At 46.3% G+C, this 41178-nt stretch carries 65 protein-coding genes; 60 read left to right on the plus strand and 5 right to left on the minus strand.

What is annotated here, in order from left to right; genetic code table 11:
* Positions 1-117 precede the first annotated feature (117 nt).
* The 4 genes from ACHHV8_RS36445 to ACHHV8_RS36460 form a co-directional block, all read right to left on the minus strand.
* Positions 118-1323 (minus strand): tyrosine-type recombinase/integrase, encoded by a 1206-nt coding sequence (locus ACHHV8_RS36445; RefSeq protein ID WP_395163724.1) that lies wholly within the window; start codon positions 1321-1323, stop codon positions 118-120.
* Positions 1324-1417: 94 nt separating this feature from the next.
* The gene (locus tag ACHHV8_RS36450) at positions 1418-1864 is read right to left on the minus strand and encodes an HIRAN domain-containing protein (protein WP_395163723.1); all 447 of its coding nucleotides are present in this window, start codon (positions 1862-1864) and stop codon (positions 1418-1420) included.
* A gap of 49 nt (positions 1865-1913) precedes the next feature.
* Positions 1914-2933: an ImmA/IrrE family metallo-endopeptidase gene (locus ACHHV8_RS36455; protein ID WP_395163722.1), complete on the minus strand. Its 1020-nt coding sequence runs from the start codon at positions 2931-2933 to the stop codon at positions 1914-1916.
* Positions 2934-2936: 3 nt separating this feature from the next.
* Positions 2937-3281, minus strand: a complete 345-nt coding sequence (locus tag ACHHV8_RS36460) for a helix-turn-helix domain-containing protein (protein ID WP_395163721.1) — start codon at positions 3279-3281, stop codon at positions 2937-2939.
* 161 nt (positions 3282-3442) lie between these two features.
* Between ACHHV8_RS36460 and ACHHV8_RS36465 the strand changes: the two genes are divergently transcribed.
* The 54 genes from ACHHV8_RS36465 to ACHHV8_RS36730 all read left to right on the plus strand — a co-directional run bounded on the left by ACHHV8_RS36465 (position 3443) and on the right by ACHHV8_RS36730 (position 36402).
* Positions 3443-3691, plus strand: a complete 249-nt coding sequence (locus tag ACHHV8_RS36465; RefSeq protein ID WP_395164327.1) for a helix-turn-helix transcriptional regulator — start codon at positions 3443-3445, stop codon at positions 3689-3691.
* Complete coding sequence (locus ACHHV8_RS36470) at positions 3692-4021, plus strand: DNA-binding protein (protein ID WP_395163719.1); 330 nt, start codon at positions 3692-3694, stop codon at positions 4019-4021.
* Positions 4022-4202: 181 nt separating this feature from the next.
* Positions 4203-4709 carry a helix-turn-helix transcriptional regulator gene (locus tag ACHHV8_RS36475; protein ID WP_395164328.1) on the plus strand — a complete coding sequence of 169 codons (507 nt, stop codon included), beginning with the start codon at positions 4203-4205 and terminating at the stop codon, positions 4707-4709.
* A complete protein-coding gene (locus tag ACHHV8_RS36480; protein ID WP_395163717.1) occupies positions 4699-4962 on the plus strand; it encodes a hypothetical protein in 264 nt (87 codons plus the stop codon). The genes ACHHV8_RS36475 and ACHHV8_RS36480 overlap by 11 nt, the downstream gene beginning before the upstream one ends.
* A complete protein-coding gene (locus ACHHV8_RS36485; protein ID WP_395164329.1) occupies positions 4955-5086 on the plus strand; it encodes a hypothetical protein in 132 nt (43 codons plus the stop codon). Before ACHHV8_RS36480 ends, ACHHV8_RS36485 begins: the two co-directional genes overlap by 8 nt.
* Before the next feature lie 229 nt (positions 5087-5315).
* Positions 5316-6350: a DUF4373 domain-containing protein gene (locus ACHHV8_RS36490; protein ID WP_395163715.1), complete on the plus strand. Its 1035-nt coding sequence runs from the start codon at positions 5316-5318 to the stop codon at positions 6348-6350.
* Between the two features lie 13 nt (positions 6351-6363).
* Positions 6364-6855: a P-loop NTPase family protein gene (locus tag ACHHV8_RS36495; RefSeq protein ID WP_395164330.1), complete on the plus strand. Its 492-nt coding sequence runs from the start codon at positions 6364-6366 to the stop codon at positions 6853-6855.
* A gap of 64 nt (positions 6856-6919) precedes the next feature.
* Entirely contained in the window at positions 6920-7123 is a 204-nt protein-coding gene (locus ACHHV8_RS36500) for a P-loop NTPase family protein (protein ID WP_395164325.1), read from the plus strand.
* A 97-nt stretch (positions 7124-7220) separates the two neighbouring features.
* Positions 7221-7481, plus strand: a complete 261-nt coding sequence (locus tag ACHHV8_RS36505) for a helix-turn-helix domain-containing protein (RefSeq protein WP_395163713.1) — start codon at positions 7221-7223, stop codon at positions 7479-7481.
* Complete coding sequence (locus ACHHV8_RS36510) at positions 7478-7888, plus strand: hypothetical protein (RefSeq protein WP_395163712.1); 411 nt, start codon at positions 7478-7480, stop codon at positions 7886-7888. The genes ACHHV8_RS36505 and ACHHV8_RS36510 overlap by 4 nt, the downstream gene beginning before the upstream one ends.
* Positions 7888-8136, plus strand: a complete 249-nt coding sequence (locus ACHHV8_RS36515; protein WP_395164331.1) for a hypothetical protein — start codon at positions 7888-7890, stop codon at positions 8134-8136. The genes ACHHV8_RS36510 and ACHHV8_RS36515 overlap by 1 nt, the downstream gene beginning before the upstream one ends.
* A 44-nt stretch (positions 8137-8180) precedes the next feature.
* Complete coding sequence (locus ACHHV8_RS36520) at positions 8181-8327, plus strand: hypothetical protein (protein ID WP_395164332.1); 147 nt, start codon at positions 8181-8183, stop codon at positions 8325-8327.
* Between the two features lie 167 nt (positions 8328-8494).
* Positions 8495-9037, plus strand: coding sequence for a site-specific integrase (locus ACHHV8_RS36525; RefSeq protein WP_395163830.1), 543 nt, complete (start codon positions 8495-8497; stop codon positions 9035-9037).
* Between the two features lie 11 nt (positions 9038-9048).
* On the plus strand, positions 9049-9363 hold the full coding sequence (locus ACHHV8_RS36530) for a hypothetical protein (RefSeq protein WP_395163829.1): 315 nt from the start codon (positions 9049-9051) through the stop codon (positions 9361-9363).
* Between the two features lie 36 nt (positions 9364-9399).
* Positions 9400-9690, plus strand: coding sequence for a hypothetical protein (locus ACHHV8_RS36535; protein ID WP_395163828.1), 291 nt, complete (start codon positions 9400-9402; stop codon positions 9688-9690).
* Positions 9691-9731: 41 nt separating this feature from the next.
* Complete coding sequence (locus tag ACHHV8_RS36540; RefSeq protein ID WP_395163827.1) at positions 9732-9917, plus strand: hypothetical protein; 186 nt, start codon at positions 9732-9734, stop codon at positions 9915-9917.
* 50 nt (positions 9918-9967) lie between these two features.
* Positions 9968-10486 carry a hypothetical protein gene (locus ACHHV8_RS36545; protein WP_395163826.1) on the plus strand — a complete coding sequence of 173 codons (519 nt, stop codon included), beginning with the start codon at positions 9968-9970 and terminating at the stop codon, positions 10484-10486.
* A 36-nt stretch (positions 10487-10522) separates the two neighbouring features.
* Entirely contained in the window at positions 10523-10852 is a 330-nt protein-coding gene (locus ACHHV8_RS36550; protein ID WP_395163825.1) for a hypothetical protein, read from the plus strand.
* A gap of 511 nt (positions 10853-11363) precedes the next feature.
* The gene (locus tag ACHHV8_RS36555; protein WP_395163824.1) at positions 11364-12395 is read left to right on the plus strand and encodes a DNA cytosine methyltransferase; all 1032 of its coding nucleotides are present in this window, start codon (positions 11364-11366) and stop codon (positions 12393-12395) included.
* Positions 12396-12415: 20 nt separating this feature from the next.
* Positions 12416-12652 (plus strand): hypothetical protein, encoded by a 237-nt coding sequence (locus ACHHV8_RS36560; RefSeq protein ID WP_395163823.1) that lies wholly within the window; start codon positions 12416-12418, stop codon positions 12650-12652.
* 42 nt (positions 12653-12694) lie between these two features.
* Positions 12695-13072, plus strand: a complete 378-nt coding sequence (locus tag ACHHV8_RS36565; protein ID WP_395164333.1) for a nucleoside triphosphate pyrophosphohydrolase family protein — start codon at positions 12695-12697, stop codon at positions 13070-13072.
* Between the two features lie 37 nt (positions 13073-13109).
* Positions 13110-13274, plus strand: a complete 165-nt coding sequence (locus ACHHV8_RS36570) for a hypothetical protein (protein ID WP_395164334.1) — start codon at positions 13110-13112, stop codon at positions 13272-13274.
* Between the two features lie 131 nt (positions 13275-13405).
* Positions 13406-13549, plus strand: a complete 144-nt coding sequence (locus ACHHV8_RS36575) for a hypothetical protein (RefSeq protein ID WP_395164335.1) — start codon at positions 13406-13408, stop codon at positions 13547-13549.
* A 102-nt stretch (positions 13550-13651) separates the two neighbouring features.
* Positions 13652-14014 carry a hypothetical protein gene (locus tag ACHHV8_RS36580; protein WP_395164336.1) on the plus strand — a complete coding sequence of 121 codons (363 nt, stop codon included), beginning with the start codon at positions 13652-13654 and terminating at the stop codon, positions 14012-14014.
* A gap of 662 nt (positions 14015-14676) precedes the next feature.
* Positions 14677-15231: a site-specific integrase gene (locus tag ACHHV8_RS36585; protein ID WP_395164337.1), complete on the plus strand. Its 555-nt coding sequence runs from the start codon at positions 14677-14679 to the stop codon at positions 15229-15231.
* A 243-nt stretch (positions 15232-15474) separates the two neighbouring features.
* Positions 15475-15798: an HNH endonuclease gene (locus tag ACHHV8_RS36590; RefSeq protein ID WP_395164338.1), complete on the plus strand. Its 324-nt coding sequence runs from the start codon at positions 15475-15477 to the stop codon at positions 15796-15798.
* A 79-nt stretch (positions 15799-15877) separates the two neighbouring features.
* Positions 15878-16240: a P27 family phage terminase small subunit gene (locus ACHHV8_RS36595; protein ID WP_395164339.1), complete on the plus strand. Its 363-nt coding sequence runs from the start codon at positions 15878-15880 to the stop codon at positions 16238-16240.
* Positions 16237-17982 (plus strand): terminase large subunit, encoded by a 1746-nt coding sequence (locus ACHHV8_RS36600; protein ID WP_395164340.1) that lies wholly within the window; start codon positions 16237-16239, stop codon positions 17980-17982. The genes ACHHV8_RS36595 and ACHHV8_RS36600 overlap by 4 nt, the downstream gene beginning before the upstream one ends.
* The gene (locus ACHHV8_RS36605; protein ID WP_395164341.1) at positions 17979-19217 is read left to right on the plus strand and encodes a phage portal protein; all 1239 of its coding nucleotides are present in this window, start codon (positions 17979-17981) and stop codon (positions 19215-19217) included. Before ACHHV8_RS36600 ends, ACHHV8_RS36605 begins: the two co-directional genes overlap by 4 nt.
* Entirely contained in the window at positions 19207-19788 is a 582-nt protein-coding gene (locus tag ACHHV8_RS36610) for an HK97 family phage prohead protease (protein WP_395164342.1), read from the plus strand. Before ACHHV8_RS36605 ends, ACHHV8_RS36610 begins: the two co-directional genes overlap by 11 nt.
* Positions 19778-21049 (plus strand): phage major capsid protein, encoded by a 1272-nt coding sequence (locus ACHHV8_RS36615; protein WP_395164343.1) that lies wholly within the window; start codon positions 19778-19780, stop codon positions 21047-21049. The genes ACHHV8_RS36610 and ACHHV8_RS36615 overlap by 11 nt, the downstream gene beginning before the upstream one ends.
* 35 nt (positions 21050-21084) lie before the next feature.
* Positions 21085-21366 (plus strand): hypothetical protein, encoded by a 282-nt coding sequence (locus tag ACHHV8_RS36620; RefSeq protein ID WP_395164344.1) that lies wholly within the window; start codon positions 21085-21087, stop codon positions 21364-21366.
* Positions 21366-21992 carry a phage head closure protein gene (locus ACHHV8_RS36625; RefSeq protein WP_395164345.1) on the plus strand — a complete coding sequence of 209 codons (627 nt, stop codon included), beginning with the start codon at positions 21366-21368 and terminating at the stop codon, positions 21990-21992. Before ACHHV8_RS36620 ends, ACHHV8_RS36625 begins: the two co-directional genes overlap by 1 nt.
* On the plus strand, positions 21992-22414 hold the full coding sequence (locus ACHHV8_RS36630; protein WP_395164346.1) for a phage tail terminator family protein: 423 nt from the start codon (positions 21992-21994) through the stop codon (positions 22412-22414). Before ACHHV8_RS36625 ends, ACHHV8_RS36630 begins: the two co-directional genes overlap by 1 nt.
* On the plus strand, positions 22407-22829 hold the full coding sequence (locus tag ACHHV8_RS36635) for an HK97 gp10 family phage protein (protein ID WP_395164347.1): 423 nt from the start codon (positions 22407-22409) through the stop codon (positions 22827-22829). The genes ACHHV8_RS36630 and ACHHV8_RS36635 overlap by 8 nt, the downstream gene beginning before the upstream one ends.
* Before the next feature lie 16 nt (positions 22830-22845).
* Positions 22846-23904, plus strand: coding sequence for a phage tail sheath subtilisin-like domain-containing protein (locus ACHHV8_RS36640; protein ID WP_395164348.1), 1059 nt, complete (start codon positions 22846-22848; stop codon positions 23902-23904).
* A gap of 16 nt (positions 23905-23920) precedes the next feature.
* On the plus strand, positions 23921-24349 hold the full coding sequence (locus ACHHV8_RS36645) for a phage tail tube protein (protein ID WP_395164349.1): 429 nt from the start codon (positions 23921-23923) through the stop codon (positions 24347-24349).
* 39 nt (positions 24350-24388) lie between these two features.
* Positions 24389-24778, plus strand: a complete 390-nt coding sequence (locus tag ACHHV8_RS36650; protein ID WP_395164350.1) for a phage tail assembly chaperone — start codon at positions 24389-24391, stop codon at positions 24776-24778.
* Between the two features lie 2 nt (positions 24779-24780).
* The gene (locus ACHHV8_RS36655) at positions 24781-24936 is read left to right on the plus strand and encodes a hypothetical protein (RefSeq protein ID WP_395155644.1); all 156 of its coding nucleotides are present in this window, start codon (positions 24781-24783) and stop codon (positions 24934-24936) included.
* 39 nt (positions 24937-24975) lie between these two features.
* The gene (locus ACHHV8_RS36660; protein ID WP_395164351.1) at positions 24976-26799 is read left to right on the plus strand and encodes a tape measure protein; all 1824 of its coding nucleotides are present in this window, start codon (positions 24976-24978) and stop codon (positions 26797-26799) included.
* A gap of 12 nt (positions 26800-26811) precedes the next feature.
* On the plus strand, positions 26812-27228 hold the full coding sequence (locus ACHHV8_RS36665; protein WP_395164352.1) for a hypothetical protein: 417 nt from the start codon (positions 26812-26814) through the stop codon (positions 27226-27228).
* Positions 27229-27238: 10 nt separating this feature from the next.
* Positions 27239-28255: an XkdQ/YqbQ family protein gene (locus ACHHV8_RS36670; RefSeq protein ID WP_395164353.1), complete on the plus strand. Its 1017-nt coding sequence runs from the start codon at positions 27239-27241 to the stop codon at positions 28253-28255.
* Positions 28255-28584: a DUF2577 family protein gene (locus tag ACHHV8_RS36675; protein ID WP_395164354.1), complete on the plus strand. Its 330-nt coding sequence runs from the start codon at positions 28255-28257 to the stop codon at positions 28582-28584. Before ACHHV8_RS36670 ends, ACHHV8_RS36675 begins: the two co-directional genes overlap by 1 nt.
* Before the next feature lie 12 nt (positions 28585-28596).
* Positions 28597-29037: a DUF2634 domain-containing protein gene (locus ACHHV8_RS36680; RefSeq protein ID WP_395164355.1), complete on the plus strand. Its 441-nt coding sequence runs from the start codon at positions 28597-28599 to the stop codon at positions 29035-29037.
* Complete coding sequence (locus ACHHV8_RS36685) at positions 29038-30099, plus strand: baseplate J/gp47 family protein (RefSeq protein WP_395155656.1); 1062 nt, start codon at positions 29038-29040, stop codon at positions 30097-30099.
* Complete coding sequence (locus ACHHV8_RS36690) at positions 30089-30625, plus strand: putative phage tail protein (protein WP_395155658.1); 537 nt, start codon at positions 30089-30091, stop codon at positions 30623-30625. The genes ACHHV8_RS36685 and ACHHV8_RS36690 overlap by 11 nt, the downstream gene beginning before the upstream one ends.
* A 33-nt stretch (positions 30626-30658) precedes the next feature.
* On the plus strand, positions 30659-32011 hold the full coding sequence (locus ACHHV8_RS36695) for a hypothetical protein (RefSeq protein WP_395164356.1): 1353 nt from the start codon (positions 30659-30661) through the stop codon (positions 32009-32011).
* Positions 32008-32427, plus strand: coding sequence for a hypothetical protein (locus ACHHV8_RS36700; protein ID WP_395164357.1), 420 nt, complete (start codon positions 32008-32010; stop codon positions 32425-32427). The genes ACHHV8_RS36695 and ACHHV8_RS36700 overlap by 4 nt, the downstream gene beginning before the upstream one ends.
* 1 nt (position 32428) lies before the next feature.
* Complete coding sequence (locus tag ACHHV8_RS36705; RefSeq protein ID WP_395155666.1) at positions 32429-32623, plus strand: hypothetical protein; 195 nt, start codon at positions 32429-32431, stop codon at positions 32621-32623.
* 517 nt (positions 32624-33140) lie between these two features.
* The gene (locus tag ACHHV8_RS36710) at positions 33141-33527 is read left to right on the plus strand and encodes a hypothetical protein (RefSeq protein ID WP_395155667.1); all 387 of its coding nucleotides are present in this window, start codon (positions 33141-33143) and stop codon (positions 33525-33527) included.
* A gap of 21 nt (positions 33528-33548) precedes the next feature.
* Positions 33549-34994 carry a hypothetical protein gene (locus tag ACHHV8_RS36715; protein WP_395155668.1) on the plus strand — a complete coding sequence of 482 codons (1446 nt, stop codon included), beginning with the start codon at positions 33549-33551 and terminating at the stop codon, positions 34992-34994.
* 60 nt (positions 34995-35054) lie between these two features.
* The gene (locus tag ACHHV8_RS36720; protein ID WP_395164358.1) at positions 35055-35369 is read left to right on the plus strand and encodes a hypothetical protein; all 315 of its coding nucleotides are present in this window, start codon (positions 35055-35057) and stop codon (positions 35367-35369) included.
* 3 nt (positions 35370-35372) lie between these two features.
* A complete protein-coding gene (locus ACHHV8_RS36725; RefSeq protein WP_395155670.1) occupies positions 35373-35612 on the plus strand; it encodes a hypothetical protein in 240 nt (79 codons plus the stop codon).
* Complete coding sequence (locus ACHHV8_RS36730) at positions 35605-36402, plus strand: DUF1906 domain-containing protein (protein ID WP_395155672.1); 798 nt, start codon at positions 35605-35607, stop codon at positions 36400-36402. Before ACHHV8_RS36725 ends, ACHHV8_RS36730 begins: the two co-directional genes overlap by 8 nt.
* Positions 36403-36457: 55 nt before the next feature.
* On the opposite strand, the gene ACHHV8_RS36735 is transcribed toward ACHHV8_RS36730, so the two are convergent.
* Positions 36458-36805: a hypothetical protein gene (locus tag ACHHV8_RS36735; protein WP_395155674.1), complete on the minus strand. Its 348-nt coding sequence runs from the start codon at positions 36803-36805 to the stop codon at positions 36458-36460.
* A gap of 140 nt (positions 36806-36945) precedes the next feature.
* On the opposite strand from ACHHV8_RS36735, the gene ACHHV8_RS36740 reads away from it, so the two are divergent.
* From ACHHV8_RS36740 to ACHHV8_RS36765, 6 genes are all read left to right on the plus strand, one after another.
* Positions 36946-37137 carry a hypothetical protein gene (locus tag ACHHV8_RS36740; protein WP_395155676.1) on the plus strand — a complete coding sequence of 64 codons (192 nt, stop codon included), beginning with the start codon at positions 36946-36948 and terminating at the stop codon, positions 37135-37137.
* Positions 37134-37505: a YolD-like family protein gene (locus ACHHV8_RS36745; protein WP_395155678.1), complete on the plus strand. Its 372-nt coding sequence runs from the start codon at positions 37134-37136 to the stop codon at positions 37503-37505. Before ACHHV8_RS36740 ends, ACHHV8_RS36745 begins: the two co-directional genes overlap by 4 nt.
* Before the next feature lie 651 nt (positions 37506-38156).
* Positions 38157-38447 (plus strand): hypothetical protein, encoded by a 291-nt coding sequence (locus ACHHV8_RS36750; protein ID WP_395155680.1) that lies wholly within the window; start codon positions 38157-38159, stop codon positions 38445-38447.
* Positions 38448-38612: 165 nt separating this feature from the next.
* The gene (locus ACHHV8_RS36755; protein ID WP_395155682.1) at positions 38613-39935 is read left to right on the plus strand and encodes an FtsK/SpoIIIE domain-containing protein; all 1323 of its coding nucleotides are present in this window, start codon (positions 38613-38615) and stop codon (positions 39933-39935) included.
* Positions 39916-40476 (plus strand): replication-relaxation family protein, encoded by a 561-nt coding sequence (locus ACHHV8_RS36760; protein WP_395155684.1) that lies wholly within the window; start codon positions 39916-39918, stop codon positions 40474-40476. The genes ACHHV8_RS36755 and ACHHV8_RS36760 overlap by 20 nt, the downstream gene beginning before the upstream one ends.
* Before the next feature lie 12 nt (positions 40477-40488).
* Positions 40489-40986 carry a hypothetical protein gene (locus ACHHV8_RS36765; RefSeq protein ID WP_395155686.1) on the plus strand — a complete coding sequence of 166 codons (498 nt, stop codon included), beginning with the start codon at positions 40489-40491 and terminating at the stop codon, positions 40984-40986.
* Positions 40987-41178 lie beyond the last annotated feature (192 nt).

Below are 41178 nucleotides of genomic sequence, written 5' to 3' on the forward strand. Positions count from 1 at the left end.
AATGGGCGGCATGATGTAATCGCCCAACCAAAAACCTTGAAATACCAGTATTTACAGGGCCTCGTGAGGGGCCCTGTTTTATTTAAAATCACGGAAAAATCACATTCATTGCAAAAATCACATATTGAGGATGCTGCCGAAGTGATTTTTTATCTTTTGAGTGACAGACTTTCTCATCTTTTCAGTCACGTGGGTGTAGATTTGCATTGTGGTTTTCATGTCATCGTGGCCGACTCTCTTCATGATCGCATTAATATCTACTTCTGCTTCGGTCAGCATGCTAATATGAGAATGACGGAAGATGTGCGGGGTAGCTGCTTTTTTGATGGATGTTTTCTTGAGTAATCTCTGCATCCTGATATTAATGTTCTTTGGGATAATGGGATATCCGTTCTCATGGCGAAAGACAAATTGCTTATCATGATAATCTTCGAATAGATGTCTCGTTGACATCCTTTTCTTAGCTTCTTTTTTTATATGAGCCTTTATCAAATCCATTATGCTCTCATCAAGCTCAATGGTGCGTATGGATCCTTCTGTTTTTGGCGGCGTTAATTCATATTTCCTCATGTTGTTATCTGGATTGTATAGTGTCTTGGTAATTCTCATTTCATTTGTTTCAAAATTAAAGTCTGTCTCTTTAAGCGCGCACAGCTCGCCTGACCTCATTCCTGAGAAGGCAAGTAAGTAAAATATCTCAAAATCATCCGGCATGCCATATTCACGAACAACCGAAAGAAATTCGGTCAGTTCTGATTTCTCCAGATATTTTTCCTCGATCGTATTATTCTCGATTTCCTCAACAGTTAATTTCTTGACAGGTATAACAGCCCCTTCACACGGGTTGTCTTTTCGCATCTTATGATGTATTGCATATTTGAAGATCATGCCGGCGGTCACATGAACGCCTTCAATGCTTGTTTTGGCGTAATTCTTATCGTCCAAATCATTCAATATTCTTTGGTACATCTTATGTGTGACCTTATCAATATTAACAGCGGCTACATAACGCAGGAGTATTTTAATTTCTTTTTCTCGAACCCTTATTGTGCTTCCTTTCCTTCGGCCTTTTGAATAGGTTTCTAGCCATTCCCAGGCAGCTTTTTCGAAAGTCATATTCCTCAAGGCTTTGGGATGTTCTGCCCCAGCGTCGAGCAAATCCTCAATTGCTTTGTTGACTCGATTCTCAGCATCTTTCTTCTTGTCAGCTCGCCGCGAAATCTGATTACGCTTACCGGTTACCGGATCTGGCGGGCCGTCAGCGACACATACCCACTTATAGCCTTGTTTATTCTTCGCATCGACTTTATAAAAGTAAGGCATAATTGATAAACCCTTTCTATATGGGATCATATGTTCCACACAAAGCCAAAATAAAAGCCCCTACAAGGGGATGGGATAATAGAGCTGTTATTAACTAATTATTTTTGTAATACTTCTTAATGGAAACAGTGCAGTAAGGAAGTAATTTATCTTCATCTTCCGGTTTGAACATACCTGATTCTATAAACGCACACTCGATATGACTGTATGTTCTTGAGGTTCCCTTAAGTATCGCTTGAAAATCTTTTGCGTTCCAAGCGTCTACATACCCTAATTGTTTATTTGATTCCGTCATTATTTTAACGGCATTCTTATCATATGGGTTGTCCAATTCACGAACAAGAATTAATTTTTGCCCGTAGTGACAACTAGAGGCAATCTTCTTTCTTGATGAACCATCATTATTTTTATGAGTGACTCCAGCTACATTAATTTCAAACTCTTTATATTCTGACGACTGATCTTCTACTCTTGACATCTCTTGATCGCTTTTATCATTTGTTCGGATGATCTGACCCCAGACCCATTTAAAAAAATTCATTTCCAATATCGCGCCTCAATATTTCCACATCGGTTGCGGGATTTGCTATTCAATACCTCGCTGTTCCAATCCGCATGCCGGGATGAATTTCATCACGCCGGCGTTCTTTCTCGATATCAAGCCATGTTTTCAACAAACCCATTTTTGATAAGTAGGTTTCCGATCCGCAGTGCTCACAGTACCTTGCATCAGATGGGTTTATCTCACCACAATTTACGCTGTTTTCAATCTTAACCTGTTTTTGACAGTCGTTGTATAAAAAAAGACCACACATTTTGCAATATGAGGCATGTGCTGAGAACTGAGAGTGTGCGCACCGCGGGCACATTTTAAATCGGCCCTTCGAATCCATGGATATATTCATAAATTTGTAGTCCAAATATTTCACACCTATCTGATCTCGACTGACAAGATGCTGTGGCAGACGAAAAGGAATATTGGAGCAAAAATTAACCTCTCTTAAGAAGCCTTTGAACTGTTGTTCATAAAACCTATATCCGTCAGAATCAATCTTATGAGAATACTTTACAGTTTCAAATTCCCTTAGACGATTCAAAGCAGCTTGATTTGATATTTTACATATGGATGCGATATCTTCCCATTCATCTAAGCCAAGCCTGGACACGATGTATGAAGGGGATAGAAGCTCTTTTGCAAAAAAGTCCGCTTCTTTCTCCAGAGTCTGATATTGATATTGAGTCAATCTGGCGCCGCGATTAATGGATGTTAGCTCAAAATCTTTAAGATGGTTCAAATAGATGTGCCCGATTTCATGGGCCAGTGTCCAACGGACTCTACCGGGTGATTTATGCTTTGAATCATCGTAGATCGTCATGTATTGTTTTCCGTTCCAAGTGGTTACAGCATCTACATTTTTTATCCTTAGACCTAGCGGATCCTTCTGCCCATAGAGTTGCTCTGCTTCGGAAAGCTTGAACAACAACCATTTATTATTTTTAAAATAAACAAACGGATCAACAGGAAGTTCAGAAATCTCGAAGGTTCTCATGAATTTACGGGCACCTTGTACTGCAAACATCCTGCGTGGAATGATGGGGATCTTTTTCATAATTTACTCTTCATCTTTTTTATTTCCCTGCTCATACAGGAAATCAATGAATTTTTTTGCCTGTTCAAATTGTTCAGGAGGAAGTTCTTTGGCCCGTGCGATCATACGATATACAGGCTCAGTCTCTTTATTGATACCATTTTTCTTCTTTACATCACTACGTCCCAATAAATAGTCTGTATCCACATCAAAATAATCAGCAAGGTCATTCAACGTTTTGTTGTCAGGTTCAGTTATTCCATTTTCATAACTACCATAGCCTTGTCTTGTTATCCCTAGAAAATCAGCGAGGTCTTTTTGGGTCTTTTTAGATTGTATTCGTAGACCGCGAAGTCGATCAGAAAACATAATTATCCCCCACATACCTAGTATTACATTAATTATAAGCAATAAAAAGTTGCCTGAACAGAAAAGGCAATAAACAATTGCATAATGTTATTGACAGCAATGAAACATTGCCCTATTATTAATGACATAGGCAATAAAACATTGCATAGGTGGTGATGATCTTGAAAAGGTTATGGCTTAATAAAATTAGAACATCTCGTAGTAAAACTCATTTAGAAGTTGCAAGCAATTCGGGAATAAAACGTCAGTATTACGGAATGATCGAGAATGGCGTAAGTAATCCGAGCGTTGAAGTAGCTAAGGCAATAGCAACATATCTGGAATTCGACTGGACTCTTTTTTTTGCGGATGAAGGCAATGAAACATTACATTTTAATGATGAGCAAGCCGCAACAAGGGAGGTCGTGTAAATGAGCGAAACAAATTCCGGTATTCCATTAATCAAATTCGAAATGGACATGACTCAATTGAGAAAGGCCATTAACGAAGCAGTTGACCAGGCGCTTGAGCGTCATTCGCTTGCAGGGTCGCTGCCCCCAGTGTTGAATCGGGAGCAATTAATGAAGTTTCTTGACATTAAAAGTACCAAAGCTTCCGAGTTAATGAACCGCAGGGATTTCCCAGTTATTCGAGAACTGGGCCATCCCAAGATTCTGACCCATCTTCTTATGAAATGGCTTGAAGACCACACTGAGTGGGTTACTGAAAACGCCGGTTCTGGTTACAAGCAAGTGGTGTGAAAATGATAAGAAATACCCGCCTCCAAGTGGCTGGCGGGCCGAAAAGGGAAATGTTGGTTGACCTTATTGTAATCGGTTATCATGTCACATTCCCATATATTACATGTGCAGTTTTGTCAATTTCGTGTGCCTTTAAGTGCGCAAATTGTCCATCCTGCTAAATTCCAATGGACAGAAAGGAGTGCCATCATTGAGCTTAGGAGAAGCGATTCACGAATATCGAATATCGAACAATTTATCCCAAAAGGCGCTGTCTGAAAAATTACCAATCGATCGCACAGTCCTTTCGCGTATTGAAAATGGGGAAAGGGAGCTTGCTGCTTCTTACGATTCTGTTGTAGCTGGGCTGAGTTGGAAACTAGCCCTGGCAATTGCTGATGAAAGAACAGGTGGCTTTATCTCTAACATTTTAGACGATGTGCCAAATCTAGATTTACACCCGGCAGCTTTAAAAGACGTGCTTCTAAAGGAACTAGGAGAAGCAGAAGCAGCATTGGAGGGGCTTGTCGTGGCAAAACATATCGACCCCGAAAAGCGCAGGGAAAGCGCTGAAAGAGTTTGGCAAGAAATGAGGGATGTAATCGAAAAGGCCGTGGTACTGCAAGGAGTTCTTGAGGAGGAATTCGGCCTAGATCGTAAGCGTTTAGCACAGAAACATGAAATGGAGGTGAAGCGCGGTGAAAGATGAGGTATTCGGTTCAAGGGTTATCTATGTAACTGGAGTCTTGAAAGGTAAAGAAGTAAGGCAGATGGTTGAGGAGTTTAGAGCCCAGGAAAGCATCCGACCGATGACAAATAGGATTCTTCGGGAAAATAACTGCTTACAAAGCAAAAAAGCCACTGGCCAGAGTGACTTTAGTGCAACACATTTAGAAAATGTACCTGGAGATATTATACCTGTTCATGAGCATGCTGACAAGGAGGTAAGTACCTATGTCTAAACAAAAGATACTAGGTCAGATCATGGGGATTGCGTATTTATTAAATCAAAACTCGGATTTTAATGTGTTCATTGAATTTTCAGGGCATGTAAATCAGATCAGCATCCGTTTGAAGGACGAGTGACCTGAACTATTTGGCCGAATCCCATATTTACCTCGACAAACCCGATACAGAGGCAAGACTGATCGAGGTCGGGGCACACTTGACCAATATTTTGACAACAGGGGAAATTGATTATTCCAGATTATATAAAGGCAAGTACGGGATCCGGGAAGCACTATTCTTTTGTTTTGATAAACAGGCAGCTCATTAATTTTTTCAATTCGGATCTTCGGGGAGGAGGGGATGAATATTGGCAAGACCGCAAAAGGAAGGATTGGACTATTTTCCGATGGATGTAGACATAGACCAGGACGATAAGCTCGTTGTCCCAATTGGCAAGTTTGGTATGCAGGGATTTGGGATTATCGTCAAGCTGATGGGAGAGATTTATAAAAACGGTTACTTCTATCCGTGGGGAGAAAAGGAACAGTATGTATTCGCAAGCCGGGTTATTGTTGACATTAACACAATAAAAGATGTTGTTAATGAATGCATTAAATGGGGTTTCTTCCAGCAGGAACTATTCGACAGACATTCTATATTGACCTCCAAGGGATTTCAAAAGAGGTATGTCGAGGCCGCCAAACGGCGCAAGGAGCTAACCCTCGTACATGATTACCTTCTCATTGACGCAGGGGCCATGAGTAAGGAATGCAGTGTGAGTATCAAAATAGTTAATTCCGACGGTAACACGGTAAATGTATACATTAAACCAGATAAAAGCAACGCAACGAGTGCAGAAAGTGCACAAAGTAAAGTAAAGGAAAGTAAAGTAAATAAAAGTAAAGAATTAAAACCCAAAGATACTACCTCTCGGCAAATAAAAACATATGCCGAGGACAGTAGCTACTATCGTATGGCTGTTTATCTTCACTCTAAGATTAATGAATATGCTAAAAACCTTAGTGTAGACCACTTGATCAAGAATTCCAATATGCAAAAATGGGCTGATGATTTTCGCAAGATTGTCGAATTAGACGGACGACAGAAGGAAGAAATCAAAAATGTTATTGATTGGGCCACGAAAGATGCTTTCTGGCGAAAGAATATTCTTAGTCCTGAATCACTGAGAAAGCATTATGTAAAGCTCTGCATTGAAATGACAGATGGAAAAGGAGGCGGCAAGCTTGAAGAAGGCAATCTCAGGGGCATCCAAGGACGTGGCAAAGTTTTTGGAAGAGGTTCGGGTCAAAGCGGAGCGTTACAAGTCTCAGACGACGACCTCGATGAACTTAACAGACAGTCCCTACAAATGCTCGAAGTGTCGGGATACGGGAACTATTAACGAGATCATTGTTGTGAAGGTTGACGAAGGTGATCGGGACGAGCTCGGGAATGTGATTTATCGGGAACGCGAAAGACTACGGGTTGATGAAAATGGTTATCCGCCCCTGTGCGATTGCTATTCAAAGACAATCTTTGAGAGTTGCAACGCATCTGCAGGGATGAAGCCCAACGAGCGGGAGAGGTTATTTTCGACCGCCGTTATTGATACCGAGAACAGACAGTTCTTTATTCAGGCTCATAATTTTGTGAAAAACATCGACGCACATTTAAAGTCAGGGACGTGGCTTTATATTTACGGAGATGAACATCGGGCTAAGCAGCGCGGGCTTAGCGCATATGGAACGGGTAAGAGCTACCTCACACATTGCATCGGAAACGAGCTGACAAAGCTCAAGCAACGGGCAATATACATCACGGACGAACCAGCTTTTCAGGGAGATCAAGAGTACATATCGAAAGGACTCCAAAGAAAGCGAAGCAGACGTTTTATGGCGGTATCATAACGTACCGGTCCTGTTGATCGATGATCTGTTTAAGAGCCAGTACAAGGATTGGGCAGAGGATATCATGTTTCATCTGCTGGATCATCGGAATTGCCCGGGTAAGGTGACCATCATCAATAGCAACTATGCTCCCAATCGAATCGAAATCGCTATGGAACGGACGGGCAACGCCGTTTCCAGCCGAATCTTCGGACAGGCTGTTCTTGTGGAAATGATCGGCACAGATCGACGCCGCAATAAAATGAACAGGGGGCCAGAAAGTGCATGAATGATTACGATTTAGACGTATCGCCTGAACACATCTGCGATTTAATAGTTGAAGACCTTCAGTGGGAATACGAGCAAATGCGTAGGGAGGATGCTGAATGCTAAATAGCCTGGTCGTTCTAAAGCATCAGCGGCAAAAATTATATGTCTGCTTGGAAGATTTGGATTTTGTTTGGGACGAGAAAGAGGTTAAAGAATTTGACCGAATGTGGATCGAGGGGTTAAGCATTCAGGATATTTCTCGGGCATTTGATCGAGACATGGATGAAGTTGTTTTGCTGGTGATGGATCGGAAACGTACTGGCTATATTAATGACCGCCCCGGAGGGGTTTACGGAAGGAGGATGCTGGAACAATGAGCGAGCCAATTTATCTTCGCAGCTGCGAGGTAGTCATTTTCGAATTATTAAAGCAAGGTAAGCCGCATAAAGAAATTTTGGAGATTTCAAAGATAGGCAAAGGTAAAGTCGGAACCATCATTAACCACTTAAGAACTGTTGGGATGGTGGAGTTAGTCAAGAGAGGCTGCTATCTCACTTATGAAAAGGAATATGAAGTATTGCCTGATGAGGAAACTTTCAGGCTTCGGGTAACCAAATCCAAGCAGTTGACTGGAACTTTAGAAATAAATGGTCTGTCTGAACTCCAGCGGATGGTTTTAAACGACTACAAGAATAAGCTTCCCCGTTCTGTAATCGCCAAAAAATACGGAATGAGCAAGGTTGATTTGAATATGCTTATTCTTCAAATGGGGTGTGGGGCTTAATGGGCATTCAAAATATCGTCCATAACGAAGAAAAGGAACAAGAGATTCAGCATATCCTTGAAACGTTCTCCATGTGGGCAGGCCGTCCACTGAAGCGCCAGGAAGAAAATATCATACTTAAGGCTATTGGAAACGGGAAAACGCTGGACTTATTTACTAAGCTCATTCATTCGATTTATCCTCCAAAAGTTCAAGCTGCTCCCGATCAGAATCAAACTGTAATCGAGGATTACCTGGTTACCAAGTAGCCATACAACAAAATGAATAAATTTGTCCGTCAGGAGGCGGCGGCATGAAGCTTAAAGAAAAATGGTACCTGGTTATCGGCGGGAACGGTCTTTACGAGTTTGAAAGCTTGATTGTCGATAGCGTGACGATCCGTGTCCGGGCTAACAGCGAGGAAGATGCGTGGAAAATTTTAAGACAGACGGTTAAGTAATTCAATGAATAATTTTTCCCCTTGCGAGGTGAAGCGAAATGAAATGGGTAACAGTCTGCTGCGGCGAGAAGAAGGAGTACGCAAAAGAACTCATTCAGATTCAGCCTTGCCCGAAATGTGGAATGAAAGGTTGCTGGACCCAGGATACCTAAAAGGAGTGGAGAGCCATGCAGTTTGTTCAGCCAATCAGAAACACGGAAAAGCTGGAGCAGATGAAAGGCGTACTCCGGCAACAAAGCGATCGCGATTGGTTTTTGTTAGTCATGGGCATCAACGTCGGGCTGCGGATCGGTGATCTGCTCCGGCTACATGTCAAAGATGTGCGGAATAAGTCTCATCTGACGCACCGCGAACGCAAGACCGGCAAGATGCGCCGCTTCCCGATCAACGCGGAGCTGCGCGAGATCATCAACCAGTACACCAAAGGCATGCCGGACAACGCGCCGTTGTTTCCTTCGTACCGCACCAAGCAGAATATCGGAAGGACGCAGGCTTATCGCATCCTTAACCGAGCGGCGGCGGAAGTCGGGCTCTCGGAGGTCGGGACGCATACGCTGCGCAAGACGTTCGGCTATCATTTTTACCGAAAGTATAAAGACGTGGCGCTGCTGCAGCAAATATTCAATCACAGCGCGCCGTCGATCACGCTGCGGTACATCGGGATTAACCAGGATATTATAGACGAGGCCGTTGGCGGCTTCCATTTATAGGGAGGGATTATATGATTCCAGTAATGGTTTTACGAAATAAGTCTAATCCAGAACGTTACTTAGCTTTCGATAAAGACGCAAAGCTGAACATTTTAAACTCATTGGGCTTAACCGAATACGATTGCCACGGCGGCGTGTTGCATTATTGTATGGTCGAGAACAAGCCGGAGAATATTGAGAAATTACAGCAGATTGGAGTTCCTTTGGATGATATCAAATCCATGGTATCCAATGATGGGACAGAGATAGATATTGCAAAATTTGTCTTCACTTATGGCGAAGCAGAATGGTTTTCAAACGAGGAGTTCCTTGGCTATACGCCATGAACAGCTTGAATAATCAAATACATGGGAGGTTTTTCAATGAAAATGCATGTGATTAACGCAACGGACTTTATTTGGGCGGAAAGTGAAGAGAGTGCACGTAATCATTTCGTTAATGAAGTTCCAGATGAGGAAATCATATCAATGGCAGTGATGTCAGATGACACGCCAGTCTACATTCAAGAGCCCGCAGAAGGCGGCGAGTCCCTTTGGTGGTTTAAGAAGCACCCTGGATGGAACGTACTTGAAGAATCCACTCTCGGAGAATTTTTCAAGTCATATTGCAAAGGCGTTTCGCTCCCATTCATCGTTTATAGCACGAACTGGTAACGGAAATTCATGAATATTAAAGGACTTGGAGGATAAATGGAATGGTTAGAATGTCAGAGCAAACTATTGAGGAGTTCAAGAAAGCTGTAATGGAAATGGCGATTAATGGTTACGAATCGGATGTATCATTTAACAAAGAGGGTGCGCTTGAAAGAGCACTTGATTATGTGTTTAGACAGGCTCATTTAAGAGGCGGCTATGCTGCGAGAAATAATATTATCGAGTAATGGAGTTACGGGCAAGATTGAATAATCAAGGACATAAGGAGGAACTTATCGTGAGTTTGCTAAATGATCCAGAAGTGAAAAAGGCTCTCCAAGTTTTGAAAGATAAAGGTGTGCAGCTCTATGAAATCGAGTTATGGTACGGAGTCGCAGCCTATCAATCTAAATCTAATGATGAGATCGGAATATTCTTCTGTGGTAACTGCGGAGGTACGATCAACAAAGAATTGCTAAATGCAGAGAAGCCTGCGGATGATTGCGGGAACTGCGGGTTCAATGAATGGATTTTTGAACCAACGGGCGAAGAACGACTAGATAAGGATAGCAAATTGGATATTCTAAATTCATTTGGATTAACCGAATACGATTGCCACGGCGGCGTGTTGCATTATTGTATGATCGAGAACAAGCCGGAGAACATCGAGAAATTACAGCAGATTGGCGTTCCTTTGGATGAAATCAAAGCCGTGGTATCCAAGGATGGGAAAGAGATAGATATTGCAAAATTCGTCTTCACTTATGGCGAAGCAGAATGGTTTTCAAACGAGGAGTTCCTTGGCTATACGCCATGAACAGCTTGAATACTGAGGAACATGAAGGAGGATTCCATGAAAAAATACGTTATTGTCTCTCTTCGTCATAAGGATATGTTTTTCGGTGGAAATGCTCACCTGTTTTGGGGATCAGATCGGCAAGGATATACCGCCGTTCTCCAGACCGCAGGTCTTTATACCGAAGAAGAAGCGGCCAAGATAGCTAATGAAGATGACGTTCCAATCAACATCGATACCCTTGGATTCAAAGAGGAATTTTTTACCCCAACCAAAAGCGGATTTAAGGAGCTTCCGCAGCTTGTGCTTATCAATATCGAAAACAAAGGTATCGATGAACTGATTAAAGCTTCGCGGGCATGGTTCCGGCAGAGGAACGCAGGCTGAATACGGAAATACATGGGAGGCTCATTAAATGAAGCACAGATATGTGACATGTTCTTATAAATTATCTGAAACCGACTTTTGGAGATCGGGATATATTGACAATTCCTCGAATGATGTTTTTTCCGAAAGCGGTATGAACATGGGTAATGTATTCAAGCTTCACGGGTACATCGAAGGTATTGGTATTTTAAGTAAATGATTACGAACATTCGCTGAATATCGAAAGACATAAGAAAAGCGGGCAAAGTCCCGCTAGTCCATAAGGTCGCAAATCGTATTCATGTACAACGCCATTTCATGTGTCGCATCTGCTTCGGTCATACCAGCATTTATTAACGACTGTTTGTAATCGTCATAAGGATCACCATCGTAAGTCGATAGTCTGTACAAATAGTTAATCGTATTGGTATCTAACAACTTTAATCACCGCTTTCCGATTTAGTATTGTAATTATTTTACAATACATTTGTGGCGGCGGACAAGATGAATATTGAGGGACATGGAGGTGCCTATGAGAGCACTGAGTTTATTCAGCGGCATCGGCGGAATTGATCTTGCCTGCGAGTGGGCCGGCATCAAGACGGTGGCATTTTGCGAGTGGGCAGAATTTCCGCGTAAGGTGTTGCGAAAGCACTGGCCGGGCGTGCCTATTTATGAGGATGTTCGAACTTTATCGAAAGAGAGGTTAGATACTGATGGAATCGGGTCAATTGAGCTTATTCACGGGGGATACCCTTGCCAGCCTTTTAGTCATGCCGGGCAGCGAAAAGGCACGGAAGATGACCGTCACCTCTGGCCAGAATATTTCCGCTTGGTTAAAGAGCTCCGACCACGTTGGGTTGTTGGCGAAAATGTTGCTGGACATGTCACATTGGGCCTCGACATCGTGCTTACTGACCTGGAAGGTGAAGGATACACCGCGCGGCCGTTTATTATTCCAGCTGCAGCCGTCAATGCTCCACACCGAAGAGACAGAGTTTTTGTGGTTGCCCACTCCAACCAACAGCATGGCAACGATGGCCGACATGGAGCAGGCAAAATATTCAGGGAACGATCCACGCAGGCCGTCATATCAGGAGGCAAAACAGATGTGGCCGACTCCAACGGTGAACGGGAACTACAATCGGAAGGGGTCATCGGCGAAAGCTGGGGATGGACTGGCAACGGCAGTGAAGATGTTACCAACACCTCAAGCGCGGGATTACAGGAGTGGCGACGATCCGAGCGGACCAAGAGCGCAGCGGAAACGGGAACAAGGTTGGAGCCCCAATCTAAACGATGTAGTTCGGATGTTTCCGACGCCAACAGCGCAGGACGCGAAGAACAGCACGCTGCCCCCTTCACATATAGACAGAGACTCGGTGCCTGGGGCACTCCTTCGGGATGGGAACAGTGGTCAACTGAACCCGATGTGGGTCGAGTGGCTAATGGGATTCCCAATCGGGTGGACCGACTTAAAGCGCTCGGAAACGCCGTAGTGCCGCAGCAGATTTACCCAATCTTTAAAGCAATTATGGAGATCGAAGCGATGAACATTCGCTGAATATGGAGGGACATGATCTAATGGGAAAGCCAGATAAAAGTGACAAAGAAATATTGGAAGCTTATATCAAAGTCTTGGCTGATAGCATCAAGGACGTTAAATGTCCGTGCTGCGGAGAAGAAACAAGTACGGGTTCCGCGATCAATGATCCAGATGATGAATATCGGGATATTGTTACTTGTGAGGTGAATGGCTGCGAGTTTTATATGACCGAATATACCGATGGAAAGATTGTCTTAGAACCGTCTTTTGGATGACGGACATATTGAATATTGAAGATCATAAGGAGGATTTTATCCATGAAATCTATTAATCAATTTGTCAAAGAAGCACATGAAAATGCAATAACTAAAGGCTGGTGGATGGAAGATCGATCATTTGGTGAATTGATCGCATTAATGCATTCGGAGCTTTCAGAAGCGTTGGAGGATTATCGTAACGGCGAGCTTCCAACAACAATGTGGTATGAGAAGAAAGTGAATGGAGAATTGAAAACTGAGGCTATTCAAATCGATGATAACTGGAAACCTTGCGGCATACCATCGGAATTGGCAGACGTAGTTATTCGGGTATTCGATGCTTGCGGTCGTTATGGAATTGATCTTGAACAAGCCATAGAAGAAAAGATGGCTTACAACGCAACACGGCCACAACGGCACGGTGGGAAGAAGTTGTAAGGAGTTTTGAATATTGAGGAACTTGGGAGGGATAAGTGTGGAATACACGGCGACTATATCACGATTACCTGATTCGGATCTCGAAGCATTAGAGGACTACATCGATCGGCAGGATCTAGACCCGGATCAGATGAAAGTTTTTCAAGCCTTGCTCACGGGGTACGGGGCGGCGTGGGATGCACTGGAAGAGGATGTCGATTAATTATGCTGCGGGCTTGCTGGTATGGACTTATCGCAGAAATCATTCTTTTTGACGTAGTAGCCTTAGGCTGGATCTTATATAAAGCACTCGTAAAATAGTTTCATTGGAATAAATTATGGGAGGGAATTACCATGGCAGCAGGAACTTGGAAGCAAGAAATGATTTTTATCAAGAGGGATGATAATGGTGTGATTATCGCTATATCAGAGTATACACCAGAAGATTATGAAGCCAATCCAGATGAAGAAACAAGCTTCGAACCATTTGGAGATTAAATAAAGAAAATTCCCCAGCGTATACCTTGGTCGGAGGCGCTGGGGAATATGTGTTCTCACCCAAATTATAACATATAGAAAAGGGTGAGGGGAATGTTGGTTATGATGGAAGATTTATTCCCGGAGGCAACGGCAACGGAGGTAAAGCTCGCAAAAGCGTATTTGAAGAAATATGTTGAAAAAAAGCAATTAGCCGAGTTCTTTAATAGCAACCCACCCAAAACTGATAAGAATAAGAGAAGACAAGAAGAAGCGCTGAAGCTTGTCAGCTTTATTGAACGGGCCGTCGATCAAATTCGCGATGGGAATGTTAAAGCTGTTGTAGAATATCGCTACATTAAAGGTAATTCCCGCGCGGCCACTATCCTTAAATACAGTGGATGGGATTATTGTGATAAAACAATTGATCGTAAACTGGAAGAAGGGGCTGTGTCCGTAGCTAATACGCTGCTTTATTTGGAGTGAAAATGTCCACTTTATGTCTAACGCATGTCCACAAGATGTCTAATGTTGAGAGGTACAGTAAACACATAGAGCCGAACCGGCTCGGGTGATACCTACTGTACCTTTATCACATGTAGGACTCGGTCATGCGGTGGGTCCTTTGACCTTAGGCGCCAGTCGCCAAGCGTGTGAAGATGAGGCGGGGTTGGAAACCCCTGCGAGGTTGACTTGTCCCTTGCTCAGTGATTCGGATTTTATGACCGGATTGCTGCGGAAGGAATAACTAAGCCAGAGCTGCTGAAAAGCGGCTCTTTTTGTATTCAAGGAAGTGATCCTACGAAGTACATGGGAAAAGAGCCCGATCCACCGCGGCAGCCAGAGATATGCAGAGGATGTATTTGGGGAAGATGGGAAGCAAGTAAGCAGTTTTGTTCGAAAGTTGATTGCGTAAAAGATCGGGAGGTGATCAAGGCCAATGATCGGAAAAATAAGCTCGAATCTTAAACGGTTTTTCAAGGCAATAATGTCTGTTTTAAAAAGTAATAGACCGTCGTCGGTACCAATATTCAGAGATGATGGCAGGGGCATTCGACCAATGACATCTGTGCGTTGCTGCCGCAAATTGAGCTATCGGAAAGAAAGAAGCCAAATGAAGAATTGGCAGCACTGGAAGTGATGAGGGGATGAACTTTGTCCAGCCTATCCGGGATCGTGAAATGATTGAGCTCATTAAGAACTTTTTGATGAAACAATCTTATCGTAATTACATGATGTTCGTATTCGGAATAAACACCGGGCTGCGTATACAAGATATCCTGAAGCATAGAGTTATGGATGTCATGGGTGTTCAAATAGTAATGCACGAAATGAAGACGGGCAAACGAAAGATCATCGAAATCAATCCTACTTTACGAAGGGAACTGGATAAATATATTACGTACATGAAGATGAAGCCAACGGACTACTTATTTCCATCACGCCAAGGCGGAAAAGGGAACAAGCCTATCGGTCGAGACATGGCATACAAAATTATGCGCGCAGCTGCTCGGGAACATAACTTAGTCGATATCGGTACGCATACCATGCGCAAGACCTTTGGCTACCACATGTATGATAAAACGAAAGACATTACACTTGTCCGAAAGCTACTGAACCACTCTGATGACAGTTCGACAATGAGCTATATTGGTCTGGATCAGGATGCTATGAACAAGGCTATGAAACAATTCGGCCTATGAGTTCGCTTCATTTTAGTAGTGTGTAACTCGTAATCAGAATCAGAGAAAAAGCCTTGTCAGACAAGGGATTAAGGCGATGGCGGCAGTTATGCACTCTAATAAGATATGAGGAACTGGACACCACCGTATTTTTATACAGTTTTTCAAGAAATGAGCAGGGAATAAATCGGTATCGAATCGTTTTTGTCCATATGTATCAAGGGTTCCGAAAGAATTTCCAGTTAAAAATCAGGGCGAATATTTATGCAGAGGGAGGGATGGGGGCTGAAGACGGTTCATCCATTCTACCGATCCACCAAGTGGAAGCAGAAACGTGAGCGAGTATTACGGCGTGATGAGTATCGCTGCCAGGAATGTAAGAGATACGGGAAGTCCACGGCTGCCGCGACTGTACACCACATTAACCCGCTCGAACAGCATCCAGAATGGTCCTTGACCAGTTGGAATCTGGTATCCCTTTGCAACCCTTGTCACGATAGCATGCACGATCGTGTAACTGGTAATTTAACTGAAAAAGGAAATAGGTGGGTGGAACGGGTAACCCCCCCTACCCCTTTGGCCGACTAGGCAACATGTGGAGACCGGCTAGGGGAGCCTTTTCCAATAGTGCGGGGGCTGGGAAACTTTTTTTGGGGAGGGTGGTGGCATGAGCGATGATGTACTAAGTAAAGATTTCGACAAGGCAGCAGTCAAGCGAGCAACGATCCGCGATATGAAGGCTCTGAAGATTTATAAAAAGCAGTATGACAGGATCATTGATATTTATGCTGATTTGGTAGCCCAGTACAATCGGCTTAATGAAGAGTTTGCCGACGGCGGCTATCAAGTTGAATCAGAGACTGCTCAGGGAGGTTCGAAGAAATCTCCTATGGTCGCAACCCTTGAAACTCTGCGTAAGGATATTTTGGCGTACTCCGACAGACTATGTTTAAATCCGAAGTCCCTGGAGACGGTAACGATCGAAAAAAATGAAGCTTCCAAGCTTTCATCGTTAATGAACCGAAAATGAACAACGTTCTCTTTCACAAGAATTATGAAACGGTTATGGAGTACGCCGTAAGCATTATAGAGGGACGTAAAATCGCATGCCGGGAAATGGTTCAATCTGCACAACGATTTCTGGATGATTTGGCATCCGGATTGTATGACTTTAACCCAGAGGATGCAGAGTACGTCATAAAAATCATCGAAACGACCTTTGTTCATGAAAAAGGAGAACGACTGGACGGAACACCGTTGCGGGGATCTCCCTTTCTGTTAGAACCATGGCAGAAATTCATTGTTTACAATCTTCTCGGATTCTACAAAAAAGGAACACAGCTTAGAAGGTTTCAGGAGGCGTTTTTGTATGTGCCCAGGAAAAACGGAAAAACCCCGTTTTCTTCCAGTTTGGCTTGGGGGCTCGCATGGTTAAGCATTAAGTCCAGCTCGACAATTTACATTGTCGGGGCCGCATTGCGCCAAGCATTGCAGAGTTTCCGCTTTATTCTTTTTAACATTAGGAATATGGGGGAAGAAAAGAGCTTCCGCATTCTGGATAATAATCAGAACCATAGCATCACTGCAGATTTTGGCAAAAATGGTTCTCTGATGATCGAAGCGCTGGCTGCAAACCCTGATGCACAGGACTCATTGAATTGTAATTATGCCATAGCTGACGAGCTTCATGCTTATACGCGCCCTAAACAGTACAACATCATCAAAGAGGCAATGAAAGCTTATGCCAATAAGCTGATGATCGGTATTACGACTGCCGGGGATGACATGACAAGCTTCTGTTATCAAAGATTTCAATATTGCAAGAAAATCCTTGATAAGACAACGAAGGCAGAGCACTACTTTGTTTTTATTTGCAAGGCAGACCAGGATGAAAAAGGCAATGTTGATTATACATCAGCGGTAGAGCATGAGAAGGCGAATCCTAATTATGGGGTTTCGATACGTCCAGCTGATATCATGCAAGAAGCGATTGAAGCACAGGATGATCCTCAGCAGCGGAAAGATTTCCTAGCCAAGTCACTGAACATTTACACGGCAGCGATGCTTGCATATTTCGATATTCACGAGTTCCGATTGAGTGATCGCAAACATAAATGGACCTTGGAAGAGTTGGCACGGCTTCCAATCAACTGGTATGGCGGGGCTGACCTTGCAAAGCTGCACGACCTCACGGCTGCAGCTCTTTACGGGGAATATCAAGATATATCCATTGTGATTACGCATGCTTGGTTCCCAATCGTTACGGCGACGGCCAAAGCAGAAGAAGATGGCATTCCGCTCTTCGGGTGGAAAGATGATGGCTGGCTCACGATGACAAACACCCCCGTCACGAATCACGCAGAGGTCGTAAACTGGTTTATTGAAATGCGCCGTCGTGGATTTAAGATACGCCAGCTTGGCTTTGACCGGAAATTTTCGGCGGAATTTTTCCGTGATGCCAAGAAAGCCGGATTCAAGTTAGTGGATGAGCCTCAGTATTTTTGGCGCAAGTCCCAAGGATTCCGCAGGATTGAACAAAAGGCCAAGTCCGGCAAATTGTATTATTTACACAGTGAAGCCTATGAATACTGTGTTCAAAATGTCCGGGGGATCGAGAAGGTCGATGATCTAATCCAATACGAAAAGGTCGATGAGAAAAAGCGCATCGACCTTTTTGATGCGTCCGTTTTTGCTTGCGTGCGATATATCGAGGATACCGACAAAGGGAAAGCGACTGACAATTGGCTAAAAGGAGGTGAAACGACAGAGTGAGTAAAAGGAATAGGCGATCTGGACAGACGCGATCTGACCCGCAGCAAACTCCCATCGGCATTTTCCTGGCTGGGGACGATCCGTCTATCTTAGTTCCAGATGGGTATGTACGTCTCTCGGATAACCCGGAGGTACGGATGGCTATAGATCGCATAGCGGACTTGGTAAGCAGCATGACGATCCATCTCACGCGGAACACCGATGAGGGTGACATCCGGGTTCAGAACGAGCTGTCGCGCAAGATCGATATCAACCCCTACAGCCTTATGACCCGCAAAGATTGGATGTATTACATCGTTCACACGATGCTGCTGGCAGGGGATGGGAATTGTATTGTTTTCCCGACGGTACAGGATGGGTTGATTGACCAGCTGATACCGGTGCCCCCAATTCGTATTGGATTCCCTACGCCTCCGACCAGTGAGACCGGGCTAACAACAGGTTATCAAGTATCCATTCAAGGGCGGGTATATGAACATGATGAGCTGCTGCATTTTAAAATTAACCCGGATTCAGATAAACCTTGGATTGGCAGAGGGTACCGCCTCATCCTGAAGGATATCGTCGGCAATTTGACCCAAGCAGCAGCAACAAAGAAGGCATTTATGGGCGATAAATGGAGGCCCAGCATTATCGTTAGCGTGGATGCGGACACTTCCCAATTTAGCAATGATGCCGAGCGGAATAAGCTGCTGGAACGGTACATTGGGGACGGAAAGAGCGGAAAGCCTTGGGTGATCCCGGAGTCTATCATAAAAATCGATCAGGTGCGTCCTCTCAGCCTCCAGGATATTGCCATTCATGAGTCCGTACAGATTGATAAAAGGGCGGTTGCCGCAATGATTGGCGTTCCGGCCTTTTTTGTTGGGGTCGGTGACTTCCGCAAGGACGAGTACAACGCATTTATTCAGACACGCATTGCACCATTGGCAACCGGCATCGCTCAGGAGCTCACACGTAAGTTACTGATCGCACCGGATTTATATTTCCGGTTTAATTCCCGGTCGCTATATTCATACAGCTTGTTAGACATGGTTACGGCTGGGACAGCCCTCGTTGACCGAAATACACTGCGACGAAATGAATTGCGTGACTGGATCGGCATAAGTCCAGATCCAGAGATGCGCGAATTGATTGTGTTGGAGAATTACATTCCTGCGGATTTGCTTGGTCAACAAAACAAGCTCAAGACGCTCAAGACAGCGCTTCAGGAAGGAGGTGAGGATGGTGGATAGAGAAATTCGCCAGACGCGCGGGCTCAGGACAGAACTCAAGACGCGCGCTGAGGGAGAGGACATGACTATTGAGGGCTACTTTGCCGTGTTTAGCAGGGAGACAGAGCTTTGGCCTAGTGCATTTGAGGAGATCGCACCCGAGGCGTTTGAAAGGACGATGGGTAACGACATCCGGGCACTTATTGACCATGAGACCCGGCTTGTCCTAGGCCGCAACAAATCCGGGACACTTGAGCTGCGCACGGATAGCCACGGGTTATGGGGAAGGGTAAAAATTAACCCCCATGACAGCGATGCGGTTAACCTGTATGAGCGTGTCAAACGCGGAGATGTCGACCAATGCTCCTTTGGTTTTAATATCGTTCGCGAAGAAACGGACTGGCGCGATGACGGATCAGTCAAGTGGACCATCCGCGAGATCGATCTGCATGAAGTTAGTGTCGTCACCTTTCCAGCCTACGCGGAGACAGGGGTTCAAGCAAGGAAAGCGGAGGTAGCCCAGCACCGGGAGAGACAGCTTCAGGTCCGCAAACAAAAACTTATCGAAAGGGTGAAACAAATTGGCCATTAGACAGCTGATTTTGAGCAAAAAAATTGAACAGCGTAACAATGCCTTGGCAGATCTGCTGATCGAGGAGGAAAATCTCCAGAAACGAAGCTCGGAGTTGGAAGCGGCAGCAGCCGAAGCCAAAACGGATGAGGAAATTACAGCCGTCGAGGAAGAAACAACGGAGCTTGAGGCAACGGCAGCAAAGCTGGATGAACAGAAATCGAAAATTCAGGGTGAGATCGCCGAGCTGGAGGGCGAGCTGGAGCAACTGAACGCTAAACCGCCCGCAGACAATACGCGGAGCAAAAACCAAGAAAGAGGTGCCGAAATGGCCGGTGAAATCAGCAGACAACAAACTCGTAAGCTCTTGGAAAGTGGAGAATATTATAATCGCTCCGAGGTACGCGAGTTTTACGACAAATTCAAGAGTCTCCGAGCAGTTTCCGGTGGCGACCTGACCATCCCTCAAGTTGTAATCAACCGGATTATGGATATCGTCGGCGATTTTACAACGTTATATCCACTTGTCGACAAAATCCGCGTGAGCGGAACGGCCCGAATCCTCATTGATACAGATACAGCGGCTGCAACATGGATCGAGAAAAACGCAGCGCTTCCGACCGGTGATGTAGGCACAATCACGAACGTGGATTTTGACGGGTTCAAGGTCGGCAAGGTTGTTTTTGTAGATAATTACCTCCTACAGGATAGTATCATCAACCTGGATGATTATGTCGTGCGTAAGATTGCTCGCGCTATTGCTAAGGCCCTCGATCTTGCCATCCTTAAAGGTACAGGTGCTGCCAACAAGCAGCCAGCCGGCATCATTCCAGCAATTCCGGTAGGGAACCAAAAAACAGTTGAAGCCGATCAGAAACTGCTGGTTAATCTCCTGAAGAACGTTGGCTTGATTGACACTGGGGATGACAGTGTTGGCGAAATCGTGGCCGTAATGAAGCGTCAGACATATTATAATCGCTTGCTGGAATATACGATCAACATTAACAGCGAGGGCAATGTCGTCGGTAAGCTGCCTAATCTGCGTAAGCCTGACCTGGTTGGGTTACAGGTTATCTTTAATCAGAACATGGATCTCGATCAGGTGATGTTTGCCGAAATGAGCCAGTATACGCTGGTCGAGCGGGAGGATATCAGCATCGACCGCAGCGAGCATGTGAAATTCGTTGAAGATCAGATGACATTTCGCGGTAAAGGTCGATTTGATGGCAAACCAGTTCGGCCTGCAGCGTTCGCACTCATAACGATTGAAGATCCAGCCTAAGGTTGACGCTATAACAGTCAAAGAGGGTGGATGAGATGGACGTAACGCTGATATTGTCGCTTGCTAAGGAAGGGCTAGGAATCCGAACTGCCGTCAGAGATACATATCTGGCGGCCATTGCGGAAGCAATCGTGAAGGAACTCACGGATGAAAAGGGTATTGAGCTTGATCCGAATAACGCTAGTCATCTTATGTTCTGTGCCGATTATACCGCATGGCGATATCAAAGCAGGGACAGCAGTGGGGCGATGCCGCGGCATCTTCAGTTTCGCCTGCATAATCTGATGATCCAAGCGGGCCGCGGGGGTACTATTTAATGTCATGGGATCATGTTGTCGAGCTCATTGCGGTGTCCCATTCCGATGACCCAAACGTCACCATAACCGAATCGGTTACTGAAATTTTTGCAAATCGGAAATCTGTGGTTCGCAACGAATATTATCAAGCGATAGCCAACGGCCTGCGGCCTAACGTCACCTTTGAAATTCACAAGTTCGAATACAATGGAGAGCAGAAGATCCGGTACGACGGCAAGGAATATTTGATTTTGCGAACCTTCAGCAAAAATAATGAAATACTCGAACTGGTCTGCCAAGCATATGATGATGTGCGGACGAACCTTGCCAAGCTGCGGGATATCGTGGAAATCTGGCATAACGAATTGTCGGAAAACAGCATGGGTGAGATGAGTCCGACACCAGTACAGCTTTTCATCGTTCCGGCTCAGCTTGAGTACAAAGGCGGCGGAAGCAGTGAAATGACCGATCAAGGCAATATGATCGAAACGACGAATACCGTCGAGGTGACAATCCGGTACCATTCGGGCATAACCCCGGATATGTTCCTCGTAATCGATGGCCAACGGTACGACATTCAGTATATCGATGACCCATACAATCGGCATGAGACGCTTGTGATTCATGCGGAAAGGGTGATTCCGTGATGCTGACTCGTGCAGGTCTGAATAAGGCGATTAACGATAAAATCAAAGTGGAATTCCCAGGCATTCCGATTCAAAGCAGTGACGTGGAGGAAGGGTTTAAACGCCCTTCTTTTTTTGTGTCACTGGAGACCAATTCAAGCGAGACGTTCCCGTTCCAAGTGCAGCGGGATATGACCTGCCGAATTCTATACTTCCCAAGGGACCGTCATGTCTTTAAAGAGGAAGCTTATGATGTACAAGACAGGCTGGAGCGCTTGTTCGGGTTGAATTTTCCTGCAGGTGACCGAACGATTACCATCGATAGCGCTTCTACTGATATTATCGACAAGGTTCTCCATTATGATTTTGACTTCTCTTATTTGGAGGAGCGTGCAGATAATGACGCTGGCGAGCTAATGGAGGAGCTGGGATATCGTGGCTAGTTTTGATATTAAATCAAGTGGGCTCGATACATTTAGCCGAGAACTGGAGGACCTGCAACATCATTTTCCAAGGGAAGCGCGGCAGCTCATGCTTCGGTCCGGTACCAAGGCCAAAGCAATTGTTACCAGCAAAGCGAAGCAGCTTGTCAAGAAAGAATCGGGTAACTATTTGCGTTCTATCAAGCGCGGAAAGGTATGGATGGATGCCGAAGGGACGAAGGTTCGCGTTTATAGCGGAAGCCCCCATGCCCATCTAATCGAGAAAGGCCACCGCATGGTCGGGCACGAACCTGGCAAGAAAGAAATCGGGTTTGTCCGCGGATATCATGTTTTCGACAAGGCTGAACAGGAAATTGATGATCAATGGACAGAAATCGTGGAACAAGAGTTTGACCGAATTATGAGTAAATTATAAAAAAAGGGTGATATCGATGGGCTTGCCCGAAATTAATATAAGTTTTTCAAGCTTGGCTGTATCCGCAGTCCAGCGAAGCCAGTGGGGCATTGTCGCCTTGATCCTCAAGGATGACACGGAGGATTCTTTTGACACGAAGGTGTATACCGCAGCAACTGAAATCGATGCAGATGATTGGACTGCCATGAATAAATCCTATATTGAACAGGCTTTTCTTGGTGTTCCTTCTAAAGTCATCGTAGAGCGGATTCCTGCGGAAGCGGCGAATTATAATGCAGCCTTAACGCGGCTATCGTTCAAAAAATGGAATTATCTCGCTGTCCCTGGCATTGTAGATGCGGACGTAAATACGGTTTCCACCCAAATCAAAACGTGGCGGGACAACGATAAGCGGACATTCAAGGCCGTTCTTCCAAACAGCGACAGCGATCATGAAGGCATCATCAATTTTACTACGGCTGGAATTGTGGTGGGGGCCTCAACCTATACGGCATCCGATTATACGGCCCGTATAGCCGGCATTCTCGCAGGACTGCCGCTAACGCGGTCTGCAACCTATTATGTCCTTCCGGAAGTTGATTTCATAACCGAGCATACAACGCCAGATCAAGATATTGACGAAGGCGAGCTCATTCTGATCAATGATGGGGAAAAAATTAAGATCGGCCGGGGGGTCAATTCTTTGACGACCACTACCGTGGGCAAAGGCGCCGACTTTAAGAAGATCAAGATCATCGAAGGGCATGACATGGTCCAGGAAGATATAAAGCGAACCTTCAACGATGAATACGTCGGGAAAGTGAATAACAGCTATGACAATCAGGTGCTGCTCATCACTGCAATTAATGCCTATCTGCGCGGGCTGGAGGGAGATGTGCTTGATCCGTCCGCCGACAATGCGGTGACCGTAGATATCGAAGCGCAGCGTCAGGCTTGGGACGGCATCGGGACAGATACCAGCTCATGGGATGACCAGAAGGTAAAAGAAACAAGCTTTCAGTCAAAAGTGTTTTTGGCAGCTAACCTGAAGTTTCTCGATGCCGTCGAAGACCTGACATTCAAAATTTCTGTTTAAGGACGTGGTGAAATAAATGATTCCGGCAAATCGAGTTATTAGCGGCACATATGGCACCGTTTGGGTCAATGGTGAGCTCTGGGCGGAAGTAGATGCGTTTGAGGCCAAAGTCACCATTGATTATGAAGATGTTAATTTTTGCGGTGATGGAGCGACGTATAAGAAGGGTATGGGCTGGAAGGGTGAAGGGAGTATGACAATCAAAAAGGTCTACTCCCGCGTGCAGCGCGCGATGGCTGAAAATGTTCGTAAGGGAATCTATCCGAGGTTCGAGATGGTTGGAAAGCTGGCCGACCCTGACGCGTTCGGAGCAGAACGGGCTTCCGTACATGATGTGACGATCAACGAATTTAACCTGCTGAAGTTTGAGAAAAAGACGATGGGAAGTGAAGAGATCCCATTCGCATTTAGCGACTATGAGCTTGTAGATACAATCAACCCATAACCTCCTATTTAGGAGAATCTGAAAGGATTTGATGAAAAGATGGCAAAAAAATTAACAATTACTGATTTGATCGCTCAGAAGGAGAGGCTGAAACAGAAGAAAAAACGGACGCAGACGCTCTATGTTGAATCTCTGGATGCAGAAGTTGTTATTCAAGAGCCGGCTTCATCCATCGCAGATGAAGCCATTGAAATGACGCAAGATCCACAAAAAAGCGATATGGCGGATGTCCATATGGTGTACCATACCATGATCGAGCCAAATCTCAAGGATGCTGAATTGCAAAAGGCATATGGTTGTGTAGAGCCGACGGATATTGTGCGCATGCTTTTCCGCTCGGGAGAAATTACAACTATCAGCGGGTTTGCGCTTCAACTTGCTGGATACGGCAGCGGTGTGAAAAAGGTAGATGATGACTTAAAAAACTAATCATGTCCGATAGTGATCTGTACATGGTGCATCATTATGTGCAGCGGGGGCATGCGCTGTCGGACTTGTTAGGTTTGGACGCGGCATCGAAGCGGTTTATGAAAGTTTCGATGCTGCTGCACTATGAGGAGGAGGCAAAGCGTTGGGGGAATAGCTAGGAATCCCTAACGCGCTGCATCGAAAGGCAAGGTGACCTTATGGGATCTAAAGTCATATCCAAAACGATGGTTCTGCGTGACGGCGTCACCCAGCCATTGAATAAGATCAGCAGAGGGACCGTTGAATATAAAAACAAGCTGAAAGAGCTTAAAGAAGCCGGAGAAGAAGCATGGTCTGGCATCAAAAAGGGCGCGCTGGCCGCGACAGCTGCTATGGGAGCAGTTGGTGCTGGAGCGGTTGGCTTAGGGGTCAAAACGAATGCGGGTATGGAAACTGCCGGCCGATCATTCGATATCCTTCTTGGTTCGGCATCCAAAGCCCAAGTCATGGTATCGGATCTTCAGAAACTGGCGACACAGTCACCCTTTGAATTTGCCGGACTACAGGATGCCGCCAAGACGTTAATTGGTATGGGCTTCTCAGGAGATAAGGTCGTCCCCATGCTTCACAGTTTAGGCGACGCTGTAGCGGCTGTAGGTGGCGATACGGAGCAAATGAAGGGTATTGCTCTTGCTATCGGACAAATCCAGTCAAAAGGCAAACTGAGCGCTGAAGAGGTCAATCAGCTCGCAGAGCGCGGGGTTCCTGCTTGGCAATTGCTTGCCAAGGAGATGGGGAAATCCACTGGCGAGCTAATGAATCTTGCCGCGAACGGTGAGCTGCTGTCCGATCAGGTCATTCCTGCACTGATGAAGGGGCTGGATTCGCGTTTTGGTGGCTCTATGGAAGCGATGTCCGATACATTTTCGTATACGGTCGCCAATATGATAGAAACAGCGACGCTCGGGCTTGCGGGTGTAACTAAACCTTTATTTGAGGCAATGAAGAAGGATTTGCAAGGGGTACAGGGGCTTCTATCCGGAGACGGCGTTGCTGCATGGAGTAATCTTTTCAGCCAAGGGCTGTTGAACGTTTATAACGGAACTAAGGCAGTCGCTTCTGTGCTCTTTTCTATCACTAATTTCGTTGTCAACAACTGGGGTTTCATTGGGCCTATCGTTTATGGAGTGGCCGCCGCCTTTGCAGCCTACGGGATTGCGCTTCTTGTCGTGAGAGGCTACTCGTTAGCGACGACAGCTGCAACCTGGCTAATGGCGAGGTCACAATTGGGATTGGCTGCAGCTGTACGGCTGAATCCGATCGGAGTTCTTGCGACTGTCCTTGGCTTACTTGTGATCGCCGGAACCTATGTTATTCAGAACTGGGAGCAGATTAAGCTTTACGGCATGCAATTATGGAATACGGTCGTCGGTGCGGCAGAATGGGCAGTAAATAAGTATCTCGTATTCGCCAATTTCATGCTCAGGTTTTATAAATTCGCTTGGGACAGTATAGAGTTCTCCGGAAAATCGATCTGGAACGGCATTATTAGTGCCGGCGAAGCGGGTGTTAACGGTTTTATCGGATTAATCGATACGATGGTGGATCGGGCTACGAGCGGGCTCAATACGCTCATCCGCGGTGCGAACCAGGTTTCCAATAAGCTCGGTTATGGGAATGTGGCCGACGAGTTATCCTTTGGCGGGTTCGGTAAGGTCGATTTTGGCGGAGCAAAAGCAAATATCGAAAAGCCGAAATGGGAAAGTGATCTAAACCTTATTCCAAAGGTGGATTTCGACGGAGCCAAGTTTTCCGAAGACAGCATCATGGCGCAAACCAAGAAGGCGCAAGCAGATCGGGATAAAAAGAAGTCGGATGACGACAAAGAGATGACCGATACAATGGCCGGCCTGACGGAGGCTCTGAATGCCAATACCGCGGCGACAACCGAGAATACAGCGAAGCTGAAGGATAACAGCACGCCGCTTGAAATTGCGGATTCGCTGCTGGGCCGCATTGAAAGACATCTGTATGCCACATAAAGGAGAAAGATCATGGTCCAGGTATTTCTTTCGATCAATAACAACGAAGAAGTCATTCAACTTCCTGTGCCGCCGGCAGATTACAACGTCCCTAGTCCGTGGAAAAACGAGCAGATGAGCGGCCTTCAAGGACCCTTGAATCTGATCGGCCTCCGAGGACTCCGCTCCATTGAGATCCAGTCCTTTTTTCCGGCCATCGGTCATGATTATCCGTTTTTACAATCTCGTGAACTGTGGGGGATGGCCTATGTGGAAACCATCGAACGATGGAGAGATCGGCGCCTCCCGGTTCGTTTGGTTATTTCGAACACAAACGGCCAATCGCTTAATATGGCTGTCACCATTGATGATTTTGATCATGGAATGAAAAAAGACGGCGATATTTACTATACCCTGAAGATGACCGAATTTACATTCATCACAATGTAGGGGGGAACACATGTTTAAGTTGCTGCTTGTGAAAAATGATGGATCGAAAACGTATGATATTACGCCGCTTGCCGGGACGATCACCTGGGACAGTAATTTATCGCTCATGTCGGTTTTGGAGTATGAATTGTTCTGGAATGATACGGCGTTATTCCCGATTAACCCTTGCGAGTTGGGCGATGTCGTCATTTTGCTTAAAGATGACGAGGAAGTGTACCGCGGCATTATTGTCACGGAGAGCCGGCCCGGATGGGAAGCAAATAAGTATACCGTGTATGATTATGCCTGGTATCTCGGCAAATCAAAGAGCGTTTACCAATTCAATAACCTTTCGGCTTCCAAGGCGATCGAGCGCATATTGAAGGATTTTGGCATGCTGATCGGCAGTGTTCCTGAAATGAACACGCCTATAGATGAAATTTATCTTGAGAAATCGCCAGCTGAGATCATCGACGAAATTCTTAAGAAACACGAGCGCCGCAGCGGGAAACGATACACAGCTGAGATGCGGAAAGGCAAGATTTATTTTGAAGAGATGGCCGATATGGTCATTACCGGTACTTTTCAATTAGCGGGTAATATTGCCCCGGTCAATATCATGGCAAGCCCGCTTGCGGCCTCCAAGACGCGAACCATTGAAAGCTTGCGGAACCAGGTGAAAATCTTGGTTGAACATGACAAGGATGATAAGGCTGCGGCAAAATACGAAGTCGTGGCAACGGCACAGGACGAGGAATCTGTCACTAAATATGGACTGCTGGAGGATGTCTATAAAATCGATGCGGAGGATGCTGCCAAAGCACGAGAGGTAGCAAGAATCCTTCTGCAGCGTCTTAACCGCATTCACGAAACAAACAGCATTAAGCTGCTTGGGGATGTGGTTTTTAAAGCAGGAAGGTTGCTTGACGTCGACGAGCCAATTACGGGCATGTCCGGCCGATTTATGATTGTAACCGCGAAACATACGGTATCCAATCAGATTCACATGATGGATCTGGAGCTGGCACTGCCGGAGGAGGTCAATTGATGGATAGTATCGACCTATTAGCCAGGAAAATTGCTGATTTGTATATGCAAAATCGGAATCCCCCGAGTACATCTCTACGAATGGGCAGAGTCGTCGAAACCAATCCGCTTGCAGTGCAGTGGGGCGACAGTATCATCCTGAAGGCAGACAAGCTCATCATGCCAAGGATCTTTACCGATGGGCTTCAGATCCCTAACCGATGGCAGGACGCTAACGGGAATATGGTGGACGATACCGTTCTGTGGAAGATTCCCCTATCTGTAGGGGATCAATTAATTCTTGCACCGGATGAGTATCTGCAGATGTGGTATGTCATTGATTTAGTATAGGTGGTGGTTCATATGGCGGCTTTACCGCAAATCGCGCAGCTGGATTTTCCCGACAACGACCTGCAGTCATCAACTGCATCGACAACTGTTCACCGGACGTTCGATTGGGATTTTAATACTGGCGATTTTAAAATGATGGACGGAAAGCTGATGGCAGTAACCGAATTAAGCTATTTAAAAATCTGGGTTCAAAAAATACTTCTTACCGTCAAAGACAGCGGTATATATGCCGGAACCCAATTCGGCAGCGAGCATGATACGATTATCGGCAAGAATTTCAATCCCGCCTATAGCCAAGCTGAATTTGAACGAATGATCCGGGAAGCGTTACTCCAGAATGATGCCATCACACGGGTGGATGGCTTTGGTTTTACGATGGACGGTGCGCGGCTTGTCATTAGTTTTGAAGTCAGTAGTATTTACGGGAAAACGGCAGAGCAGGTGGTGGTGTAGGTGGCAAGCAAAGACGAGATTCTTTCAAATATGCTCAGCGATGTTCCGGATGACTATGATAAGCGGGCAGGTAGCTTCATCTATGACGCCCTTGTACCGGCTGCGGAGCAGTTTGAGCAAACAGATGTGTCCATACAAACAGTGAAGGACAAATTAAGCATTAATAATCTTGCTGGGGATGAATTGGCGCAGCGAATCAACGAACGAACGGGCATAACCCGTAAGACAGCGACAAAAGCAACGGGTAGCGTTGTGCTAACCGGTACAGGAACCATTCATATAGGCGACTTGTTTGAAACAGCAGGCGGCACACAATTTCAGGCAACCGAAACGAAACCCATTGTATTAAGTGGATCGGTTTCAATCGAAGCAGTGATTGCTGGCAGTAGCGGCAATGTCGCCGCAAATACGATCACGTTATTTCCCGTTACACTGACCGGGTTCACTGCCGTCAACAACCCAGGACAAACGATGGATGGTTTTGAAGAGGAGTCAGACACTGATTTGCTGCAACGCTACTTTGATCGAATCCAAACGCCGGCCACCAGCGGCAACAAAGCGCATTATCGGAATTGGGCCAAGGAGGTGTCGGGCGTTGGCGATGCCAGGATTATATCTCTTTGGGATGGTGATAACACGGTCAAAGTTGTGGTCATTGATGCAAATCGTCTGCCGGCATCGACTCAGCTTGTGAGTAACGTGCAGGAATATATCGATCCTGGGGTATCCGGTCTGGGTGAGGGCGCGGCCCCTATTGGAGCATTTGTGACCGTCGCCAGTGCAGCTGCCGTAGAGATTAACATCTCAGTGTCTATTGTACTTTCGACGGGGTATACCCAGCAGCAAGCGGAAGGTCATATTGAAGATAGTCTGGTGCAATATTTTCGCGATGTTGCTTTTGTGGAATCGATTGTCAGCTACGGAAAAACCGGAGCTGCAATATTGGCCAGCGATGGCGTCGAGGATTATTCGGATCTGCTGATTAACGGTAGCAACTCTAATATTGCTATTGGCACAGAAAATGTGCCTGTGCTTGGGACGGTGTCTGTCAATGTCACGTAGCGAGGAGATGCGAAAACGGCTGCAACCATTCATGCGCGGTTCTCTCGTATACAAATCGATTTTTGATGCAGAGGCCGCTCAGTTTAATAGTCGGGACGGTGTATTATCTGATCTGCAGGCGCAGTTATCCGTTGATACAGCCACCTGGGCATTGGACATATATGAATCTGAGCTCGGAATAGTGAAAGATGCCAGCAAGCCGTACAGTGAGCGTAGATCGGTCGTAAAAAGCAAGATGCGTGGAACAGGTAAGATCGATGCGGCTTTAATAAAAATTGTGGCAGATAGCTTTACGAATGGTGATGTTGAGGTTACTTTCGACGGGCATATACGGATTCAATTTGTCAGTGTAATCGGGTCGCCACCTAATGTGAACGATTTGTATGCAGCGATTGAAAATATTAAGCCGGCGCATTTACCCGTGAATTATTCATTACGTTACCTGACCATTTCCGAAGTTGAAAGTATGACAATAGCACAAATTGAAAGCACAACGCTCGATAGATTCGCAGGAGGTGGCGTATGACCCCACAGACACCAAACATTGGATTAAATAAGATTGATCGGCTCCTCCCCTACCACGACGTATTTTAATCTGGAGACAAACCTAGACGATAACTGGGACAAAATTGATTTACTGGTCCCGGTTAAATCAACGGCTGACAAGACTTATTACGTAAGCCCAGCCGGAAGCGACTCGAACAACGGTACGAGTGCGGCAACACCATTTAAGACGGTTGGTAAAGCAGTAAGCATGATTCCGCAGGTGTGTAATCATCTGTATACAATCAATGTAGCAGCAGGCACCTATGCCGAGGATGTATTAATTACAGGTATCGTGGGTAGTGGTACGATACGAATCGCGGGTGTTCCTGCAAACCCGGACACCCTCGTTATTAATTCCATTGCTATAAAAAACACAATGATAATTGCAAGCGTTGCAGGGTTCATGGCATCTAGTACAACACAGGCTGGATTCTTGGCGGTTCGATCCAAGCATGTTATTTTCGACAGTTGTCGTATTACAGCTAGTGCAAGCATAGCAGGCGTTGTATTCGATGGTACTTCAGGCCGCTGTATCAACAGTACCATTTCAAATCGATCTATAGGTATCGAAGTCGCTTATGCTTGTAAAGTCTATTGTGCCGCAAATAAAGGATCAGGAAATACAATTGGAATGCAAGCGCATGAGGGTGGGCAAATCGACTACACAGGCACCTATCCGGGGGGTACATCAGCCTTCTCAACATGGGCCAGCGGATCGATATCCCCTCTTATAGTGAGTGCTACAGAAGGGAATATCACGTTGTATGTCGCCACGACAGGGAATGACTCGAATGATGGATTGACAAGTGGGACAGCCTTGAGAACCATTCAGGCAGCCATTAACCGGATACCTCAGATTGTCAATCATCAAGTTACAATTAATGTGTCCGCCGGAACCTACAGTGAAGGTATAGGTATAAACGGGTTCATGGGTAAAGGATCGATTCTTCTCGTAGGTGGAACAGCCGTATCCGATAATTATGCTGTGAATAGTGTAGATGTATTTAACTGCGTACTGGATGTAACCATACGAGGCCTAAAAGCAATATCCACTACCCATGATGGATTTTCGGCCTATGGTAGTTCAGCCGTCACATTCGACGCCTGTAGGTGTACCAATGCGACAACATCGTTTAGTGCGGTTATATACAATAAGTCTAAAGGAACGGTTTCAGGATGCGAATTATCAAATAGACAAAACGGGATTTTCATTCAACGACATTCGATTGTATTTAGTACAACAAATACGGGGTCGGGGAACACGAACGGGCTTCAATCTTCGGAAGCATCGACACTCGGAAAATTTAGTTCACAACCCGCAGGAACAACGGCAGAAGCCACAGGTGGGGGAGGAGTTATCCGATGATAGCTATTCTATACAAGGATGGGTTACTTGCTAACTTTATTGATAAGGTCACAGCGATTGACGGCGATATCATCGAGGCCGAGGGGGGAGGGGCCAAGGGGGTACAGCATGATATAATCGTGCTGGATCAAGCAATCATCCGGTATGACCGGATCGAGTCGGGACGGGTGGCGTATACAGATTGGGTTCCCGACGATCAGGGCATTCCCCAGCCCGAAGAAAAGGTAAACATTTACTACACGGATATTCCCGTACTGGTCACGGATCACGGCGAATATAAGCCAGGTGACGATTTCGACGCTTCATTGTTTACTGATGAACGGGATCGGATACCCAAAACGCAGGCTCAGATTGACCGCGCGCGGCTCGCTGACCTGGAATTAATGATGGCTGATCTTATTATGGGAGGTTTGTAAAATGGCAAATATGACATCTCTGCAGGTGCGCATTGTCGGTAATGCCTGCATCACACGATTTAACGCAGGTGAGGCCCCGACGCTTACTCTGATCATCGCAAGTAATTATGATGCCCTGAACGATCCGGGGCGGGAAGAGGATCGGAAGGCGGTTGTCGCTTATGTGGCTGCTCAAAAACCGGAGATTCCACTTTAAAATCAACGAATCCAGTAAAGCATATATTACTTTGTGAAATCAATCTTTCCATCCTCTTCTACAATAAACGGACCGTTATAAAAAAAGAAATTGTCGAATCTAAATAAGTCCTCGGATAGCTGAATAGTGTGGCGAGTTTTCTTATTGGAGTAATTAGTTACCAGGAATAAGTGCTAAAACAACTCCGAAAATGGTGTAAAAGGTATCCAAATAGGGTAGCTCCTTAAGAAGAAATGGTGAGGTCAAAAATGAGTGGAACTGATTTGATACAGTTAATCGTTTTTATTTTAACAACGTTTTCAGCCATTGTATATATTATCCGGTTTAAAGAACAACAAAGTAACTATGTCTATTTACTCTGCTCTGCATCTATGTTTTTGTCATCTATCTGTTGGTGGAAGGCTTTTCTCATTTAGTACTCGTTTCTAATTTTCAATACGGATCATCCCTTTGAAGCTAAATGGGATGGTCCTTTTCATTTTCCAATTCATTCTACGAAAGGCGGCGACTTAGGTATATGCTGAAAATCTCCAAAAACAGCGGTTTGACCGATATTGTCTCTGACGCAAATCCCATTACCACGCAACATCCAACAACCGGATCTGCGCAAGAAGTTAAGGTATGGCTTTTTAACGATGATGCCACTAGGACATACCAGGGCATCAACATCGATCCGACGGACGCAACCGGAGGAGACGAGAGTACATGGTTCCAGTTGGCTCCTGACGTTTCCGGTTCTGCTGGGACTTACGGTGCGGCCAGCGCTGCCCTGAGTATGGCAAACATCACTTCGGCTAATGTTGGGGTTCCATTTTGGATTAAGGTTACCGTACCTTCGGGCCAATCGGTTCAAAATAAATCGGATATCAAGCTGATAGTGAGCTACACGGAATATGCCGCATAGCCATTCGAGGAGGTAGGTAACTTGGCGTACTATCTCCAAATGCCTGGGAACGGCAGTTACATCAAGCTGCCGTCCATGACCCTGAGCCGGATTGTCGCAGAAGTAGCGGTAAGACGTAAAACAGATGTCGTAAGGGTTTTGTGGGACTTTAGGACAGGCATCAGCTTTGCCTATCTTATACAACAGATAAACGGCACCGACGCAATAGGCGCGGGAGCTATCAAGGTAAGTGGCACTTCTGTTAGCAATGGCACTACATTCATTCCTGAGAATACTAAAACGACTATTGAACATACGTTTTCTTCCACCGCTATGGATGACGGCAATATATTTTCGAACAGCAGCGGAGCCGCAAACAGCACAATAGACGGCGATATTTATGACATCAAACTGTATAACGGCACTACGCTAGTTGCCCATTATGACATGTCCACCGGCACCGTACAGGACCAGACTGGCAATGGTAATCATGCGACTCTAATCGGCGGTAGTTGGGTACAGGACGGTCCGGTAGGGGATGCCGGAACAGTCAATTATGCGACCAAACAAGTCATCACTCAATCCGGCAGTGTCGCCGTCTCTACGAAGCAGATCGTCAGCCAAATTGGGGCAGATAGCTATGCCACAGGCCAGACGATCTACCAGCCCCAGACCACCAACGCGCCCACAAAACAGGCTATCTATGCTATTGGCTCCGTATCCTATTCCACTCTGCAGGTCATCACGCAAGATGGGATTCCTGGGGTTATTTCGTATGCCACGAGACAATCAATCTATTCGTCCGGGGCGGCTGCTTATCCAACAAAGCAGGTTATAGTCAGGCAAGGAACTGACCAGCATCCAACCAGGCAATCCATTTACTCGCCCGGCGTGATTCAACTCCCGGCAAGACAGAGCATATACCGCATCGGGGTGGACCCGTCCGACACCCGGCAGATTATTTATAAGTCCGGTGCAGATATGATCCCTGTGAAGCTGGCAATCTTTCAGACAGGCTCACTCGATTTGCCAACATTGCAGATCGTTTTCGATGAGCAAAATTTGATTGTTTCCCGGGTTGCGCTGCAGGCAGATCGGGTACTGCGGGTTAGCCTGCTTGCATCCCGCGAATTAAGGATCGAGCTGGGAGGTGATTTGCAAACTGTGAAGAAGAATCAGAATTTCGAAATGGAACGCGGCGAGTCCAAGTATCTGGATTTCTCCGTGGCAGGCATTGATGATTTTACGAGTGCTTCCGTCATGTGGGCGATGAGAAAAGGCAATGCCAGCGAGCCCGCCCTGCTCAAGGATACAGTTGGCGGCATCGAAATCACTGGGTCCGAGAGATTTACTGTCTCGCTTACCACGGCAGATACCGAGAATTTTCCACCGGGCATCTACTACCACGAAGCTTATGTTATCGATGCACAGCAGCACAAGTCCCCGGTTGCTTCCGGCATCATTACTCTAACACTAGGATTAATTTAGCACTAGCCCCGAGCCGATCGGGGTATTTTTATGCCCTTAGTGGGGCGAGAGGAGTAATAGATGCAGGACATGACAGCATTCACAACAACAATCTCTATTTTAGCTGCCATTAGCGGTATAATCATCGGCTGGTCCGGGAGGACACGTTCTATTCGACAGGAAATTCGAAAAGAGGCTGGGGACGGCGCGGTATTGCATGCTGATGTGGAGTACATCAAAAGAGGCGTAGATGACATTCGCCTTGAGCAGCGCGCCCAAGGAAAGCGAATTGACGAATTGGCTGAACGAGTGACCCGAGTAGAAGAATCTGCTAAGCAAGCACATAAACGAATGGATCGGCTTGATATAGCGCCGAGACATGACAGGGAGGAATAAATCATGCAAGATGAAATGATTCTGCAGTTAGCCACGATTGTTGCGGCCTATGTGGGCGTGATTAAAACGCTCGGAGTTAACCCCAAATACAGCCCGCTGATTGCTATTGCGATCGCGGCTGTTTTTGTATTGGTACCGAATGATATCCAGAATAAAGTTACAACAATCTCTGTGATCGGTCTTACAGCCAGCGGCGCCTATAGCTATGTCAAAAATAAAAACGGAGGCGGGATGAATGTCTAAAGGATTTGATTGCTCAACGCCGCTCACTACGGACAAGGCCCGGGAGTTTGCAGCTGATGGATTTACCTTTGTCTGCCGATATCTCGCTCCTCCGGGGTCCAGGAAGCGCCTGACGGCAGCCGAGGCGCAGGCAATCACGGACGCGGGCATGTGGATCGTGTCGGTGTTTGAGCGCGGCGCGGCCAACGCTCTTGCCGGCGCAGCGCAGGGGGCAGAGGATGGTAAACTCGCCCTGCAGTATGCGCGGGAGGTCGGTCAGCCGGAGGGCAGCGTGATTTACGCCGCGGTGGACACGGACGTCAACGCTTCGCATTACGACGCCGTCGAAGCATACCTGCGAGCGTTTGACGCAGAGATCAGCGGATATGAGCTTGGCGTGTACGGTGAGTATGAGATCTGCAAGGCGATGCACGACCGCGGCGTAGTAAGTAAGGTGTGGCAGACCTATGCCTGGAGCCGGGGAACCAAGCTGAACGATCCTAACATTTATCAATATGAGAATGACATTGTCGTGAATGGGATAGGCATAGACCGGGATGAATCCAATGGAGATGCGGGAGGGTGGCGAATAGGGATGGCCATAACACAGCAAACGACGCTTGATGCCGGGGTCGCTCAGACGATTATTAATACATGGATCGGTCCGGCATGGGACGATGCAGATAGGGCACAGCAAGTTGTAGAAGTTGATGGCGATGCAGCAGCAGCGGCAAAATTAGAAGAGCAAAAGCAATACTATAACTGGTTAGCCAACAAACTCCGCAAGGCTGCCGGCCTGGATGAAGAGTAAAAAATAAGCCCTCTTTCCTTTCGGATTGAGGGCTTACTTTTATTAGCATCAAAGCTTAGAAGCATTGTTTTAATAGTGCCTTATATACCTTCTCGTCAATTTCAAGCAGGCTCTTTTTCCCATCCTTAAACTGGATTGCTACAACGTGGGTACCCTTTGTTTTTGCCGATAGACCAGCAAGTAGCCCCACAGGGCCAAGTAAAAAACCCCCAACAAGACCTCTTCCGACTGCGCTAACTGCGCTTTTTCGATGCTCTTCGTTCATAACTTCATAAGAATCTACCGTCGTTTTGTCTACAATGATTTTTTTAAGAAAACCTGTAGTTATTGTTACTATTCCGAGGGCTTGTGTAACCATCTTCCCCTCGTAGTCCCCCGCGATTACCTTGTTTTTTGCTCCCATAGAATACCGGTCTCCTCTTCAGCCTTATAATACCAACATTCTACCACGACTAATGGACTATTTCCATAAATTTCTTGCTTGAAATAGGAACCTATGTTCGCATATAATAAGAACATAGGTTCTTGTTTGGAGGCGAACAGATGGAAAAGTACATTGGTAAAACCATTGAAATCATCTACCTGGGCGGCGATGGCCAGATCACGCAACGTCTGATTAAGGTCAACTCCGTAGGGAACGGCACCGTCAAAGCCCGATGTTTCCAGCGAAACGCGCCGCGCTTATTCCGGATTGAGAATATTTTGGCCGTACAGCCGGTTGGGAGAGCATCATGAAGCCGAATAAGTTGACGCCAGGTTCAAATATGTTTTGGGAATCAAGTCGTATGATTCTGCCTCAGCACAAGGAAGCAAGTATACATCAAGCGAAGCAATCAGTAAAAAGGTTTAAGCCGGAATTCTCGGAGGAAGAGATGGGAGAAATGTTCGGTCGATTGCAGGTGGCTAAAGCGAACACAATCGAAGTAACAATCACGGTTTATGGGGAACTTGATGATCAAGTAATAACAGGAAATGTGACCGGTCTTGATCCGCGGCTGCGTCTTATAAAAATTGAGGTTGAAGATCCGAAACATGATTGGCATCTCGTAGAGTTTTCTGATGTAATCGGTGTAGAGTTAGGGGATGATTACTATCCTTTCTGACATTGAGCGAAAGATGCTGAGGATACTTTATAATTTCACAATTAGATGGGATGGACCCCCGACTATACAGGATTTAGAGGTAAAGACTGGCCGAGACAGAGATGGTGTATATAAGGTATTGACCGTTTTAAACGATGAGGAGTACATCGAGTGGGATCGTTCTCAACCCGACAAGATAGTTATAATTGAGGGATGGGAAAGACAGCCGCTTTATAAATTCGATCCAAAACCAGCTGCATCTACAAAAAACTCCCCATTCATGAATTAGACTCATGAGCTTGCCTCAAGAGTCTTTTTAATTTGGCCAAAAATCCTCGGGCGTAACATTTCGCCCCATTCTCCTAAGAGCCCCAACGATTGCGATTTGAGTAGAGGCTCCGGCCCTCACTCCTTTACTACCATCACAAAGATCAGCGATCGTGTTTCGACTTCGACCTGAAGCCTTCGCTAAATCACCTTGGCTTATCCCTTTAGAATCAATATATTTACCAAGCAATGTCCTCTTTTTTCCTAGTCCATACATAGAAATAAAACCCCTTTCTATTACCAATTTGGACAATCTATGAAAAAAATATTCAAAAAACCGTGCATTTTGGACAATCGATACTCCGTAGACTTGAGGTATACAACGGTTTACAGGAGGTGCACAGAATGAAAACACCGATATCTTTCCGGCTTCGGAAAGACTTAGATGCGGATCTTATCAAAGCCGTCGAGAAGCTCGACAAGCGAGCATTGAAGGCACTCTGCCGGGACGGACTAAGATTAATGCTCGGGATACGTACAACGCGCACGATTGAGTTTCAGGAGCGCCCATTGAGTCTCCCGCAGTTCCCAGTTCGTCCGGATGATCCGGCGATGTCGATCGACCCCGGGCAAGGAGCTGCCCCAGTAAACAAGCCGACTATCTACGTACCTGGACGGCAGAACAAGCCCCGATAAGCTTCCGGGTGTTATTCCGATCCTATCTTCCGGGAGGAATGCCGACGCGGCAATGTCCGCGGAATATTCCGAACGGCGTCAGAACAGGGAAAACAGCGGGTTCGGAATATTCCGCAACGGGGGAACTATCCTATCGGATACTCAATGGAAAGGGGTGGCGCTGTTGTGTTGGTTGAAATCGTAAGTAGTGCTGTTATGGCCGGCGTATTGGGGTGGACGATTTTAGATAAGCAAGGAGCAAACGAGGGGAGCAAAATACAGCGGATCGCGGCTAACTGCGGGTTGACTATCAAGGATGGCAGCAAGACGATGACTATTCATTTGCTTCGGAAACGGCGGCATCCGTGGGGCACGGAATACGTTTACAAGCTGCCATTGGGTTTGTCCTTCGAAGATGCGCAAAAGAAGCAGCGGCATCTTGAAGACGGTTTGAATCATAAGCGCGGGCTGCTCGATGTAACGTTTGATGATTTCAAGAGGCTGCAGCTGCGGGCCGATCTGCTGGAACAAATAAAGAAAATATTCTCGGGGACAAAGCAACGGAAGGAAATCACGCTCGATTATGACGGTACGCTTCGAATAAATGTTTACCGGGAGCCACTTCCGGAAATGGTGCCATTCAATAACAGCACGCTGCAATCCTGTTCATCCGGCTGGACGGTAAGCCTGGGAGAGTCACGTACCGAGTCAGTCCGGCATGACTTCGAGCGGATCCCACATATGGTTGTAGCCGGCACTACGCGGTACGGCAAGTCCGTATTTTTGAAAAACACAGTAACTACCTTAATCCACAACCATACCGAGCATGTCGTGCTGACCCTGATCGATTTAAAAGGTGGTCTCGCGTTCAACCGCTTCTCCAACACCCGACAGGTCCGGACGGTCGCCAAGGACTCGTTCGAAGCGTTGGAGGCACTACAGGCAATTCAAGAGGAGATGAAGCGTCGGCAGGCGGAGTATCTCGACAAAGGATTTGAAGACATACGGGAAGCGGGGCAGAAGCAGCGACACTTTATCATTATCGACGAAGCAGCAGAACTCGCCAGCCAGGGAGAGCCAGATAAGGACGTCAAAAAGGTAAAGGTCGAATGTGAAAAGATTATATCGGAAATCGCTCGGATCGGCGGCGGGTTAGGGTACCGGTTAATCTTTGCTACGCAATATCCTACTGCAGACACGCTACCTCGCCAGGTTAAGCAAAACTGTGACGCTCGGCTCTGCTTCCGGCTGCAGACCGGTACGGCCAGCCAAGTCGTGCTTGACGAGTCCGGAGCAGAGAGCCTGCCGTTTATAAAGGGCCGGGCCATTTACCGGACGGATCGTAAGGTGATTGTACAGACCCCGTTTATCGAAAACGATTTTATCGACCGGACAATACGGCCACACATTACTATAAAACCCCGGAAGGAGAGGCCGAAGAATGAATCGGGTTCAACAGCTGAAACTCTGCAGGGAAGAAGCAATACTCTTGTCATTGAAGAGACTTGATTATTTGAGCCGGAGCCAGATCCAGCGGCTCCATGATCTTGGCGGGGAGCGTAATGCCCGGCGCGTACTGAGCAATATGGGCAGCTTAGTCTCCAGCTTTCGGGGGGAGACGGGCGAAAGTATTTTTTATCTCAGCAAAGCCGGCCGGGAACAGATTGGCTGCGAGTTAGTCCGCCAGAAGATGGCCCAGGTTAATCACTATTTAATGAGAGCGGACGTTTACATCCATTTGCGCCCCGAGGAGTGGAAGAACGAAGTCAAGGTAAGCGTTGGCGATATTGTGCGATTGACCCCCGATGCCTACTTTAGTTATCAGCTGCGCCGGCACTTCCTTGAGGTTGACCACCTGCAGCACATGCAGAAGAATCGGGACAAAATTGAGCGATACAAGCGGCTGCGGGATACTGGGTCGTTCCAGGAAAGACTACGGTACTTCCCCAAGCTCGTATGGGTGACGAGAACAGAGAGCCGTAAAAGGCAACTCGCGGAGCTGTGCAACGGGCTGGACACATTGATTTACACCTGGGCAGACATACGATAGGAGGGGATCAGGATGCAGATAACGATCAAATCAAGGTGCTGGGATGGGGCAAGACAAAAGGAGCTGCAGCTTGCAGGAGGATCGGTGATCGGTGAGGAGGTAGCATCCGGCTCAGACCGGGAGAAATTGCGGAGATGGGAGCGGGGCCTCAAGTCAATGTTGGGGTACACTGTACCTGTCGTGTTTGCTTCAAGCTTCATACCATATGGTAACGTGTCTGCCCATGGATTAGAGGAGCCTGCGCCGGCTCCCGTAATGATAGCGGCTGCCGTCCCTGCCGCGGTGAAGGAACGGATACTGCATGCTTTTGATCCGCTGATTGATCTGGCCATATCCCTTTCATATCCGATAGCCGGGGTGATGATCGCCGGAGGCTGCCTTTTTATCATGATAGGCAATCGGGAGCGGGGCATGCAGATGCTGCAAAATTCAGCGATCGGGTATATTCTCGTGCAGCTCTCGCCGATGTTTCTCAACCTTCTTGTTGGTGTCGGGCAGACTGTATCGTAGCAAAATTTTATTATAAGAAAGTCTTTGGTCGATTTGAAAAATAATCACTAAAAAATCACAAAAATTCCGTTTTGAAATGAAACAAGACGGAAAACAAATTACTGTTTCTTCTATTATAAAGGCGTTTATATTGGTTGACGAATGTCTGCGAAAGCAAGCGAGAGTAATTAATAAATGGGCGGCATGATGTAA

Origin of the sequence: Paenibacillus sp. TAB_01, assembly GCF_043945595.1 — a bacterium.
In the GTDB taxonomy this organism is placed as follows: domain Bacteria; phylum Bacillota; class Bacilli; order Paenibacillales; family NBRC-103111; genus Paenibacillus_S.

Coding starts and splice junctions, on each gene's coding strand:
- ACHHV8_RS36470 (WP_395163719.1), top strand. CDS start 3,692: ATGAGCGAAACAAATTCCGGTATTCCATTAATCAAATTCGAAATGGAC.
- ACHHV8_RS36705 (WP_395155666.1), top strand. CDS start 32,429: ATGGCAAATATGACATCTCTGCAGGTGCGCATTGTCGGTAATGCCTGC.
- ACHHV8_RS36585 (WP_395164337.1), top strand. CDS start 14,677: ATGAACTTTGTCCAGCCTATCCGGGATCGTGAAATGATTGAGCTCATT.
- ACHHV8_RS36500 (WP_395164325.1), top strand. CDS start 6,920: ATGTTTCATCTGCTGGATCATCGGAATTGCCCGGGTAAGGTGACCATC.
- ACHHV8_RS36670 (WP_395164353.1), top strand. CDS start 27,239: ATGTTTAAGTTGCTGCTTGTGAAAAATGATGGATCGAAAACGTATGAT.
- ACHHV8_RS36510 (WP_395163712.1), top strand. CDS start 7,478: ATGAGCGAGCCAATTTATCTTCGCAGCTGCGAGGTAGTCATTTTCGAA.
- ACHHV8_RS36600 (WP_395164340.1), top strand. CDS start 16,237: ATGAACAACGTTCTCTTTCACAAGAATTATGAAACGGTTATGGAGTAC.
- ACHHV8_RS36460 (WP_395163721.1), bottom strand. CDS start 3,281: ATGTTTTCTGATCGACTTCGCGGTCTACGAATACAATCTAAAAAGACC.
- ACHHV8_RS36655 (WP_395155644.1), top strand. CDS start 24,781: ATGTCCGATAGTGATCTGTACATGGTGCATCATTATGTGCAGCGGGGG.
- ACHHV8_RS36725 (WP_395155670.1), top strand. CDS start 35,373: ATGCAAGATGAAATGATTCTGCAGTTAGCCACGATTGTTGCGGCCTAT.
- ACHHV8_RS36720 (WP_395164358.1), top strand. CDS start 35,055: ATGCAGGACATGACAGCATTCACAACAACAATCTCTATTTTAGCTGCC.
- ACHHV8_RS36540 (WP_395163827.1), top strand. CDS start 9,732: ATGGTTAGAATGTCAGAGCAAACTATTGAGGAGTTCAAGAAAGCTGTA.
- ACHHV8_RS36620 (WP_395164344.1), top strand. CDS start 21,085: ATGGACGTAACGCTGATATTGTCGCTTGCTAAGGAAGGGCTAGGAATC.
- ACHHV8_RS36645 (WP_395164349.1), top strand. CDS start 23,921: ATGATTCCGGCAAATCGAGTTATTAGCGGCACATATGGCACCGTTTGG.
- ACHHV8_RS36710 (WP_395155667.1), top strand. CDS start 33,141: ATGCTGAAAATCTCCAAAAACAGCGGTTTGACCGATATTGTCTCTGAC.
- ACHHV8_RS36630 (WP_395164346.1), top strand. CDS start 21,992: ATGCTGACTCGTGCAGGTCTGAATAAGGCGATTAACGATAAAATCAAA.
- ACHHV8_RS36745 (WP_395155678.1), top strand. CDS start 37,134: ATGAAGCCGAATAAGTTGACGCCAGGTTCAAATATGTTTTGGGAATCA.
- ACHHV8_RS36555 (WP_395163824.1), top strand. CDS start 11,364: ATGAGAGCACTGAGTTTATTCAGCGGCATCGGCGGAATTGATCTTGCC.
- ACHHV8_RS36665 (WP_395164352.1), top strand. CDS start 26,812: ATGGTCCAGGTATTTCTTTCGATCAATAACAACGAAGAAGTCATTCAA.
- ACHHV8_RS36675 (WP_395164354.1), top strand. CDS start 28,255: ATGGATAGTATCGACCTATTAGCCAGGAAAATTGCTGATTTGTATATG.
- ACHHV8_RS36455 (WP_395163722.1), bottom strand. CDS start 2,933: ATGAAAAAGATCCCCATCATTCCACGCAGGATGTTTGCAGTACAAGGT.
- ACHHV8_RS36535 (WP_395163828.1), top strand. CDS start 9,400: ATGAAAATGCATGTGATTAACGCAACGGACTTTATTTGGGCGGAAAGT.
- ACHHV8_RS36660 (WP_395164351.1), top strand. CDS start 24,976: ATGGGATCTAAAGTCATATCCAAAACGATGGTTCTGCGTGACGGCGTC.
- ACHHV8_RS36485 (WP_395164329.1), top strand. CDS start 4,955: ATGTCTAAACAAAAGATACTAGGTCAGATCATGGGGATTGCGTATTTA.
- ACHHV8_RS36530 (WP_395163829.1), top strand. CDS start 9,049: ATGATTCCAGTAATGGTTTTACGAAATAAGTCTAATCCAGAACGTTAC.
- ACHHV8_RS36730 (WP_395155672.1), top strand. CDS start 35,605: ATGTCTAAAGGATTTGATTGCTCAACGCCGCTCACTACGGACAAGGCC.
- ACHHV8_RS36590 (WP_395164338.1), top strand. CDS start 15,475: ATGCAGAGGGAGGGATGGGGGCTGAAGACGGTTCATCCATTCTACCGA.
- ACHHV8_RS36575 (WP_395164335.1), top strand. CDS start 13,406: ATGGCAGCAGGAACTTGGAAGCAAGAAATGATTTTTATCAAGAGGGAT.
- ACHHV8_RS36700 (WP_395164357.1), top strand. CDS start 32,008: ATGATAGCTATTCTATACAAGGATGGGTTACTTGCTAACTTTATTGAT.
- ACHHV8_RS36610 (WP_395164342.1), top strand. CDS start 19,207: ATGGTGGATAGAGAAATTCGCCAGACGCGCGGGCTCAGGACAGAACTC.
- ACHHV8_RS36445 (WP_395163724.1), bottom strand. CDS start 1,323: ATGCCTTACTTTTATAAAGTCGATGCGAAGAATAAACAAGGCTATAAG.
- ACHHV8_RS36650 (WP_395164350.1), top strand. CDS start 24,389: ATGGCAAAAAAATTAACAATTACTGATTTGATCGCTCAGAAGGAGAGG.
- ACHHV8_RS36505 (WP_395163713.1), top strand. CDS start 7,221: ATGCTAAATAGCCTGGTCGTTCTAAAGCATCAGCGGCAAAAATTATAT.
- ACHHV8_RS36690 (WP_395155658.1), top strand. CDS start 30,089: ATGTCACGTAGCGAGGAGATGCGAAAACGGCTGCAACCATTCATGCGC.
- ACHHV8_RS36450 (WP_395163723.1), bottom strand. CDS start 1,864: ATGAATTTTTTTAAATGGGTCTGGGGTCAGATCATCCGAACAAATGAT.
- ACHHV8_RS36640 (WP_395164348.1), top strand. CDS start 22,846: ATGGGCTTGCCCGAAATTAATATAAGTTTTTCAAGCTTGGCTGTATCC.
- ACHHV8_RS36565 (WP_395164333.1), top strand. CDS start 12,695: ATGAAATCTATTAATCAATTTGTCAAAGAAGCACATGAAAATGCAATA.
- ACHHV8_RS36560 (WP_395163823.1), top strand. CDS start 12,416: ATGGGAAAGCCAGATAAAAGTGACAAAGAAATATTGGAAGCTTATATC.
- ACHHV8_RS36520 (WP_395164332.1), top strand. CDS start 8,181: ATGAAGCTTAAAGAAAAATGGTACCTGGTTATCGGCGGGAACGGTCTT.
- ACHHV8_RS36580 (WP_395164336.1), top strand. CDS start 13,652: ATGATGGAAGATTTATTCCCGGAGGCAACGGCAACGGAGGTAAAGCTC.
- ACHHV8_RS36515 (WP_395164331.1), top strand. CDS start 7,888: ATGGGCATTCAAAATATCGTCCATAACGAAGAAAAGGAACAAGAGATT.
- ACHHV8_RS36680 (WP_395164355.1), top strand. CDS start 28,597: ATGGCGGCTTTACCGCAAATCGCGCAGCTGGATTTTCCCGACAACGAC.
- ACHHV8_RS36750 (WP_395155680.1), top strand. CDS start 38,157: ATGAAAACACCGATATCTTTCCGGCTTCGGAAAGACTTAGATGCGGAT.
- ACHHV8_RS36735 (WP_395155674.1), bottom strand. CDS start 36,805: ATGGGAGCAAAAAACAAGGTAATCGCGGGGGACTACGAGGGGAAGATG.
- ACHHV8_RS36765 (WP_395155686.1), top strand. CDS start 40,489: ATGCAGATAACGATCAAATCAAGGTGCTGGGATGGGGCAAGACAAAAG.
- ACHHV8_RS36550 (WP_395163825.1), top strand. CDS start 10,523: ATGAAAAAATACGTTATTGTCTCTCTTCGTCATAAGGATATGTTTTTC.
- ACHHV8_RS36525 (WP_395163830.1), top strand. CDS start 8,495: ATGCAGTTTGTTCAGCCAATCAGAAACACGGAAAAGCTGGAGCAGATG.
- ACHHV8_RS36625 (WP_395164345.1), top strand. CDS start 21,366: ATGTCATGGGATCATGTTGTCGAGCTCATTGCGGTGTCCCATTCCGAT.
- ACHHV8_RS36740 (WP_395155676.1), top strand. CDS start 36,946: ATGGAAAAGTACATTGGTAAAACCATTGAAATCATCTACCTGGGCGGC.
- ACHHV8_RS36595 (WP_395164339.1), top strand. CDS start 15,878: ATGAGCGATGATGTACTAAGTAAAGATTTCGACAAGGCAGCAGTCAAG.